General features: G+C 60.9%; 44 protein-coding genes, 1 other RNA gene and 1 pseudogene (1 of these 46 running past the window's edge). 18 read left to right on the top strand and 28 right to left on the bottom strand.

Annotation, left to right across the window (positions count from 1 at the left end):
- The 4 genes from glmM to rlmE form a co-directional block, all read right to left on the bottom strand.
- Positions 1-1,041 carry the 5' portion of a phosphoglucosamine mutase gene (glmM, locus tag ACNQPL_RS18520; protein WP_346615330.1) on the bottom strand. The gene continues 300 nt to the left of window position 1, outside the view, so only the first 1,041 of its 1,341 coding nucleotides appear in the window; it begins with the start codon at positions 1,039-1,041; the stop codon falls past the left edge of the window.
- A gap of 16 nt (positions 1,042-1,057) precedes the next feature.
- Complete coding sequence (folP, locus tag ACNQPL_RS18515; protein WP_416467519.1) at positions 1,058-1,909, bottom strand: dihydropteroate synthase; 852 nt, start codon at positions 1,907-1,909, stop codon at positions 1,058-1,060.
- Positions 1,910-1,917: 8 nt separating this feature from the next.
- A complete protein-coding gene (ftsH, locus tag ACNQPL_RS18510; protein WP_416467518.1) occupies positions 1,918-3,822 on the bottom strand; it encodes an ATP-dependent zinc metalloprotease FtsH in 1,905 nt (634 codons plus the stop codon).
- A gap of 203 nt (positions 3,823-4,025) precedes the next feature.
- Positions 4,026-4,652 carry a 23S rRNA (uridine(2552)-2'-O)-methyltransferase RlmE gene (gene rlmE, locus ACNQPL_RS18505; protein WP_258703328.1) on the bottom strand — a complete coding sequence of 209 codons (627 nt, stop codon included), beginning with the start codon at positions 4,650-4,652 and terminating at the stop codon, positions 4,026-4,028.
- A gap of 102 nt (positions 4,653-4,754) precedes the next feature.
- On the opposite strand from rlmE, the gene ACNQPL_RS18500 reads away from it, so the two are divergent.
- Complete coding sequence (locus ACNQPL_RS18500; protein ID WP_027595032.1) at positions 4,755-5,063, top strand: YhbY family RNA-binding protein; 309 nt, start codon at positions 4,755-4,757, stop codon at positions 5,061-5,063.
- Between the two features lie 12 nt (positions 5,064-5,075).
- Here ACNQPL_RS18500 and ACNQPL_RS18495 read toward each other — a convergent pair whose 3' ends face one another.
- From ACNQPL_RS18495 to grpE, 8 genes are all read right to left on the bottom strand, one after another.
- Complete coding sequence (locus tag ACNQPL_RS18495) at positions 5,076-5,525, bottom strand: MFS transporter (protein ID WP_346615327.1); 450 nt, start codon at positions 5,523-5,525, stop codon at positions 5,076-5,078.
- Positions 5,503-5,985: a transcription elongation factor GreA gene (greA, locus tag ACNQPL_RS18490; protein ID WP_346615326.1), complete on the bottom strand. Its 483-nt coding sequence runs from the start codon at positions 5,983-5,985 to the stop codon at positions 5,503-5,505. Before greA ends, ACNQPL_RS18495 begins: the two co-directional genes overlap by 23 nt.
- The gene (gene carB, locus ACNQPL_RS18485) at positions 5,982-9,203 is read right to left on the bottom strand and encodes a carbamoyl-phosphate synthase large subunit (RefSeq protein ID WP_346615325.1); all 3,222 of its coding nucleotides are present in this window, start codon (positions 9,201-9,203) and stop codon (positions 5,982-5,984) included. Before carB ends, greA begins: the two co-directional genes overlap by 4 nt.
- 106 nt (positions 9,204-9,309) lie before the next feature.
- Positions 9,310-10,446, bottom strand: coding sequence for a glutamine-hydrolyzing carbamoyl-phosphate synthase small subunit (carA, locus tag ACNQPL_RS18480; protein ID WP_241803855.1), 1,137 nt, complete (start codon positions 10,444-10,446; stop codon positions 9,310-9,312).
- Between the two features lie 324 nt (positions 10,447-10,770).
- Entirely contained in the window at positions 10,771-11,574 is an 804-nt protein-coding gene (gene dapB, locus ACNQPL_RS18475; protein WP_346615323.1) for a 4-hydroxy-tetrahydrodipicolinate reductase, read from the bottom strand.
- Between the two features lie 13 nt (positions 11,575-11,587).
- A complete protein-coding gene (dnaJ, locus tag ACNQPL_RS18470; RefSeq protein WP_346615322.1) occupies positions 11,588-12,712 on the bottom strand; it encodes a molecular chaperone DnaJ in 1,125 nt (374 codons plus the stop codon).
- Between the two features lie 197 nt (positions 12,713-12,909).
- Positions 12,910-14,835: a molecular chaperone DnaK gene (gene dnaK / locus ACNQPL_RS18465; protein ID WP_346615321.1), complete on the bottom strand. Its 1,926-nt coding sequence runs from the start codon at positions 14,833-14,835 to the stop codon at positions 12,910-12,912.
- Between the two features lie 102 nt (positions 14,836-14,937).
- Positions 14,938-15,510 (bottom strand): nucleotide exchange factor GrpE, encoded by a 573-nt coding sequence (grpE, locus tag ACNQPL_RS18460; RefSeq protein WP_346615359.1) that lies wholly within the window; start codon positions 15,508-15,510, stop codon positions 14,938-14,940.
- A gap of 172 nt (positions 15,511-15,682) precedes the next feature.
- On the opposite strand from grpE, the gene recN reads away from it, so the two are divergent.
- On the top strand, positions 15,683-17,356 hold the full coding sequence (gene recN, locus ACNQPL_RS18455; RefSeq protein ID WP_416467517.1) for a DNA repair protein RecN: 1,674 nt from the start codon (positions 15,683-15,685) through the stop codon (positions 17,354-17,356).
- A gap of 230 nt (positions 17,357-17,586) precedes the next feature.
- On the opposite strand, the gene fur is transcribed toward recN, so the two are convergent.
- Positions 17,587-17,991, bottom strand: a complete 405-nt coding sequence (gene fur / locus ACNQPL_RS18450) for a ferric iron uptake transcriptional regulator (RefSeq protein WP_346615319.1) — start codon at positions 17,989-17,991, stop codon at positions 17,587-17,589.
- A gap of 97 nt (positions 17,992-18,088) precedes the next feature.
- Here fur and ACNQPL_RS18445 point away from each other — a divergent pair, with 97 nt between their 5' ends.
- Positions 18,089-18,625 (top strand): outer membrane protein assembly factor BamE, encoded by a 537-nt coding sequence (locus tag ACNQPL_RS18445; RefSeq protein WP_416467515.1) that lies wholly within the window; start codon positions 18,089-18,091, stop codon positions 18,623-18,625.
- Between the two features lie 67 nt (positions 18,626-18,692).
- Here the strand turns inward: ACNQPL_RS18445 and ACNQPL_RS18440 are convergent, their stop codons facing one another.
- Positions 18,693-19,127 carry a type II toxin-antitoxin system RatA family toxin gene (locus ACNQPL_RS18440; RefSeq protein ID WP_416467514.1) on the bottom strand — a complete coding sequence of 145 codons (435 nt, stop codon included), beginning with the start codon at positions 19,125-19,127 and terminating at the stop codon, positions 18,693-18,695.
- Between the two features lie 163 nt (positions 19,128-19,290).
- Here ACNQPL_RS18440 and smpB point away from each other — a divergent pair, with 163 nt between their 5' ends.
- On the top strand, positions 19,291-19,773 hold the full coding sequence (gene smpB / locus ACNQPL_RS18435; RefSeq protein WP_012312633.1) for an SsrA-binding protein SmpB: 483 nt from the start codon (positions 19,291-19,293) through the stop codon (positions 19,771-19,773).
- 124 nt (positions 19,774-19,897) lie between these two features.
- Here smpB and ACNQPL_RS18430 read toward each other — a convergent pair whose 3' ends face one another.
- A complete protein-coding gene (locus ACNQPL_RS18430; RefSeq protein ID WP_346615316.1) occupies positions 19,898-20,665 on the bottom strand; it encodes an FCD domain-containing protein in 768 nt (255 codons plus the stop codon).
- Positions 20,666-20,918: 253 nt separating this feature from the next.
- Between ACNQPL_RS18430 and ACNQPL_RS18425 the strand changes: the two genes are divergently transcribed.
- The 10 genes from ACNQPL_RS18425 to ACNQPL_RS18380 all read left to right on the top strand — a co-directional run bounded on the left by ACNQPL_RS18425 (position 20,919) and on the right by ACNQPL_RS18380 (position 32,416).
- Positions 20,919-22,589, top strand: coding sequence for a lactate permease LctP family transporter (locus ACNQPL_RS18425; RefSeq protein WP_387531812.1), 1,671 nt, complete (start codon positions 20,919-20,921; stop codon positions 22,587-22,589).
- 61 nt (positions 22,590-22,650) lie between these two features.
- The gene (lldD, locus tag ACNQPL_RS18420; protein WP_346615314.1) at positions 22,651-23,796 is read left to right on the top strand and encodes an FMN-dependent L-lactate dehydrogenase LldD; all 1,146 of its coding nucleotides are present in this window, start codon (positions 22,651-22,653) and stop codon (positions 23,794-23,796) included.
- An 88-nt stretch (positions 23,797-23,884) separates the two neighbouring features.
- Complete coding sequence (locus tag ACNQPL_RS18415; protein ID WP_416467512.1) at positions 23,885-26,695, top strand: FAD-binding and (Fe-S)-binding domain-containing protein; 2,811 nt, start codon at positions 23,885-23,887, stop codon at positions 26,693-26,695.
- A 547-nt stretch (positions 26,696-27,242) separates the two neighbouring features.
- Entirely contained in the window at positions 27,243-27,512 is a 270-nt protein-coding gene (locus ACNQPL_RS18410; RefSeq protein WP_387531806.1) for a hypothetical protein, read from the top strand.
- A gap of 4 nt (positions 27,513-27,516) precedes the next feature.
- Positions 27,517-27,765, top strand: a complete 249-nt coding sequence (locus ACNQPL_RS18405; protein WP_416467510.1) for a DUF3077 domain-containing protein — start codon at positions 27,517-27,519, stop codon at positions 27,763-27,765.
- A gap of 200 nt (positions 27,766-27,965) precedes the next feature.
- Positions 27,966-28,259 carry a hypothetical protein gene (locus ACNQPL_RS18400; protein ID WP_346615310.1) on the top strand — a complete coding sequence of 98 codons (294 nt, stop codon included), beginning with the start codon at positions 27,966-27,968 and terminating at the stop codon, positions 28,257-28,259.
- A gap of 95 nt (positions 28,260-28,354) precedes the next feature.
- Positions 28,355-28,746, top strand: a transfer-messenger RNA (tmRNA) gene (gene ssrA / locus ACNQPL_RS18395).
- Positions 28,747-28,933: 187 nt separating this feature from the next.
- Entirely contained in the window at positions 28,934-30,190 is a 1,257-nt protein-coding gene (locus ACNQPL_RS18390) for an integrase domain-containing protein (RefSeq protein WP_416467508.1), read from the top strand.
- 949 nt (positions 30,191-31,139) lie between these two features.
- Complete coding sequence (locus ACNQPL_RS18385; protein WP_416467507.1) at positions 31,140-32,120, top strand: integrase; 981 nt, start codon at positions 31,140-31,142, stop codon at positions 32,118-32,120.
- Positions 32,117-32,416 (top strand): hypothetical protein, encoded by a 300-nt coding sequence (locus tag ACNQPL_RS18380; RefSeq protein WP_416467506.1) that lies wholly within the window; start codon positions 32,117-32,119, stop codon positions 32,414-32,416. The genes ACNQPL_RS18385 and ACNQPL_RS18380 overlap by 4 nt, the downstream gene beginning before the upstream one ends.
- Before the next feature lie 126 nt (positions 32,417-32,542).
- Here ACNQPL_RS18380 and ACNQPL_RS18375 read toward each other — a convergent pair whose 3' ends face one another.
- The 6 genes from ACNQPL_RS18375 to ACNQPL_RS18350 all read right to left on the bottom strand — a co-directional run bounded on the left by ACNQPL_RS18375 (position 32,543) and on the right by ACNQPL_RS18350 (position 42,384).
- A complete protein-coding gene (locus tag ACNQPL_RS18375) occupies positions 32,543-33,265 on the bottom strand; it encodes a M48 family metallopeptidase (RefSeq protein WP_416467505.1) in 723 nt (240 codons plus the stop codon).
- Positions 33,255-36,362: a type I restriction endonuclease subunit R gene (locus ACNQPL_RS18370; RefSeq protein WP_416467504.1), complete on the bottom strand. Its 3,108-nt coding sequence runs from the start codon at positions 36,360-36,362 to the stop codon at positions 33,255-33,257. The genes ACNQPL_RS18375 and ACNQPL_RS18370 overlap by 11 nt, the downstream gene beginning before the upstream one ends.
- 300 nt (positions 36,363-36,662) lie before the next feature.
- Complete coding sequence (locus ACNQPL_RS18365) at positions 36,663-37,859, bottom strand: restriction endonuclease subunit S (RefSeq protein WP_416467503.1); 1,197 nt, start codon at positions 37,857-37,859, stop codon at positions 36,663-36,665.
- Complete coding sequence (locus tag ACNQPL_RS18360; protein ID WP_416467502.1) at positions 37,856-40,255, bottom strand: type I restriction-modification system subunit M; 2,400 nt, start codon at positions 40,253-40,255, stop codon at positions 37,856-37,858. Before ACNQPL_RS18360 ends, ACNQPL_RS18365 begins: the two co-directional genes overlap by 4 nt.
- 83 nt (positions 40,256-40,338) lie before the next feature.
- Positions 40,339-42,099, bottom strand: coding sequence for an N-6 DNA methylase (locus tag ACNQPL_RS18355; RefSeq protein ID WP_416467501.1), 1,761 nt, complete (start codon positions 42,097-42,099; stop codon positions 40,339-40,341).
- Between the two features lie 30 nt (positions 42,100-42,129).
- Positions 42,130-42,384 (bottom strand): DUF4258 domain-containing protein, encoded by a 255-nt coding sequence (locus ACNQPL_RS18350; protein ID WP_416467499.1) that lies wholly within the window; start codon positions 42,382-42,384, stop codon positions 42,130-42,132.
- Positions 42,385-42,921: 537 nt separating this feature from the next.
- Here ACNQPL_RS18350 and ACNQPL_RS18345 point away from each other — a divergent pair.
- A pseudogene (locus tag ACNQPL_RS18345) lies at positions 42,922-43,993 on the top strand (IS630 family transposase).
- Positions 43,994-44,284: 291 nt separating this feature from the next.
- On the opposite strand, the gene ACNQPL_RS18340 reads toward ACNQPL_RS18345, so the two are convergent.
- Positions 44,285-45,823 carry an MFS transporter gene (locus ACNQPL_RS18340; protein ID WP_416467498.1) on the bottom strand — a complete coding sequence of 513 codons (1,539 nt, stop codon included), beginning with the start codon at positions 45,821-45,823 and terminating at the stop codon, positions 44,285-44,287.
- A gap of 397 nt (positions 45,824-46,220) precedes the next feature.
- On the opposite strand from ACNQPL_RS18340, the gene ACNQPL_RS18335 reads away from it, so the two are divergent.
- Positions 46,221-47,084, top strand: a complete 864-nt coding sequence (locus ACNQPL_RS18335; RefSeq protein WP_416467497.1) for a LysR family transcriptional regulator — start codon at positions 46,221-46,223, stop codon at positions 47,082-47,084.
- A gap of 16 nt (positions 47,085-47,100) precedes the next feature.
- Here the strand turns inward: ACNQPL_RS18335 and ACNQPL_RS18330 are convergent, their stop codons facing one another.
- From ACNQPL_RS18330 to ACNQPL_RS18320, 3 genes are all read right to left on the bottom strand, one after another.
- Positions 47,101-48,492, bottom strand: coding sequence for an amino acid permease (locus ACNQPL_RS18330; RefSeq protein WP_387531764.1), 1,392 nt, complete (start codon positions 48,490-48,492; stop codon positions 47,101-47,103).
- 630 nt (positions 48,493-49,122) lie between these two features.
- Positions 49,123-50,466, bottom strand: a complete 1,344-nt coding sequence (locus ACNQPL_RS18325; protein ID WP_416467496.1) for an MFS transporter — start codon at positions 50,464-50,466, stop codon at positions 49,123-49,125.
- Between the two features lie 147 nt (positions 50,467-50,613).
- Positions 50,614-51,555, bottom strand: a complete 942-nt coding sequence (locus ACNQPL_RS18320; protein ID WP_416467495.1) for a 2-hydroxyacid dehydrogenase — start codon at positions 51,553-51,555, stop codon at positions 50,614-50,616.
- 99 nt (positions 51,556-51,654) lie between these two features.
- On the opposite strand from ACNQPL_RS18320, the gene ACNQPL_RS18315 reads away from it, so the two are divergent.
- Entirely contained in the window at positions 51,655-52,542 is an 888-nt protein-coding gene (locus ACNQPL_RS18315) for a LysR substrate-binding domain-containing protein (RefSeq protein ID WP_416467494.1), read from the top strand.
- Between the two features lie 116 nt (positions 52,543-52,658).
- On the opposite strand, the gene gudD is transcribed toward ACNQPL_RS18315, so the two are convergent.
- A complete protein-coding gene (gudD, locus tag ACNQPL_RS18310) occupies positions 52,659-54,014 on the bottom strand; it encodes a glucarate dehydratase (protein WP_416467493.1) in 1,356 nt (451 codons plus the stop codon).
- 19 nt (positions 54,015-54,033) lie between these two features.
- Positions 54,034-55,386, bottom strand: a complete 1,353-nt coding sequence (locus ACNQPL_RS18305; protein WP_346614573.1) for an MFS transporter — start codon at positions 55,384-55,386, stop codon at positions 54,034-54,036.
- 263 nt (positions 55,387-55,649) lie between these two features.
- Here ACNQPL_RS18305 and ACNQPL_RS18300 point away from each other — a divergent pair, with 263 nt between their 5' ends.
- Positions 55,650-56,348, top strand: a complete 699-nt coding sequence (locus ACNQPL_RS18300; protein ID WP_346614574.1) for a FadR/GntR family transcriptional regulator — start codon at positions 55,650-55,652, stop codon at positions 56,346-56,348.
- 205 nt (positions 56,349-56,553) lie between these two features.
- Here the strand turns inward: ACNQPL_RS18300 and ACNQPL_RS18295 are convergent, their stop codons facing one another.
- On the bottom strand, positions 56,554-57,564 hold the full coding sequence (locus ACNQPL_RS18295; protein ID WP_416467492.1) for a zinc-dependent alcohol dehydrogenase family protein: 1,011 nt from the start codon (positions 57,562-57,564) through the stop codon (positions 56,554-56,556).
- Positions 57,565-57,671: the final 107 nt, after the last annotated feature.

Raw genomic sequence — 57,671 nt, 5'->3', positions numbered from 1 at the left:
CACCTGCAGGGCGGCAATAATCGCATCACCGGTGGTGGTGTGGTTGCAGCACACCACGTGCCCGGAGTTTTCGCCACCCACCAGCCAGTTGCGCTCGAGCAGCTCGGCCATGACGTAGCGATCGCCTACCTTGGCCCGCACGAACGGAATATCCAGGTCCTTGAGCGCGAGCTCCAGGCCCAGGTTGCTCATCAGCGTACCCACCACACCGCCCTGCAACTTGCCACGCTCGTGAAGGTCACGGGCGATGATGAACAGCAACTCGTCGCCGTCGACAATGGCACCGGTATGGTCAACCATCAGCACGCGGTCGCCATCGCCATCGAAGGCGATGCCCAGGTCGGCGTGGCCGACCAGTACCGCCGCCTGCAGCGACTCGATATGGGTTGAACCGCAACTTTCGTTGATGTTCAGGCCATCAGGCTGCGCATGCAGTACGGTTACATCGGCACCCAGCTCGCGGAACACGCTCGGCGCGACCTTGTAGGTGGCGCCATGGGCGCAGTCGACCACCAGCTTGAGGCCATCGAAGCTGGTGCTGGTAGGCACGCTGCTCTTGCAGAATTCGATGTAGCGGCCGGCAGCGTCATTGATCCGCGACACTTTGCCCAGCTTGCTCGACTCGACCACCGTCATGGGCTGGTCAAGCAGCTCTTCGATCATCAGCTCGACTTCGTCCGGCAGCTTGGTGCCCTGGCCTGAGAAGAACTTGATGCCGTTGTCATCGTGCGGGTTGTGCGAGGCACTGATGACGATACCTGCCTCGGCATGGAAGGTGCGCGTGAGGTAGGCAATGGCCGGGGTTGGCATCGGCCCGAGCAGCATCACGTCGGCACCCGCCGCGGACAGGCCGGCCTCGAGTGCGGACTCGAACATGTACCCGGAGATACGCGTGTCCTTGCCCACCAGCACGCGGCAGTTGCCCTGCTTGCGGAAGGCCATGCCCGCCGCCCAACCCAGCTTCAGCATGAAGTCAGGGGTGATCGGGTATTCGCCGACGCGGCCACGGATGCCGTCGGTACCAAAGTATTTTCTGCTCATAGGGACTCCAATGTTCTTATTCGGCGTTCTGTACCGCAGCGATCATGCGCACTACATCGGCAGTTTCGGCCACATCATGGACGCGCAGAATACTGGCCCCCTTGGTCATGGCCAATGCCGCCAGCGCCAGGCTGCCATACAGCCGCTCACCGACCGGACGGTCCAGCGTCAGGCCGATCATGCTCTTGCGTGAAACGCCCACCAGCAGCGGGCGCCCCAGGCGATAGAGCGCTTCCATGTGTTTGAACAGGCTCAGGTTGTGCGCCAGGGTCTTGGCGAACCCGAAGCCCGGGTCGAGAATGATGCGATCCGCACCGATGCCCGCTGCTGCGCAAGCGGCCATCCGTTGCTCAAGATACCGCGTTACGTCGGCGGTCACATCCTCGTAATGCGGGTCATCCTGCATGTTCCCGGGCTCGCCGCGCATGTGCATCAGGCACACCGGCAAACCGGTAGCCGCTGCCGCGTCCAGCGCGCCATCGCGTTCCAGTGCACGCACATCGTTGATCAGGCCGGCACCCAGCCGGGCTGACTCGCGCATCACCGCAGGCGTAGAGGTATCGACCGAGATGACCACGTCGAGGCGGGCGTTGATGGCCTCGACCATCGGCGCAACCCGTTCGAGCTCCTCGGTTACCGACACTGCACGCGCACCGGGGCGAGTCGACTCGCCACCAATGTCGATCAGAGTCGCACCGGCCGCGACCATGGCCTCGGCATGGCGCAACGCCTCATCGCGCTGGCTGAAGCGACCACCATCGGAAAAGGAGTCGGGGGTGATATTGAGAATACCCATGACATGGGTACGGGACAAATCAAGAACCCGGTTGCCGCAAGGCAACCGGGTCGGGTACAGCTTCGAGCTCATAGATGCCCTTAGAGTTGAGCCGCTGGGCCGCCAATCGGCGATTCTGGACGATCATTCTGGGCAGTCGGGGTGCCCGAGTTCTTGTCGTCATCCCAGTCACGCGGTTCGCGTGGCGTACGACCAGCCATGATGTCGTCGATCTGGTCGGCATCGATGGTCTCGTACTTCATCAGCGCTTCGGTCATCGCTTCGAGCTTGTCGCGGTTGTCGATCAGCAGCTGCTTGGCGGTGGCGTAGCACTGGTCGATGATGCTGCGCACCTCGGAGTCGATCAGCTTGGCGGTCTCGCCGGACACGCTGGCGTGCTGGCTGCCAGCACTGCGGCCGAGGAACACCTCACCCTCTTCTTCCGCATACATCAGCGGGCCGAGTTTTTCCGACAGGCCCCACTTGGTGACCATGTTCCGGGCGAGCTGGCTGGCGCGCATGATGTCGTTGGACGCACCCGTAGTGACACCGTCGAAGCCCAAGGTCATTTCTTCGGCGATACGGCCACCGTACAGCGAGCAGATCTGGCTGATCAGCGCGCGCTTGGACAGGCTGTAGCGGTCTTCCTCGGGCAGGAACATGGTCACGCCCAGCGCGCGACCGCGCGGGATGATCGACACCTTGTACACCGGGTCGTGCTCAGGCACCAGGCGACCGACGATGGCGTGGCCAGCTTCGTGGTAGGCGGTGTTTTTCTTTTCTTTCTCGGACATGACCATGGTCTTGCGCTCGGCGCCCATCATGATCTTGTCCTTGGCCAGCTCGAACTCTTTCATTTCGACCAGGCGCTTGTTGGAGCGCGCTGCGAAAAGCGAAGCCTCGTTGACCAGGTTGGCCAGGTCGGCACCGGAGAAGCCAGGGGTACCACGGGCAATGACAGCCGGGTTGACGTTGTCGCTAATCGGCACTTTGCGCATGTGCACCTTGAGGATCTGCTCACGGCCGCGAATGTCCGGCAGGCCAACCACCACCTGGCGGTCGAAGCGGCCTGGGCGCAGCAGCGCAGGGTCCAGTACGTCCGGACGGTTGGTGGCGGCGATGACGATGATGCCATCGTTCATTTCGAAGCCGTCCATCTCTACCAGCAACTGGTTGAGGGTCTGCTCACGCTCGTCGTGACCGCCGCCCATGCCGGCGCCACGGTGGCGACCCACGGCGTCGATCTCGTCGATGAAGATGATGCATGGCGCGTGCTTCTTGGCCTGCTCGAACATGTCGCGCACACGGCTGGCGCCGACGCCGACGAACATCTCGACGAAGTCCGAACCGGAAATGGTGAAGAACGGTACCTTGGCTTCACCGGCGATGGCCTTGGCCAGCAGGGTCTTACCGGTACCCGGCGGGCCGACCATCAGCACGCCACGCGGGATGCGGCCACCCAGGCGCTGGAACTTGCCCGGGTCACGCAGGAATTCGACCAGCTCGCCAACCTCTTCCTTGGCTTCGTCGCAACCTGCAACGTCGGCCAGGGTGGTTTTTACCTGGTCTTCGGACAGCAGCCGCGCCTTGCTCTTGCCGAAGCTCATCGGCCCGCCCTTGCCGCCTGCGCCACCTTGCATCTGGCGCATGAAGAACATGAACACGGCGATGATCACCAGGATCGGGAAGCTCGCCACCAGCAGTTGAGTCCAGATGCTCTGCTGCTCGGGCTGCTTGCCTTCGACGACCACATGGTTGTCGACCAGGTCGCCGATCAGGCCGTTGTCGGTAATGGCCGGGCGAACCGTCTTGAAGCTGTCGCCGTCGGCGCGCTTGCCGGTAATGATGTAGCCGTCGACGGTCACACGCTCGACCTTGCCATCCTTGACCTGCTGGATGAAGTCGGAGTAGTTGAGGGTCTGCGGCTCGTTAGGGCTGGAGAAGTTGTTCATCACTGTCACCAGGACAGCTGCGATGATCAACCACAGGATCAGATTCTTTGCCATGTCGTTCAATTCGCTACCCTCTGAGGCCGGCGCACGACGCAGCCGTGCCTCGCATGATATTCATCGCCCTAACTTACTACATTACCTACGCATCCGCAGGCACCGTCTGTAACCCTTTGTGAAACCTAGACTACACGAAGTTCGGACGATCCTGACGGGGTAGCCGATTGGAAATAACTATCGGCCACCCCGTGGCACGCCTTTCACACGCCTTTGAAACCTTTGCCCAGCAGGTACTGCTCACGCGAGCGATCTCGCGATGAGGACGGCTTGCGCATCTGCACCTTGTCGAACTTGGTGCGCACATCCTTCAGGTACATGTCGAAGCCTTCGCCCTGGAAAATCTTGATGAGGAAGTCACCACCCGGCTTGAGCACGCGGGTTGCCAGGTCCAATGCCAGTTCGCACAGGAACATGGCACGCGGCATGTCCACCTCGGGCGTACCACTCATATTGGGGGCCATGTCGGAAATCACAAGGTCTACGTGCGAATCACCGACGGCGTCGAGGATCTGTTGCAGCACTTCATCCTGGGTGAAGTCGCCCTGAATGAAGGTAACGTCAGGGATCGAGTCCATTTCCAGAATGTCGGAAGCGATCAGGCGGCCTTGGCCACCAATCAGACGACTGGTCACCTGCGACCAGCCGCCCGGGGCTGCGCCCAGGTCGATGACGCTCATGCCAGGACGGATCAGGCGGTCTTTCTCCTGAATCTCCAGCAGTTTGTAGCTCGCGCGCGAGCGGTAGCCATCCTTCTGCGCTTGCTTAACAAAAGGGTCGTTAAAATGCTCTCGCAGCCAGTTGGCGCTGCTTTTGGAACGTTGTACCACGGGGCACCTCGATGATATGCGTCGTGATTGACTGGGCGGAGCCAGGGGCCCTCGGGTAAAATGCCTGTCAATTTTACAGAATCAGACGGAAAGGGTCAGATTATGCCGCTCAATAACGAGCAGAAGAAGCAATACAAGTCCATTGGTCATGACCTGAAGCCGGTCCTGATCGTTGCTGGCAACGGTGTGAACGAAGGCGTGGCCGCCGAATTGGAGCGTGCGCTCGCCGATCATGAGCTGATCAAGGTCGAGATTCGCTCCGAAGATCGTGAAGAACGTGCCGCCGCCATTGCCGAGCTGTGCAAGGTGGGCCGCGCCGAGCTGGTGCAGACCATCGGCAAGAAAGCGCTGATCTACCGCAAGAACCCGCAGCCGAACAAGCAGCTGTCCAACATCCACCGTTTCAAGTAACGGTGACGCCGATCAGTGGCGCGCCTTGCGCGCCCTGACCGGTACCGGTTGGGCCACCAGCACGATGCCGGAAAAACCCAGCACCAGGAAACAGAACATCTGCCAGCGCTCGCCGACCGAAATGCCGTAGCGCAAGGTGTAATACCCCACACAGGCTGCAAAACCCAGCAGCAGCATCTGGCCACGAAATTGCCGCCACCAGGCCGCCAGGCCATCCACCCTCGCCAGCACGGCCAATTGGGTAAGCAACCCTAACAGCGCCACGCCAATCAACCAGCGGTCGATCTGCCCGGCGATGTCCTGCACCAGCAACGGTGCCAGGCCACTGACCTTGAGCGCCGGCACCAACCCCACGTGGAACACCCACAGGCCGCCGACCCAGAACACCTGGGCCAGCTGCCAGAGGATCCCCTCGAGGGATGGCGCCCGAAGGCGCCTGTCAGATGTGCTGGACTTCGACAATCTCGTACTCGACCGTGCCGCTTGGCGTCTTGATGACGACGACGTCGCCCTCTTCCTTGCCGATGATGGCACGGGCAATCGGCGCGCTGGCCGAAAGTTTGCCGAGCTTGATATTGGCCTCGTCCTCACCAACGATCTGGTACTTCACACGCTCGTCGGTTTCGGTGTTGGCCAGCTCCACGGTGGTGCCGAAGATGACCTTGCCAGTATGGGGGATGGTGGTCACGTCGATCACCACCGAGTTCTGCAGGCGGCCTTCGATATCACGGATACGAGCCTCGACCATGCCCTGCTCTTCACGGGCGGCATGGTATTCGGCGTTTTCCTTGAGGTCACCCAGTTCGCGCGCTTCACCAATCGCCTGGCTCAGGCGCGGGCGCTCGGTCTTGCTCAGGAACAGGTGCTCCTCTTCCAGGGCGCGAGCGCCCTGGACGGTCATCGGGTATTTGGTAATGCTCATGCTTCAAGTCCTGCATGCAGATCCTGCAAGCGACGAACGGTCTTTTCAGGGCCGAATTTCAGCGCTTCGCAGATGGCTTCACCTGCCGCAATGGTCGTGGTGCAGTAGATCTTGTGCTGCAGCGCATTGCGACGAATCGAGTAGGAATCGGCGATCGACTGGCGCCCTTCGGTGGTGTTGATGATCAGCGACACTTCGTCGTTCTTGATCATGTCTACCACGTGCGGACGACCTTCGGTCACTTTGTTCACGCGGCGCACTTTCAGGCCGGCCGCTTCGATAACCTTGGCGGTACCTGCAGTAGCAACCACTTCGAAGCCCAGGGCGATCAGGTCACGGGCAACGCCAGCCACTTGTGGCTTGTCGTCGTCACGTACGCTGATGAACGCGGTACCGCCGGTCGGCAGCACTTCGCTGGCACCCATCTGGGCCTTGGCGAACGCTTCACCGAAGCTGTCACCGACACCCATGACTTCACCGGTCGATTTCATCTCAGGGCCGAGGATCGGGTCAACCCCTGGGAACTTGGCGAACGGGAAGACGGCTTCCTTGACGCTGTAGAAGTTCGGGATGATTTCCTTGGTGAAGCCCAGTTCTTTCAGGGTTTTGCCAGCCATGACGCGGGCAGCGATCATCGCCAGGGAAGTGCCGATGCACTTGGAAACGAACGGTACGGTACGCGAGGCGCGCGGGTTGACTTCGATCACGTAGATCTTGTCGCCCTGCAGGGCCAGCTGCACGTTCATCAGGCCGACAACGCCCAGCTCCAGGGCCATTTTCGACACCTGTACACGGACTTCGTCCTGCACTTCCTTGCTCAGCGAGTAAGGCGGCAGCGAGCACGCCGAGTCACCGGAGTGAACGCCGGCCTGTTCGATGTGCTGCATGATTGCGCCGATGACCACGTCGGTACCGTCGCAGACCGCATCAACGTCCATCTCGATGGCGCAGTTGAGGAAGTGGTCGAGCAATACCGGGCTGTCATTGGACACCTGTACGGCTTCACGCAGGTAGCGCTTGAGCTCGTCCAGTTCGTAGACGATTTCCATCGCGCGGCCGCCCAGTACGTAGGACGGGCGCACCACCAGCGGGTAACCGATGCTGCCAGCGGCACGGATGGCTTCGTCTTCGCTGCGCACGGTAGCGTTTGGCGGCTGCAGCAGGTTCAGGCGCTGAACCATCTGCTGGAAGCGCTCACGGTCTTCGGCACGGTCGATGGCGTCCGGGCTGGTACCGATGATCGGTACGCCGGCTTCTTCCAGCGCGCGAGCCAGTTTCAGCGGGGTCTGGCCGCCGTAGTGGACGATGACGCCCTTCGGCTTCTCGACGCGGCAGACTTCCAGCACGTCTTCCAGGGTCAGCGGCTCGAAGTAGAGACGGTCGGACGTGTCGTAGTCGGTGGAGACGGTCTCCGGGTTGCAGTTGACCATGATGGTCTCGTAACCATCTTCACGCAGCGCCAGGGCCGCGTGTACGCAGCAGTAGTCGAACTCGATGCCTTGGCCGATACGGTTAGGGCCACCACCCAGGATCATGATCTTGTCGCGGGTCGACGGGTTGGCCTCGCACTCTTCCTCGTAGGTCGAATACAGGTAGGCGGTGTCGGTGGCGAACTCGGCGGCGCAGGTATCGACGCGCTTGTAGACCGGGAACACTTCCAGCTTGTGACGGTGACGGCGCAGGTTCTTGTCGGTGATGCCGAGCAGTTTGGCCAGGCGCTGGTCCGAGAAGCCCTTGCGCTTGAGGCGCAGCATGTAGTCCTTGTCGATGGCCGACAGGGCCAGGGTCTTGACCTTCTCTTCTTCCTTGATCAGATCTTCCATCTGCACCAGGAACCACATATCGATGCCGGTCAGGGCGAAGATTTCTTCGCAGGTCATGCCCGAACGCATGGCGTCGGCCACGTACCAGATACGCTCGGCACCCGGCACGGTCAGTTCGCGCTTGAGGATGCTGGCGGCATCGGGGCTGGCCAGGTCGACTTTCGGGTCCAGACCGCAGGCACCGACTTCCAGGCCGCGCAGGGCTTTCTGCAGGGACTCCTGGAAGGTACGGCCGATGGCCATGACTTCACCCACGGACTTCATCTGGGTGGTCAGGCGGGCGTCGGCTTTCGGGAATTTCTCGAAGGCAAAGCGCGGCAGCTTGGTGACGACGTAGTCGATCGACGGCTCGAAGGACGCTGGGGTGCGGCCGCCGGTGATGTCGTTCTGCAGCTCGTCGAGGGTGTAACCAATGGCCAGCTTGGCGGCGATCTTGGCGATCGGGAAGCCGGTAGCCTTGGAGGCCAGGGCGGACGAACGCGATACACGCGGGTTCATCTCGATGACGACCATGCGGCCGGTGTCCGGGCAGATACCGAACTGCACGTTGGAACCGCCGGTTTCAACACCGATTTCACGCAGCACCGCCAGCGAGGCGTTGCGCATGATCTGGTATTCCTTGTCGGTCAGGGTCTGCGCCGGGGCAACGGTGATCGAGTCGCCGGTGTGCACGCCCATCGGGTCGAAGTTTTCGATCGAGCAGACGATGATGCAGTTGTCCTTTTTGTCGCGGACCACTTCCATCTCGTACTCTTTCCAGCCGATCAGCGATTCGTCGATCAGCAGCTCTTTGGTCGGCGACAGGTCCAGACCGCGGGTGCAGATTTCTTCGAATTCTTCACGGTTGTAAGCAATACCGCCACCGGTGCCGCCCATGGTGAACGACGGGCGAATGATGCACGGGAAGCCAAGCTTCTCGAGGACCGCGTTGGCCTCTTCCATGCTGTGGGCGATACCGGAGCGCGGGCACTCCAGGCCGATGTCCTTCATCGCCTTGTCGAAGCGCGAACGGTCTTCAGCCTTGTCGATGGTGTCGGCGTTGGCACCGATCATCTCTACGCCGAACTTCTCCAGAACGCCATGGCGCTCCAGGTCCAGGGCGCAGTTCAGCGCGGTCTGGCCACCCATGGTAGGCAGCACGGCGTCCGGGCGCTCTTTCTCGATGATCTTGGCCACCGACTGCCACTTGATCGGCTCGATGTAGGTGGCGTCGGCCATGGCCGGGTCGGTCATGATGGTGGCCGGGTTGGAGTTCACCAGGATGACGCGGAAACCTTCCTCGCGCAGGGCTTTGCAAGCCTGGGCGCCGGAGTAGTCGAATTCGCAGGCCTGGCCGATCACGATCGGGCCAGCGCCGAGAATCAGGATGCTTTTGATGTCTGTACGTTTTGGCATGGTTGTCACTCAAATCCGCGGGTCAGTCGGCAAGCCGTCTTGAACAATCTGGGTCAGGCGCTTCCGGGCGCGGCGCAAGCCGGCCCGGGGCCTTGATGCAGGATGCTCAGCGGCGCTTGGCCATGGCATCGGTGAAACGATCGAACAGTGGCGCGACGTCGGTCGGGCCTGGGCTCGCTTCAGGGTGGCCCTGGAAGCTGAACGCGCTCTTGTCGGTGCGCTCGATGCCCTGCAGGGTACCGTCGAACAGCGACTTGTGGATGGCGCGGACGTTGCCCGGCAGGGTAGCTTCGTCGACGGCGAAGCCGTGGTTCTGGCTGGTGATCATGACCACGCCGGTGTCCAGGTCCTGGACCGGGTGGTTGGCGCCGTGGTGGCCGTGGCCCATCTTCACGGTCTTGGCGCCGGAGGCCAGGGCCAGCAGCTGGTGGCCGAGGCAGATGCCGAACACCGGGATCTCGGTTTCGAGGATCTCTTTGATCGCCTGGATGGCGTAGTCGCATGGCTCGGGGTCACCCGGGCCGTTGGACAGGAACACGCCATCGGGGTTGAGCGCGAGCACTTCGCTGGCCGGGGTTTGGGCAGGCACCACGGTCACGCGGCAGCCACGGGCGACCAGCATGCGCAGGATGTTCAGCTTGACGCCGTAGTCGAAGGCGACCACGTGGTACGGCAGCTCGGAAGCTTCGAGGGTCGGGTGGCTGTCGGTTTTCAGCTCCCACACGCTGGAGCGCCACTCGTAGCGCTCTTTGGTGGAAACGACCTTGGCCAGGTCCATGCCCTTCAGGCCTGGGAAGGCACGGGCAGCGGCGATGGCGGCTTCTTCGCTGATGTTGTCACCGGCGAGGATGCAGCCGTTCTGGGCGCCCTTTTCACGCAGGATACGGGTCAGGCGGCGAGTGTCGATGCCAGCGATGGCGACGACATTGTTGGCCTTCAGGTAGTCAGGCAGCGACTGGGTGTTACGCCAGTTGCTGGCCAGCAGCGGCAGGTCACGGATGACCAGGCCAGCGGACCAGACACGGTTCGATTCGGCGTCTTCCGGCGTGGTGCCGGTGTTGCCGATGTGCGGATAGGTCAGGGTAACGATTTGCTGCGCGTAGGAAGGGTCTGTAAGGATTTCCTGGTAGCCGGTCATAGCGGTGTTGAATACCACCTCACCAACGGTCTGACCGTCGGCACCAATGGCTTCACCGCGAAAAATACTGCCGTCGGCAAGGGCGAGTATGGCTGGCTTTGTCAAGAAGACCTCCCGTAAATCAAGCATGAAAGGGCGATCGCAGGTTGCAAAAAAGCGGAGTGACGTATGGACACGTCACCCCGCTTTCATGTGCTGAATTCAATTCGCTGCGCGCTTTTAGTGGACACACTAAAGCTGTAGCTTACAGAAAAGTGCGTTTTGGGTCTACCGTATATGTGCCTCTAAAACACATGATTGCGACAGGGGGTGCCTTGCACCCCATCGCCGGCAAGCCGGCTCCCACAGGTAATGCACCCACCCGAAGGTTTGCACGCCCCTGTGGGAGCCGCCTTGCCGGCGATAGGGCCATCACAATCGCTGCAAGCGTCAGCGCAGCTCCAGCACATCCTGCATGTCGTACAAGCCAGCCTCACGCCCATCCAGCCACAGCGCCGCACGCACAGCGCCCTTGGCGAAGGTCATGCGGCTGGACGCCTTGTGCGTGATTTCCAGCCGCTCGCCTTCGGCAGCGAACAGCACGGTGTGATCACCCACCACATCGCCGGCACGCACAGTGGCGAAGCCGATGGTCTTGCGATCACGCGCGCCGGTCTGGCCTTCGCGGCCATACACCGCCACTTCCTGCAGGTCACGGCCCAGCGCATTGGCAACCACTTCACCCATGCGCAGCGCAGTACCCGACGGGGCATCGACCTTGTGCCGGTGGTGCGCCTCGATGATCTCGATGTCGACCTCATCGCCCAGCACGCGCGCTGCCATGTCCAGCAACTTGAGGCTGAGGTTCACGCCGACGCTGAAGTTGGCGGCGAAGACGATCGGAATATCCTTGCCCGCCTCGGCCAGCAGCTGCTTCTCTTCGACGCTGAACCCGGTGGTGCCGATGATCATCGCCTTGCCGTGCTTGCGGCAGAACGCCAGGTTCTTCAAGGTCACCGAAGGGTGAGTGAAGTCGATCAGCACGTCGAAGTCGTCGGCCACCTTGGCCAGGTCATCCGACAACAGCACGCCGATGCGGCCCAGGGCCGCCAGCTCGCCGGCATCAGCCCCGACCAGCGAGCTGTCCGGGCGATCGATCGCCGCGGTCAGCCCGGCACCCGGGGTTTGCTGCACAGCTTCGATCAGGGTCTTGCCCATCCGCCCCGCCGCGCCCATCACTGCAATACGTCGCATAGCTATTTCCTTGTCAGAGGTCGCCGAAGAAGCGCTTCACGCCATCGAACCAACCATTGGCCTTGGGCGAATGGGAGCTGTCGCCTTCGAGCGAATCACGCAGCTCTTCGAGCAGTTCGCGCTGGCGACGGCTGAGGTTGACCGGGGTTTCCACTGCCACGCGGCACAGCAGGTCACCCGCACCACCGCCACGCACCGGCGCCACACCCTTGCCACGCAGGCGGAACTGCTTGCCGGTTTGGGTGCCTTCCGGGATTTTCAGCTTTACACGGCCATCCAGGGTCGGCACTTCCAGCTCGCCACCCAGGGCAGCGTCGGTGTAGCTGATCGGCACTTCGCAATACAGGTGCTTGCCGTCACGCTGGAAGATCTCGTGCTCGCGCACGTTGATGACCACATACAGGTCGCCGGTCGGGCCACCATGGGTGCCCGCCTCGCCTTCGCCAGACAGGCGAATGCGGTCGCCGGTATCGACGCCCGCCGGCACCTTGACCGACAGGGTCTTGTATTCCTCGACACGGCCTTCGCCATGGCACGCGTTGCAAGGGTCGGTGATGATCTTGCCCTGGCCATGGCAGCGCGGGCAGGTTTGCTGCACCGAGAAGAAGCCCTGCTGCATGCGCACCTGGCCGATACCGCCGCAGGTTGGGCAAGTGGACGGGGTCGAGCCCTTTTTCGCACCACTGCCGTCGCACGGCTGGCAGTTGACCAGTGTCGGCACACGGATACTGACCGTTGTGCCGCGCACCGCTTCTTCCAGGTTCAGCTCCAGGGTGTAGCGCAGGTCGCTGCCGCGTGCGGCACCACCACGACCACCGCCCCGGCCACCGCCGAAGAAGTCACTGAACACATCGCCAAAGATGTCGGAGAAGTTGGCGCCGCCGAAGCCAGCACCACCGCCACCCATGCTTGGGTCGACGCCAGCGTGACCATACTGGTCGAACGCGGCACGCTTGCTGGCGTCAGACAGCACTTCGTAGGCCTCGTTGGCCTCCTTGAACTTGTCTTCCGACTCTTTATCACCGGGGTTGCGGTCCGGGTGGAACTTCATCGCCAGTCGACGATAGGCCTTCTTCAGGTCTGCTTCACTGGCGCCGCGCTCGACACCCAGGACCTCATAATAATCACGCTTGGACATAGGTCATTTGCACCTTGTTGGGCGTCAGGCATCCGCGCCGCGCCATCAGCACCTGCCTGCACACCACGAATGGCCCAGACAAACACTGTAAAAATTCTCGAATTCCAGATACGCCAACGCGGGAGCAAGCCCCCGCGCGGCGACATCCTACCAGCTCACCGACAAAGGCCGGTGAGCTGGCCGACAACATGCAACGATTACTTCTTGTCGTCGCCTTTGACTTCTTCGAACTCAGCGTCAACCACGTCATCGTGCTTGGCTTCCGGCTCGGCTTGCTGAGCGCCGCCCTGAGGCTGTTCGGCCGATTGCTCGGCGTACATCTTCTGGGCTACCGGTGCGGAGACCTTGGACAGCTCTTCGACCTTGGCCTCGATGGCAGCCTTGTCGTCGCCTTTGACAGCGGCTTCCAGGGCAACCACGGCCGCTTCGATGGCGGTTTTTTCTTCGGCAGTGACCTTGTCACCTGCGTCGACAACCATCTTGCGGGTCGAGTGAACCAGCGCGTCACCCTGGTTACGGGCAGCAGCCAGCTCTTCGAACTTGCGGTCTTCCTCGGCGTTGGCCTCGGCGTCACGCACCATGCGCTCGACTTCTTCGTCCGACAGGCCGGAGTTGGCCTTGATCACGATCGACTGAGCCTTACCGGTGGCCTTGTCTTTCGCGCCGACGTGCAGGATGCCGTTGGCGTCGATGTCAAAGGTCACTTCGATCTGCGGAACACCACGCGGTGCTGGCGGGATGTCAGCCAGGTCGAACTTGCCCAGCGACTTGTTCTGCGCAGCTTGCTTACGCTCGCCCTGCAGCACGTGAATGGTCACGGCGCCCTGGTTGTCATCGGCAGTCGAGAACACCTGCGACTTCTTGGTCGGGATGGTGGTGTTCTTCTCGATCAGGGCGGTCATCACGCCACCCATGGTTTCGATACCCAGGGTCAGCGGGCTGACGTCCAGCAGCAGTACGTCTTTTACGTCACCGGCCAGAACGGCGCCCTGGATGGCAGCACCCATGGCAACGGCTTCGTCCGGGTTGACGTCTTTACGCGCTTCTTTACCGAAGAAATCGGCAACTTCTTTCTGCACCAGCGGCATACGGGTCTGACCGCCAACCAGGATCACGTCGTCGATCTTGCTGGCGTCGATACCGGCGTCCTTCAGCGCGATGCGGCAAGGCTCGATGGTACGCTTGACCAGGTCCTCGACCAGCGCTTCCAGCTTGGAGCGGGAGATCTTCACGTTCAGGTGCTTAGGACCGGTGGCATCTGCAGTGATGTACGGCAGGTTGACATCGGTCGACTGAGCGGACGACAGCTCGATCTTGGCTTTTTCAGCAGCTTCTTTCAGACGCTGCAGGGCCAGTGGATCGTTCTTCAGGTCCATGCCCGACTCTTTCTTGAACTCGTCGACGAGGTAGTCGATCAGGCGCATGTCGAAGTCTTCACCACCCAGGAAGGTGTCGCCGTTGGTGGCCAGTACTTCGAACTGGTGCTCACCGTCGACTTCGGCGATTTCGATGACCGAAACGTCGAAGGTACCACCACCCAGGTCATAAACGATGACGGTGTGGTCGCCCTTGGCCTTGTCCATGCCGTACGCCAGTGCAGCGGCAGTCGGTTCGTTGATGATGCGTTTTACGTCCAGGCCAGCGATGCGGCCGGCGTCTTTGGTGGCCTGACGCTGGCTGTCGTTGAAGTAGGCCGGAACGGTGATGACCGCTTCGGTGACGGGCTCGCCGAGGTAGTCTTCGGCGGTCTTCTTCATTTTTTTCAGGACTTCGGCGCTGATTTGCGGCGGAGCCATTTCCTTGCCAGCAGCCTCGACCCAGGCGTCACCGTTGTTCGCCTTGACGATCTTGTACGGCACCAGCTTGATGTCTTTCTGCACGACGTCTTCTTCGAAGCGGCGGCCAATCAGGCGCTTCACTGCGAACAGCGTGTTGTGCGGGTTGGTCACAGCCTGGCGCTTGGCCGACTGACCTACCAGGATTTCGCCATCGTTGGCGTAGGCCACGATCGAAGGGGTAGTACGCGCGCCTTCGGCGTTTTCGATGACCTTGACGTTACCGTTTTCCAGAATGGAGACGCACGAGTTGGTGGTCCCCAGGTCGATACCGATGATTTTACCCATGTTAACTCTCCCGAAACTTGAATTTGGTAGCAGCGACTACTTTTGGCCAACTGCAGTAATACTTGAAGGCTTGACACCTAGATGGGGATGCCCCGGTGGATTTCAAGCCTTCTCATCGATCGAAGGTTGCGCCGCGCTCGGCGCCTTGCTGACCACCACCATGGCGGGGCGCAGCAGGCGGCCGTTGAGCAGGTAGCCCTTCTGGAACACGTTGAGCACGCTGTTCGGCTCGACTTCGGCGCTTTCCTGCATGGCCATCGCCTGGTGATGATCGGCGTTGAACGGCTGGCCGTGCGGGTCGATGGCTTCGAGGTTGTAGCGCTTGAGGGTGTCCTGGAACATCTTCAGGGTCAGCTCGACACCTTCACGGGTGTTCTTGACCTGTTCGTCAGCAGGGTCGAGATGGGTCAGGGCCATCTCCAGGCTGTCGATCACCGGCAGCAGGTCGCCCGAGAACTTCTCGAGGGCGAACTTGCGGGCCTTGTCGACTTCCTGCTCAGCGCGACGAATGCTGTTCTGCGCGTCAGCGGCGACACGCAGGGCTTGATCCTTGGCGGCGGCCAGCTGCTCCTCGAGCTCCTGAACGCGGGCGCCGTTATCCACTGCACCGGCCTCTTCGGGGTTAAGGTCTTGGTCTTTCAGCTGTTCGTCAGCCATGGGTCTCTCCTCCGCAATTTCTGTTGTACGAGCAAAGCTCGCCGTGTCTGCGGGCTATATGGGGCCGGAAAAACCAGCTTCAAGGGGCAAGGCGCTTTTCAGGGTGCAGGCAAAATCCGCCAGCAGGCATTGGCAGGGCAGAAAAAAGTACTGTATAAATAACCAGACCCAACCCTCGGGAGCGGCCCCCATGCTGGTGCACCTGTCCATTCATAACTACGCCATCGTCGAACACCTCGACCTCGAACTCGCCCGCGGCATGTCCGTCATTACCGGCGAGACCGGCGCTGGCAAATCGATCATGCTCGACGCCCTCGGCCTTACCCTCGGCGACCGGGCCGACAGCGGCGTGGTGCGCCCTGGCGCCGACAAGGCCGACATCCTGGCCACCTTCGACCTGGTGGACATCCCCGAAGCTCACACCTGGTTGGCCGAGCGCGACCTGGCCAACGAAGGCCTGTGCATCCTGCGCCGGGTCATCACTGCCGAGGGCCGCAGCCGTGGCTATATCAATGGCACGCCCTGCCCGCTGGGCGACCTGAAGGCACTGGGCGAGCTGCTGATCGACATCCACAGCCAGCACGAACACCAGTCGCTGCTCAAGACCGACACCCACCGCCGCCTGCTCGACGAGTACGCCGGCGCCATCGACCTGGCCCGCCAGGTGCAACTGGCGGCCAAGCGCTGGAACCAGACCCGCCTGGAACTGGAGCGGCTGACCAACTCCGGTGACGAGCAACGCGCCCGCCACCAGCTGCTCAGCTATCAACTGGAAGAGCTGGACAACCTCGGCCTGGGTGAAAACGAACTCGAGCAGTTGGAGCAGGAACACAAGAACCTGACCAACGCCGAGGCCCTGTTCGGCATCTGCCGCCAGGTCATCGACCAGTGCAGCGAGAGCGACTCGGGCAATGTGCTCGCCGCCCTCACTACCAGCCTCAATCGCCTGGGCGCCGCCAGCAACACGCCCAAGGCGCTGGGCGAGGCGTCCAACCTGATCGCCAGCGCACAGATCCAGATAGAAGAAGCGGTCGGCGAGCTGAATCGCTTCCTAGATAACTTCGATGCCGACCCCATGCGCCTGCAGGCCCTGGAAGAGCGCCTCGACACCATCTATACCCTGGCGCGCAAACACCGTGTACACCCAACCGAACTGCCCCACCTGCAGCAGCAGTTGATGGAGGAGATCGAAGGGCTGAATGCCAGCGACGAGTCGATTGAGCGCCTGGGCGAAGAACTGGCCGCCTTTGCGCAGCATTACAAGGAACGGGCTATCGAGCTGAGCGCTTTGCGCCAGCAGGCTGCACAGCAGCTGGCGATTGCCGTGGAGCAGGAGATTCAGCGCCTGGGCATGCCAGGGGGGCGCTTCTGCATCGAACTCACGCCCAATGAAGGCAACGACCTGTCGCCACATGGGCTGGAGCAGATCGAGCTACTGGTCAGTGCAAACCCGGGGCAGCCGCTCAAGGGCTTGGCCAAAGTGGCCTCGGGCGGCGAGCTGTCACGCATCAGCCTGGCCATCCAGGTCATCACCGCGCAAACCTCGCGCATTCCTACGCTGGTATTCGACGAAGTCGATGTGGGTATTGGCGGCCCTACTGCCGAAATCGTCGGCCAGCTGCTGCGTCGGCTGGGTGAGCGCGGCCAGGTGCTGACCGTGACCCACCTGCCGCAGGTTGCGGCGCAGGGCCATCACCACTTGTTCGTGCACAAGGTGCGCAACAGCGACACCACCCACACTGCCGTGGCCAACCTGGGCAAGCGCGAGCGCGTCGAAGAAGTGGCGCGCATGCTGGGCGGCATCGACCTGACCAAAGAATCGTTGGCGCATGCGCGCAAGATGGTGGTCAGCGGCAAGGCCTGATGTTGCCCTCTCAGGCCTCATCGCTGGCAAGCCGGCTCCCACAGGTACCCCTCTGGCCTTGAAACTCGGACAGAAACAGGTACCCCACAGGGATTGAAACCTGCACAGGACCTGTAGGAGCGGGCTTGCCCGCGATGAGGCCGGCACAGCCCCCACAACATTTTCTGCCCAAACAGAAAGCACAAAGGCGACCCCAGGGTCGCCTTTGCTATTCATAACGATCGAAATCGTTACTTTTTCTTGCGCACATAGAGGACCAGATTGTGGTCCACCAGCTCGTAGCCATGCTCGGCCACGATTTCCTTTTGGCGCCGTTCGATTTCGGAGTCCATGAACTCGATGACTTCGTTAGTCTCCATGTCGACCATATGGTCGTGGTGACCGCCGTCTGCCAGCTCGAACACCGCGTGACCGCCGTCGAAGTTGTGGCGTACCACCAGACCAGCAGCCTCGAACTGGGTCAGTACGCGATAGACGGTTGCCAGACCGACGTCCTCGCCAGCCTCCATCAGCGCCTTGTAGACATCCTCGGCGCTCATGTGACGTTGCTCGGTCGAATCGAGCATCTGAAGGATCTTGACTCGAGGCAGTGTCACCTTGAGACCGGCTTTGCGCAATTCGCTATTTTCAACCATGGTCAGCTTTCTCGCCGATGCTGCTTCGCAGCTTCTCTTAATACGGGTATGATCGGGGTTTACGTTGTCCAGCCAAGATAGTGGAAGTCGCCCACCGATGCAAAACAACACCAAGCACTTGCTAACCAGCCTCACCTTCGTGGGACTGCTCGCACTCGCCGGTTGCTCGTTTCCCGGGGTTTACAAAATCGACATCCAGCAGGGCAATGTCGTTACGCAAGACATGATAGACCAATTACGCCCCGGAATGACCCGTCGGCAAGTAAGGTTTATCATGGGCAACCCGCTGCTCCAGGATACGTTCAACACCAATCGCTGGGATTACCTGTACAGCTTGCAGCCTGGTGGCGGCAAACGCCAGCAGGAGCGCATGAGCATCTTCTTCAATGACAGCGACCAGCTGGTCAGCCTGTCCGGGGACTTCATGCCAGGCGTCAGCCGCGACCAGGAAATCCTCGGTGGCAGCAGCGACACCACGGTAAGCCCAGACACGCAGCCAGAGCAGCAAGCGCCGCAGCCGGCAGAGAAACCTGCCAAGCCGGGCTCGGTGGAAGAATCCATCCAGCGCGAGATCGACACCATCGAGACGACACCGGTGCCAACCCCCGCTCCACTGGATACTTCGCCGCAGTAAATGCAGGCGACATGAAAAAGCCCGGGCCATGGCCCGGGCTTTTTTGTGGGCGCGAGGTAAACAGCAATCAGCTGTAGAGCTGTTTGGCTCGCTGGCAGAAGGCGTCCACCAGGGTATTGGCTGCCTGGTTGAACAGCGGCCCCAAGGTGGCCCGCACGATCGGCCCGGCATAGTCGAAGGACAGGTCCAGGCTGATCTTGCAGGCCTTCTCACCCAGCGGCTTGAATACCCACACGCCATGCAGCTGGGTAAACGGCCCTTCCTCCAGGTTCATCTCGATCGACTGCCCCGGCACCAGCACATTGCTGGTCACAAAATGCTGGCTCATGCCGCCTTTGGCCACTTCCAGCTTTGCGCGCATGTGCGTGTCACTGGCCTCGATCACGGTCGAAGCCGAGCACCAGGGCAGGAAATTCGGGTAGCTGGCCACATCGTTGACCAGATCGTAGAGCGCCTGGGCAGGGTACGGCAGCAGGGCGGAGCGTTGAATATGGGTAGTCATCCAGGCGTCACTTCCAAGGCTGGGTGGCGGTGCTTCGCAGCATGCCGAAAACAAGTTCTGTGCGTAAGACAGGGCCTGTATTGTCCGGTATTCATTGCAGTGGCTCAAGCTCGCCTAAATCCCGTAGCCGATCACGCGGTGAGTTGCCTATAATGCCGCCCCTATGGCTAAACAAAAGAAACATCCGACCGGGACCATCGCGCAAAACAAGAAGGCGCGACACGATTACTTCATCGAACACAAGTTCGAGGCCGGGCTGGTCCTGTCCGGTTGGGAAGTAAAAAGCCTGCGGGCCGGCAAGGCGCACCTGACCGACAGCTACGTGCTGCTCAAGGATGGCGAAGCCTGGCTGTTCGGCAGCCACATCACCCCGCTGACGACCGCCAGCACCCACGTCATCGCCGACCCCATCCGCTCGCGCAAGCTGCTGCTGAACAAGCGCGAGCTCGAACGGGTGGAAGCGGCGGTGGCGCAGAAGGGCTACACCTGTGTGGCCCTGGCGCTGTACTGGAGCAAGCACCTGATCAAGTGCGAGATCGCGCTTGGCAAGGGCAAGAAGGAATTCGACAAGCGCGACACCGTGCGCGAACGCGATTCCAACCGCGAGCTGCAGCGGGCCGTGCGCAACAAGGGCAAGGAAGACTAAGCCTTTCTGTTGCTCATGCGGGCCTCTTCGCGGGGCAAGCCAGCTCCCACAGTGACCGGGTCGAGCTCGAACATTGTGGGAGCGGGCTTGCCCCGCGAAGAGGCCGGTAGTGCCACAACGATTCTCAGCGCCCGCTGCGTCGCTCTGCGCGCGCCACGCGCTGCGCTTCGTGCTGCGCCTCTTCCAGCACCTCCTGCACATACAGAATGTGCCGGCTGGACACCTCCCGCGCCGCCTCTGCCCTGCCCTCCACAATCGCCTGGTACAACTCGCGGTGCTGGCTGATCAGCATGTCCCGCGTTTCGGTACGCTGCTGGTACATGCCGCCGATGTTGGTTACCACGTTGCGCTTGAGCAGGTCGAACAACCCGCGAATGGTGTGCAGCAGCACGGCATTGTGGCTGGCTTCGGCAATCGCCAGGTGGAACCGCGCATCCGCTGCGCCCTCCTCCGCACGCGTGACCTCGTCAGCCCGCGCATAGCAATCCTGCAACGTATCGAACGCTGCCTTCAGGCGCGCACGATCAGGCTCGGTGGCACGCTGCGCCGCGTAGTAGGCGCATGAAGCCTCCAGGGTATGGCGGAACTCCAGCAGGTCGCGCTGCGCCTCTGCACTGTGCTCAAGCAACTGCAGCAACGGGTCACTGAAGGTCGACCCAAGCGATTCGGCCACATAATTGCCGCCACCCTGACGGCTGACCAGCAGCCCCTTGGCCACCAGTTTCTGGATCGCCTCGCGCAGTGACGGGCGCGACACGCCGAACTGTTCGGCCAGGGCGCGCTCAGCCGGCAGCCGCTGGCCAGAGGTCAGCGTGCCTTCGAGAATCATCCCTTCCAACCGATCGACGATGTCGTCGGACAGGCGCCGTTGGCGGACCTGATCAAAAACCATCACACACTCTCCACAAACCCCCGGCAGTTTCAGGGGCCTCTATTCTCGCCGATCCAGGTCACGCCAGCACCCATCAGCCGACGATTTTCCCACGCCATAACACGCCCGCTCATCGGCACACGACCAAAGTTTTGCACGGGACAAATTGACACACCCGCAACCGCGCTTTTAACCTAGCGTCCAGACATTGTAAATTGGTATTACCAATTATCCAATGCCAGTGCTGACCAACAACAATTAGGGGTTACCCCATATGCAAACCTGGCAACAACTCTATTCCCCGCTTGGTAGTCTTGGCCTGTCCGCACTGGCGGCGGTCATCCCCATCGTGTTCTTCTTCCTCGCCCTCGCCGTGTTCCGCCTCAAAGGCCACGTCGCTGGCAGCATTACCCTTGGTCTGTCGATCCTGGTGGCGATCTTCGCATTCCAGATGCCTGTCGACATGGCCCTCGCCGCTGCAGGTTACGGCTTCCTGTATGGCCTCTGGCCAATCGCCTGGATCATCGTTGCCGCGGTGTTCCTGTACAAACTCACGGTCAAGAGCGGCCAGTTCGAAGTGATCCGCAGCTCGGTGCTGTCCATCACCGACGACCAACGCCTGCAAGTGCTGCTGATCGGCTTCTGCTTCGGTGCCTTCCTCGAAGGTGCGGCAGGCTTCGGCGCCCCGGTAGCCATCACTGCCGCACTGCTGGTGGGCCTGGGCTTTAACCCGCTGTACGCCGCCGGCCTGTGCCTGATCGCCAACACCGCGCCGGTCGCCTTCGGCGCCCTGGGCATCCCGATCATCGTCGCCGGCCAGGTGACTGGCATCGACGCCTTCCACATCGGCGCCATGACTGGCCGCCAGCTGCCGTTGCTGTCGCTGTTCGTGCCGTTCTGGCTGGTGTTCATGATGGATGGCCTGCGCGGCGTGAAAGAAACCTGGCCCGCCGCCCTGGTCGCCGGCCTGAGCTTCGCCGTCACCCAGTACTTCACCTCCAACTTCATCGGCCCGGAACTGCCCGACATCACCTCGGCCCTGGCCAGCCTGATCTGCCTCACCCTGTTCCTGAAAGTCTGGCAGCCAAAGCGCTCGTTCGCAGAAGCCAAGGCCAGCGTCGGCGCCGCCGTTGTGCAACCGACTGGCAGCCAGCCGAGCCCGTACAGCTTCGGCGAGATCTTCAAAGCCTGGTCGCCGTTCCTGATCCTCACCGTGCTGGTCACCATCTGGACCTTGAAACCGTTCAAGGCGGCCTTCGCCCCGGGCGGCGCGATGTACAACTTCGTGTTCAACTTCGCCATCCCGCACCTCGACCAACTGGTGGTCAAGACCGCACCGATCGTCACCGCACCCACCGCCATGCCAGCGGTGTTCAAGCTCGACCCGATCTCCGCCACCGGCACCGCCATCTTCCTGTCTGCGCTGATCTCCATGGCGGTACTCAAGATCAACTTCAAAACTGGTCTGACCACTTTCAAGGAGACCTTCTGGGAGCTGCGCTGGCCGATCCTGTCGATCGGCATGGTGCTGGCGTTCGCCTTCGTCACCAACTACTCGGGCATGTCGTCGACCATGGCCCTGGTACTTGCCGGCACCGGCGCCGCGTTCCCGTTCTTCTCGCCGTTCCTCGGCTGGCTGGGCGTGTTCCTGACCGGCTCGGACACCTCGTCCAACGCCCTGTTCAGCTCGCTGCAAGCCACCACCGCGCACCAGATCGGGGTCAACGACACCCTGCTGGTGGCCGCCAACACCAGCGGCGGCGTAACCGGCAAGATGATCTCGCCACAGTCGATCGCCGTGGCCTGCGCCGCCACCGGCCTGGTCGGCAAGGAATCCGACCTGTTCCGCTTCACCGTGAAGCACAGCCTGTTCTTCGCCACCATCGTCGGCCTGATCACCTTGGTGCAGGCCTATTGGCTGACCGGCATGCTCGTTCATCACTAAAGTGAAAGGGGCCGGGCGCCCGCGCGCCCGGCATCTCCTTCAACCCACGCTGCGAGAATCCATGATCATTTCCGCCTCCACCGACTATCGCGCCGCGGCCCAACGCAAGCTGCCTCCGTTCCTCTTCCACTATGCCGACGGCGGTGCGTACGCCGAGCACACCCTGCGCCACAACGTCTCGGACCTGGCCGGCATCGCCCTGCGCCAGCGGGTGCTGAAGAACATGTCCGAACTCAGCCTCGAGACCCGGCTGTTCGACGAAACCCTGAGCATGCCAGTGGCCCTGGCCCCGGTCGGCCTCACCGGCATGTACGCCCGCCGCGGCGAAGTGCAGGCGGCCCGCGCGGCAGCCGCGCATGGCATCCCGTTCACCATGTCCACCGTGTCGGTGTGCCCGATCGAAGAAGTCGCCCCGGCCATCAACCGGCCGATGTGGTTCCAGCTGTACGTGCTCAAGGACCGCGGCTTCATGCGCAACGCCCTGGAGCGGGCCAAGGCCGCCGGGGTAAAAACCCTGGTGTTCACCGTGGATATGCCGGTGCCCGGCGCGCGCTACCGCGACGCGCACTCCGGCATGAGCGGCGCCAACGGGCCGATGCGCCGCGTGCTGCAAGCCATGACCCACCCCGAGTGGGCCTGGGACGTTGGCGTGATGGGCCGCCCGCACGACCTGGGCAACATCTCCAAGTACCGCGGCAATCCCACTGGCCTGGCCGACTACATCGGCTGGCTGGGCAACAACTTCGACCCGTCGATCTCGTGGAAGGACCTGGAGTGGATCCGCGAATTCTGGGACGGCCCGATGATCATCAAGGGCATCCTCGACGCCGACGACGCCCGTGACGCGGTCAAGTTCGGCGCCGACGGTATCGTCGTCTCCAACCATGGCGGGCGCCAGCTCGACGGCGTGCTGTCCAGCGCACGCGCCCTGCCGGCGATTGCCGACGCGGTGAAGGGCGACCTGAAGATCCTCGCCGACTCGGGCATCCGCAGCGGCCTCGACGTGGTGCGCATGATCGCCCTGGGCGCCGACACCGTGCTGATCGGCCGCGCCTTCCTCTGGGCCCTGGCCGTGCATGGCCAGGCCGGCGTGAAAAACCTGCTCGAACTGTTCGAGAAGGAGATGCGCGTGGCCATGGTGCTGACCGGCGCCAAGTCGATCAGCGAGATCAGCCGCGATTCGCTGGTCCGCGAACTGGGCGCCTGAGCACCCGCAAGTGCCGACACCTACAACAGCTGCCTGAATGACCGGGGCACACGGCGCGCCAGACGCCGTGGCCCCGCGAGGAGATTGCATGAGCCTGCCCGCCGCATTCCTGCGTGATGCCGAGCGCCTGATACCCGCCGACCGCCGTTTCGACGACCCTACCTCGACCCTGGCCTTCGGCACCGACGCCAGCTTTTATCGGCTGATCCCCAAGCTGGTGGTGCGCGTGGAGTCCGAGGACGAAGTGGTCGGGTTGCTGCACCTGGCCCAGCGCGAGCGGGTGCCGGTCACCTTCCGCGCCGCCGGCACCAGTTTGTCTGGCCAGGCCATCAGCGACTCGGTGCTGATCGTGCTCGGCGACAACTGGGGCGGCAAGGAAATCCGTGGCCAGGGCGAGCAGATCCGCCTGCAACCCGGCGTCATCGGCGCCCAGGCCAATGCCTGGCTGGCGCCGTTCGGTCGCAAGATCGGCCCGGACCCGGCCTCGATCAACGCCTGCAAGATCGGCGGCATCGTCGCCAACAACGCCAGCGGCATGTGCTGCGGCACAGCGCAGAACACCTACCACACCCTGGCCGGCCTGCGCCTGGTGCTGGCTGACGGCACCCGCCTGGACAGCGAAGACCCGGCCAGCGTGGCGGCCTTCGAAAGCAGCCATGCCGACCTGCTCGCCGCCCTCGCCCGGCTGGGCCGCGAAACCCGCGCCAACACCGAATTGGCCGAGCGCATCCGGCATAAATACCGGCTGAAGAACACCACCGGCCTGTCACTCAATGCACTGGTGGACTACGACCAGCCGCTGGATATCCTGCAGCACCTGCTGGTCGGTTCCGAAGGCACCTTGGGCTTTATCAGCGCGGTCACCTACGACACCGTCCCCGACCACCCGCACAAGGCCAGCGCGCTGCTGGTATTCCCCAGCGTCGAAAGCTGCTGCCGCGCAGTCACCGTGCTCAAGCGCCAGCCGGTTTCAGCCGTGGAACTGCTCGACCGCCGCAGCCTGCGCTCGGTGCAGAACATGCCCGGCATGCCGCTGTGGGTAAAAGGCCTGTCGGCCAACGCCTGCGCCCTGCTGATCGAGTCCCGCGCTGCCAGCCAGTCGCTGCTGCACGAGCAACTGCAACAGGTCATGGCCTCCATCGGCGAATACCCCCTAGAGCAGAAGGTCGAGTTCAGCGAAGACCCAGCGGTGTACAACCAGCTGTGGAAAATCCGCAAGGACACCTTCCCCGCCGTCGGCGCCGTGCGCCAGACCGGCACCACCGTCATCATCGAAGACGTGACCTTCCCCGTCGAACAATTGGCCGAAGGCGTCAACCGCCTGATCCAGCTGTTCGACAAGCACCGCTACGACGAGGCGATCATTTTCGGCCACGCGCTGGAAGGCAACCTGCACTTCGTCTTCACCCAGGGCTTCAACAGTGCCGAAGAAGTGGCGCGCTACCAGGCCTTCATGGACGACGTGGCGCAGCTGGTGGCGGTGGAGTTCGGCGGCTCGCTCAAGGCCGAACACGGCACCGGCCGCAACATGGCGCCGTTCGTGGAGCTGGAGTGGGGCCATGATGCCTACCAGCTGATGTGGGCGCTCAAGCGCCTGCTCGACCCCAACGGCATCCTCAACCCCGACGTGGTATTGAGTGAAGACCCCGCCATTCACCTCAAGCACCTGAAGCCGCTGCCAGCCGCCGACGAAATCGTCGACAAATGCATCGAGTGCGGCTTCTGCGAACCGGTGTGCCCGTCCAAGGGCCTGACCCTCAGCCCCCGCCAGCGCATCGTCATGTGGCGTGACATTCAGGCGAAAAAACGCGCCGGCATCGACACCCGCGAACTGCTGCAAACCTACCAGTACCAAGGCATCGACACCTGCGCCGCCACCGGCCTGTGCGCCCAGCGCTGCCCCGTTGGCATCAACACCGGCGAGCTGGTGAAGAAGTTGCGCGCCCAGGCGGCCGATCACGCAAAAACGGCCGACTGGCTGGCCGACCACTTCGCCACCGCGCTGGGCGGCGCCCGCCTGACCCTGACGGCCGCCAATACCGCCCGCAAGCTGCTGGGCGCCCCACGCCTGGGCCGCCTGAGCGCGGCCTTGAGCAAGGCGAGTAAAGGCCGCCTGCCGCAATGGACCCCGGCCATGCCGCAACCGCTGCGCAGTATCGACTTCGGCCCCGCGAGCAACGACGCCCGCCCCCGCGTGGTGTACCTGGCCGCCTGCGTATCGCGGGTAATGGGCCCCGCCTTCGCCGACCGCGAGCAAAGCTCACTGCTCGACAAGACCCGCGCCCTGCTGGAAAAAGCCGGTTACCAGGTGGTGTTCCCCGACAACGCCGACAGCCTCTGTTGCGGCCAGCCGTTCGCCTCCAAAGGCTACCCCGAGCAAGCCGAGCACAAGCGCCAAGAGCTGATCAATGCCCTGCTGCACGCCAGCCGCGGCGGCCTCGACCCGATCTACTGCGACACCAGCCCCTGCACCCTGCGCCTGGTACAGGACCTGGGCGACACCCGCCTCGACCTGTACGACCCGGTGCGCTTCATCCGCACCCACCTGCTGGACAAACTGGAGTTCACCCCGCAGGAAGAGCCGGTAGCCGTGCACGTGACCTGCAGCACCCAGCACCTGGGCGAAAGCCAGGCACTGATCGACCTGGCCCGCCGCTGCAGCAAGCAGGTGGTGATACCGGAAGGTATTCATTGCTGCGGGTTTGCCGGTGACAAAGGCTTTACCACCCCGGAGCTCAACGCCCACTCGCTGCGCAGCCTCAAGGATGCGGTGCAATATTGCAGCGAAGGCATCTCCACCAGCCGCACCTGCGAGATCGGGTTGTCCACCCACAGCGGCATCGACTATCACGGCCTCGTCTATCTGGTAGACCGCGTCACGCGCCCGCGCACTATCTAACGCCTGGCATGGTCCATTGTGGGAGCAACTGTCTTACTCAAGCTTGCGTGATCGGTGTGGGAGCGGGCTTGCCCCGCGAATCGAGGGCAAAGCCCTCGCCCACGCCTTCCAGCCGTAAGACATTCCCCACCCCGGTCACCCGCCCGCACTATCTAACGCCTGGCATGGTCCATTGTGGGAGCTGGCTTGCCTGCGATCGAGGGCAAAGCCCTCGCCCACTTCCTCCAGCCGTAAGACATTTCCTAACCTGCAACCAAATGCTTCAGTTCAGGACGCGTGTCGAATTATCCTACGAGCTTGTCGGAAGTCGCTTCATTGTCGGTTGAATAACCCAGAGATAAGGTTTCCCCGTCGCCCTATAAGGCGACCGGGCGTGAGAAACCCGACTTCACGACTTGCGGCAGTGCGTTATGGCAGCCGTACGCAGGCAGACTTCGGTCTGGCCGAGTGCTCGTGTCTCGGATTTCTCACCCTCGTACGGTTGCCACCTTTATCTCGTGAGAAAGGATGCAGGTGGTGATGTCATTCACTACACGAGCATCTCATCATGAAGAAAATCGTACCCGACCCACCCCGCCTGCGCGTCATCGCCAACCCCTACTTCTCCATCCACAGCGACATGCCCACACCCGACGCACTCGCTCACGCCAGCGAACTGCTGCGCGGCGTTGCCGAAACCATCGACGAACACTGCCGCACCCACGCCGGCGAACCTGGCCTGAACATGCTCAGCAACGCCGCCCACGCCTCCGAAACCTCCCGAGCGCTGATCGAGCACGCCTTGACCGACCTCTACAACGCGCAAAGGCAGAGGTGACCCCATGCATGACGAACTGAAAAAGATCACCACCGCAGGCAAGGAATCATTCGACCTCTTCCGCCTGCAACCCGGCGTCCCCTTCGACCACGCCTTCAGCCAGCTGTCAGTCCTGCTCGGCTGCATCCGCCACCTCACCACCGAAGCCGAAATGGAAAACGACCGCCAGGCCGGCAGCGCGGCACGCATCCTCAGCGAGATGGCCAAGGCACTCATCGACGACATGGAACGCGGCCTGAGCAAACCTCACTAAACGCCACCCCGCCCCCACAGGCCCAGCACATCCATCCTGTGGGGGCAGGCTTGCCCCGCGAATCGAGGGCAAAGCCCTCGCCCGCAACATCCCGCCACACACAGTCATGTCCCCTAGCCAGCACACCGATTGAACCCACGCCAAACCCCAGCAGTCCACCCTTACAGGCCCACCTTCCAGAGGCCTTCAAGGAGACACCCATGAAAGGTACCGCGCTTTCGGCCCTCTTCGCGGCCGCTACCCTCCTGGCTTCCCCGGTGTTCGCTGCCGACGACCTCTGCACCAGCAACCTGCAGAAGATCGACGACAGCATGGCCACCGCCGGCGCCACATCAGAAGGCCTGGACAAGGCCCTGACCGAACAAGTCGACAAAGCCAAGGCCGCCCAAGCCTCTGGCGACACCAAAGAATGCATTGCCATCACCAGCAAAGTGCTCGAACGCCTGGAAAAAACCGAGAAAGGCAGCGGCTCTGCCGGCGGCAGCGGTGCCTGAACTGAAGCGGGCGGCGACCTGCTGTCGACGCCGCCCGCTTTAGCGCGTATACTCAGCCCACGTGCCGAAAGGTACGGTCAGCTAGAGCTGAGTGTGGGGCCGATTAGGATTCGACGCCGGTAGCGAAACTCTAGGTGCATGCCGAGTTGGTAACAGAACTCGTAAATCCACTGTTGCAACTTTCTATAGTTGCCAATGACGAAAACTACGAGGGTTACGCTCTCGCTGCGTAAGCAGCTGAGCCCGCTCTCCTGGTAGCTTCGGCTCCAGCAATCATCAGGGGATGCCTGTAAACCCGAAATGATTGTCATACAGAACAGGATCGTCGTGTAGCACGTTGGGGGCAAAGCGACTAAAACTTACCCAACTCATCCAAAGCACCCTGCCCGTCGGGCGGCTGCGGATTAAATCAGTAGACACGGCTAAGCATGTAGTACCGACAGCGGAGTACTGGCGGACGGGGGTTCAAATCCCCCCGGCTCCACCAAATGATCAAAAAAAGACGTCCAAGGGCGTCTTTTTTTGTGCCTGCGATCCAGTAAATACGCGGCCTCCAGCGCTTTTACGGTCTTTTGAGAGTTTTTGAGTTCCAGCCATTCGGGTATTCCAGACGGTATTCCAGTTCACCCGGTGCTAATCTTTGGAATACCGAATCAGTGCCTGAGGACAATCTCATGCCTGCTCAAAACCTCCGCCTCTCCGATCGACAGCTCAAGGGAGTCAAACCGGCGTCCAAGGATTACGTCCTCACTGACGGTGACGGTTTGCAGCTCCGCGTACGTAGCAACGGCTCGTTGCTGTGGAATTTCAACTACCGCGAACCGGTGACCAAGAAGCGCATCAACATCGGCTTTGGGACCTACCCCGAACTGTCACTGGCTAATGCACGAAAAATGGCAGTCGAGGCCCGCGAGCTACTCGCCCAGGGCATCGATCCTAAGGTGCAGCGCAATACGCTGAATGAAGCCAAACGCGCAGAAACGGAACACACCTTCGAGAACGTGGCCACCGCGTGGTTCGAGCTCAAGAAAGACTCGGTGACCCCGGCCTATGCCGAGGACATTTGGCGGTCGCTCACGCTGCACGTACTGCCCGACTTGAGGACGACACCACTCGCAAAAATCACCGCGCCGATGGTGATCGCATTGCTTCGTCCAATTGAAGCGAAAGGCAGCCTAGAGACGGTCAAGCGCCTTAGTCAGCGGCTGAACGAGATCATGACCTACGGCGTAAATTCCGGCCTGATCTTCGCCAACCCGCTCAGCGGCATCAGGGCAGTCTTCAAGAAGCCCAAGAAAGAGAACATGGCAGCTCTTCCGCCAGAAGAACTCCCCGAGCTCATGCTTGAGATCGCGAACGCCAGCATCAAACGCACTACCCGCTGCCTGATCGAATGGCAGTTGCACACCATGACTCGTCCTGCTGAGGCAGCGACCACTCGCTGGGCTGATATCGACTTTGAAAGGCGTGTCTGGACTATCCCACCGGAGCGGATGAAGAAGCGCCGCCCACACAGCATTCCGTTGAGTGATCACGCGGTCGCGCTGTTGGAGTCACTGAAGACTCACAGCGGTCATCGAGAGTACGTCTTCCCGGCAGACAGAAATCCGCGCACCCACGCCAATAGCCAGACCGCCAACATGGCGTTGAAACGTATGGGCTTCCAGGATCGGTTGGTGAGCCACGGCATGCGCTCGATGGCCAGCACCATCTTGAATGAGCATGGCTGGGACCCGGAGCTTATTGAGGTCGCACTGGCGCATGTCGACAAGGATGAGGTGCGAAGCGCCTACAACCGAGCCGACTACATCGAGCGCCGACGACCGATGATGGCGTGGTGGAGTGAGTACATTCAGAAAGCCGCCACCGGCAGCCTACTCGCCTCCGCATATGGCCAAGTCAGAGACAAGAACGTGGTGCCGATCCGCTAGAGCTTTACAGGCGCAATAACGGCGGCGACAGCAACTGAGCGCTCAAGATTCAGGGAAAGCAGCCTCATTTATCCGCTTCTCAGCGCGGGTCCATCCAAACAGGGCTGCAAAGCCGCCCTGTTTGGATGGACCTTACTCTGAAGAGCTAAAAGCCACGAAGTTGTCCGGGATTTACCATGGAATTCCACCGGTGGATAACCGCTTTTCACGTCCCAAGAGCGCTGAATTTCGGCCCTTGACCGGGTTTATCCACAGGCGTAGAACTGGCCGTGCAAAGGCTGTCGATGACAGCACCCCAGGTGACCCTAACCTTAAAGGTCACGCCGCCCCGCGGTGGTTCTCCCCAAGGGCGATTCGCATCCGGCAGCTCGCCCGGTCACCTCCCCGGTGATGGATGCCAACTACATTTCATGGCCCTCCTGCGCCAGACGACACTTCCTATTGCGCTGCCCTGCAGCAACCTATCCGCTTGGCCGAATATTGCGCCAACCTGTGCCCGTCTCTTTCTCCAGGAAAGAGACGGGCACTTCTATCACTGCTGCAGCCCAGATAGCACGAGGCTTTGCGGCAATCCCCCTCGTGACAATCGGCGTGACAAACGCCGATGTCACCAGCAACAGCCATGCAGATGATGGTGCCGCAGACCAAGGAATGGACTGCACCTGACTGACAGTCAGGCATGCCCCGGTCATCGCATCGCTGCTTGCTCGTGGCTCAGGATCTCCAGGCGCTGGTCTCGTCAGCCAATGCTGCCTCCACCCGCCCACCGGTAACGGTGCTCAGGAGGCCAGATCATGAGATGCCCTTGCTCCCGGTCGTAAGGAGCCGCCAGTCCAGCGTAGAGGACATTCCCCACAGGTCGCAGGGGCCTTGATCCCTGATAACACTCAGCATTCTTGGCGGGATGACGTGGGGCGAGGATCGGAGAGCGGATGATGAGGCGACTGACATGGCATTGGTGGGTAGACGCGATGGCCGCAATTTCGGTTACGGCAGGCAACTGAGCTATGCAGGGCCGCAGGCGTTGAAAGACATGTTCGGCGGCGGCCACTACAGCACGGTGAGGGCACACTGTGATCGGTGGCAGGCATTCGCCAAGTGGTGTCGTTCCGAACAAGGGCCCGGAATCAATGATGCGCGGCAGATTGATCGGAAGGTACTGGCGGACTATGCGGCGTATCTGCGCGACGTGGTTAGGCGCGGCGACCTTGCTGTCAGTACCGCACAAAACCGCCTATCCAGCGTTAACAGGACCATGGCGGCGCTTCGCGGTGATCAGTGCGTGAAATTGCCCAGTCCGAGCAAGGCGTTGAGTATGCAGCGCAGCGGGGTTCGTCACGCGATCCCGCAGGGCCAGGATCACAAACAGGTTAAGCAGATCGTCGATGCGCTTTGCAGCCGTGACCAGAGACGGGCCGCCGCGATCGTACTGTTGGCGCGAGCCACCGGCATGCGCCTGCGTGAGACCATCTTGGCGGACCTGCCACGGCTAGGCCGTGAGGCTAACGATCTGGGCAGGATCAACATCCAGGATGGCACCAAAGGCGGTCGCTCCGGCGCTTCGGCACCGCGTTGGATTGCGGTGGACGACCATATTCGAGGTGCGCTTGGGTTTGCACGGCAGGTGTCGCCTGCGGGCAGCCGTAACCTGATTGCGCTACACGAAAGCTACTTTGACGTTCTGCAGGACATAGTCCGCCCGGCACGGGACATCCTGCACGCACAGAACCTCAAAGGCTTCCATGAGCTACGAGCGGCGTACGCATGTGAACGCTATGAGCAAATCACCCAACATCGCGCGCCTATCAACGGTGGCCAATGCTCCTTGGCAGATAGAAACCTTGATCGTAAAGCCAGACGGCAAATCAGCTATGAGCTGGGGCACGGTCGGATCGACGTTGTCGCTGCCTACGTAGGAGGTCGCAGATGAATAAGGCATTCGATATGGAGCTGTTCTTGGCTGCGGTGCTGACCGGATCGCACTCCACACAACAACGCCATTTGCGGCAGGCGAGAGTCATTCAAGCAGAAATCTCAGAGCGTTGGCATCGACAGACGCCTTGGGCTTGGCAGAAAAAACATGTGGATTGGTTTCTTGAGCATCGCCTAAACCGACGCCGCGAGGCGACGCGGTATTACTATCTGCTGACCGTGCGGCTGCTCGCTCGCCGGTTAGAAAAATCATGGGTATTCAAACTCTGTGGGCGGTGCATGGAAAAATCATAGCGGTCCCATCGAACCAACCCCACCCGTGCTAGGCTGCTGTAGGTGTCAGATTGTATGGGGGGCAAAGTAAACTGAAACGAAAAGCCCGACGGATCAATCCACCGGGGCCTTTCTAGGTGTCGGAGGTTACCAGCGTTCGTCAGCAAGGTGAGAGCTATTGAGCTGCTCCCTCAACAGGTGCCATTGAGGGAGATGCTGATCTAGCAGGCTGATGAATCGGGCGTTGTGGTGGCGTTCATGCAGGTGGGCCAGTTCGTGCACCAGAATGTACTCCAGACACTGCACGGGCTTCTTGGCTAGCTCCAGGTTGAGCCATATGCGCTTGGCTTCAATGTTGCAGGTGCCCCACTTCGTCTTCATCCGCTTAATACCCCAAGCGCGCGCTTCAACTCCTAATCTCAACTGCCATTTTTCCAGCAGCTCCGGCACTAGACGTTTCAGTTCGGCACGGTAGAAATCCTGTAGCACCTGCGCACGGCGTTCGACTGCGGTATCGGTGCGAACGAACAGATCCATAGTGGCTTTACCGCGCAGAGCAATGCGCAGAGACCCAGTAGTTTCGTGAACGCGCAGGCGGTAGCGACGGCCTAGGAAGTAATGGCTTTCACCACTGACCAGCAGCCGTTCTGATTGCCGGGGCTGTGCCTGAAATTTTGCGCGCTGGCGTTTGATCCAGCCGAACTTACCGATCACTGCCAGGCGTACAGCTTCGTCATCTACCGTTAACGGTGCCGCCACACGCACACGTCCATGAGGCGGATATACGCCTAGGTGCAAATTTTTGATCGGTTTGCGCACGATCTCCACGATCAAACCGCTGACCGTGATGTTTCGCGACTCAGTATTCATGCTGATGCTTTACCAGTTCCAGTAAGGCTTCCAGCCACTCGTTATCTCGTCCTGTTATGTAGTCGCCCAGGGCTTCAGCGGACTCTTTGCCCCACTGATCCAACACGTTCTTGATCGCTAGGCGCACGCGTTTGATCTTCATAGCATTGCCCCGCCAGTCGTCCTGCCGGCTATCTAGCACGGCAGCGTCCACGGCCAATGCAAGACCGGCGTTCTGCCTCAGGTTGTCATAGAGCGCCTTGCGGGCATTACTGTTGATCGAGCCTGGGTAGCTGTTGGAACTGCTGGGGTTCTTCGCCTGCTTGGTAATCTCCACCAACTCTGCCAAGTATTCCTGATAGCTGATAGCGTCTTCCTTGCGCTTGGCGATCAGCGCATCGAGAAGCGAGGACATGGTCTCGTAGTACTTCGGGTTGATCGGTGACTCGTCGATGATCAACTTGCGCACGTTGTTCTCTATTGTCTCGGCCACGGCCTCCTGGCTTTTGCGAATGCCCTTTGGCAGCGTGTCGATTGCACCCACACCGCGCTCAACGATTAGTTCAATAAGCGACATATCGTCGAAGGCAGAGATTTTCTCGCTATCTTCAGCACGGATGTAGGTGTCGATCAAAAAGCGCATGTCCGGCTCGTAGGCTTTGAGGTCGATGTAGTCACCGCTGGCGAGCTTTACCTCATCACGAACCTTGGAGAAGTGATCGACTTCGACCTGAATCTGGCTGATCTCCTTGTTGCTGTAACCCGCCTCTTCCAGCTCATTGGCGATATTGCCGAAGCAGCGGATCAGCGCTGAGGTCATCTTGTATAGGTTCAGGCGCTTGGGCTCATTAGCTTTGAGCTGCTCGGTGTTACCCGACTCGCTGCCGCAGAAGAAGCGTAGATAAGCTGGTGTATCCTTCGGTTGCTCCACTGGTTCGCACAAGGCCTTTATCGCCTCGCGGGCATCCTCCAGGTCTTCCTGTGCTTTGCTTAGACGATCTCCCAAAAGACCAGCCACATCGGCCTCGTCATAGCCGTCCAGCGCACCACTGGTGTAGTCACCAATGGCGCCTTCCAGCTGCTTGAACAAGTCCTTATAGTCGATGATATAGCCATACTGCTTGTCCTCGCCATCGAGGCGATTGACCCGGCAGATGGCCTGGAACAGGCCATGGTCACGCATTTGCTTGTCGATGTAGAGGTAGGTCGCGGAGGGCGCGTCGAAGCCGGTCAGCAGCTTGTCTACCACGATGAGCAAGCGCATCTGCCCTGGCTCCTTGATGAAACGCTGCTTCACTTCCTTCTCGAAGGTCTCCGGATCTCTGTCGCCGAGCATCTGGTTATAGATGGAATACTGACGCAGCTTCTCGGTCAGCCCTTCACCGGTTGACTCGCCCTTTATGTCGGCAGGCGATGGCTTGTAGCTGGTGACGATGGCACACTTGTCACCCATTCCCGCTTTGCTGAACAGCTCGTAGCACTTACAGGCTTCAAAGATGCTGCTGGTTACCAACATGGCATTGCCTCGGCCATCGGCCAGACGTTGTTTGGTAGCCATATCCAGAAGGATGTCGGCGACAATTTTCTCCAGCCGTGACTGGCTCGACAGCACTTTTTGCAAGGTGCCCCAACGCTGCTTCAGCTGAGCCTTGGCCAGGTCGTTCAGGCCTTTGGTTTTGGCCTCAAACCATTGATCGATCTTCTTCTGTGATGTGATGTTCTGGTCGATATCGCGGGCTTCGTAGCGCAGGTCGAGCACCACACCATCGGCCACGGCTTCATTGAACTTGTAGGTATGGATGTAGCGGCCAAACACCTCGATGCTCTTCTGTTTGTCGACCTTAAGCAGCGGCGTACCGGTAAACCCGATAAACACTGCATTAGGCAGAATCATCTTCATGGCTTTGTGCAGCTCACCTGATTGAGTGCGGTGACACTCATCGACGAACACATAGAGATCGCCCTTAGCGCGGAAGTCTTGAGGCAGGCTCTTACGCAGCTCCTCCACAAAGCCCTCTACATCTGCATCTTCACGAGCACCGAACTTGTGGATCAGCGAGCAAAGGAGCCAAGGCGAGGGCTGGTTGATTTTGTCGATCAGATCGGCACCGCTGGTGGTGCGGTAAATCTGCTCGTTGACGCCGCCAAACACCTTCTCGATCTGCTCATCCAGCTCAGTCCGGTCGGTGATGACCAGCACCCGCGAGTCCTGGATATTTTCCCGAATCCACTTGGTCAGCCAGACCATGGTTAACGATTTGCCCGAACCCTGGGTGTGCCAGATAATCCCACCTTCACGTCGACGCAGGTAGCGTTGCGCTTCGCGGATACCAAAGTACTGATTGTGCCGGCAGAGCTTTTTTACTCCGCTGTCGAACACGATGTAGTCGTGAATCAGCTCCAGAAACCGCGTTTTGTTGCACAGCTGAAGCAAATGGCTATCCAGCAGATTATCGGCAGCGGTGCTGTCTGCGTTTTCCTCTTTCCAGGTCAGGTAGTACTTCTCTCCGGTTTGGATGGTGCCGTAACGCAAGCCCTGAGTATCGTTGCCGGCCATCACGTATTGCATGGTGGAGAAGAACGGTTGGATAAATTCGGCCTTCTGGTTATCCAGGTTCTGACGGATGCCCTCGTTCACTGCCACCATGGAGCGCTTGAGCTCTAACACGCCTAGCGCAATGCCATTCACATAGAGCACGATATCCGGGCGCTTGGTATTTGCCTTGGCATCAGCACCCTTTACGGTGACTTCCTCGGCAATGGCGAAGTGGTTGCGCTCAGGATGCTTCCAGTCGATCAGCCAGACGGTCTGGGTGTTTTCCCCAACTTCCGGCTTGATCTTCACCCCATAGCGCAGCAGCTCGTACACCGCCTTGTTTCGATCATACAGGCCCTTACTGGCATCGTTGGCGGCCTTGTTTAGCTCGAAAAAGGCTCGGCTGGCCAGATTGACCTCCACGCCCTGATCTATCAGCCAGGTGCGTAACAACTCCGGCTCGATATTGCCGTTGTTCGGGCGTTCGGCCCAGTCGCCAAGGTGCTCATAGCCCAGCGTCTGCTGAAACAGCTTGGCAACGCGCCGCTGGGTCCTTTTTTCGATCTGGCCAACGGTACTCATTGAGGCCGCTTCCTTTTCCTAGTGAGAGTTAGCGCAATTTATCCGCAATGCGCTTCGAATTGGTCTCAAACAGCCGCTCCATGATAGCCCCCCAGATAGTTCCCTGTTGAGGAACTGAAGCAGCTTTTTAGCTGGTGTCTCGTCCGCGGGGAATACGAGGCGCCCTTGCTAGTCAGGGCGCCCAGTGGATGCACTGCAGATTCCGGGCAACCAGGTTGACTGCTACGGCCCCGAGATTGGGGCCATAGTGTAGCTAAAGCAACCCTTTAGCGAGCTGATTCAACATCGCAACGACCTGCGTCAAACAAGTCGAATTCGGCCGGTCAAAAGCTCCTGCATCATACCCTGCTTTAGCTGGCGGACTTTGGCGCAGCGGGCTTCGAGGTTGGCAAGCTCGCTGCTCATGTCGGTTAAAACTTGCGCAATAGCTGTCTGCTCTTCTTTCGTCGGAGGAAGCAGGACCTCGAACACTTGGAATGTAGGTAACCGAAGCGAGTCTACGGTTGCCTTTACAGAGTTTTGCATGGCATGTGCACCAAAGCGAACACTCATATAGAGATAGACATACATTCCAGATACGTTCTCTACGAACTGAGAAATAGCATATACACGCTGATGGACATCAAATTTCCCATTGACATAATGAAAAATGCTACCAATTCCGCCCTCTCCAGGGACAAGAATCGCCTCGCAATCATGTGAATAACTATTTATTCGCTCAACGCTTGCGGATCGAACGAAGAATGGATAGTCACCGTTCTCGACTTTGTCTTGGTTGTTCTTACTGCCAGTTTTTATGTGCGCAATTTCCTCCAGGAGCCTCACCTCCCAATTCCCACTGTATCCTGGTAAGCGGCGCTGGCCGCTGAGGAGTTGCTGCATAGCCGCTTGATGGATGTCGCGCTTTTTGGTAACTAGCTGATCTAGATTTCTTATCAGGGCGTCCATATCGGAGAGACTGGAAGCTACGGATCGCTGCTCTTCGAATGGTGGCATTTGAACGACCAAGTTACTTAAAGTCCCTTGATTTAAATTGATCATGGTCGAGCCGACAGAGGAGTCTTCAATCGCCTTGATAACAGAGGGGGTGGAGAGAACTCGTTGAAGAAAGTACGCATTTACCGACGCAAATGGTCTAACAATCATCGAGCCGGTACCGCAGAGCCACCCTCTTTCGCGTTCAGACACAACCGCACAGCGCCCCATATCGCCCCGTCGACCAATGATAACCTCGCCAGGGCTTAGCCGAAATTCATCAAGGCCCTCCGCCGCCTCTTCAGTAATTGTCATAGAGGTAGTCGGAACTATCCTGCCATCCAAAATATGCATCGGATTAACAACAGGAATGCCATCATTGGTGTAGTCGGATTTATGGAGTGCACTGCCAAATGGGCCAGTGCGGAAGCTTGCCACCTCACCGAGCTTTTTTGCCTCCCAGTCCACTGGCAAGACACCAACTTCAGTCTGCTTGAATCCTGGTTTTACCTCCGCACTCATACCACAAACCCCATCTTCACCAAATGAGCACCGACCTTGGCAGCCAGCGCCTCCGCCTCAGCATTCAACGCCGGCAGGGGCATAGCATAACGTTCGGCCAATTGGCGGATACGACCACTGAGGGCTTGAGATACCCGATCCAATTCAGTCTGCACATCGGCTTGCAGGGTGGCTAGCCATTTGTCGTCCACCACCAGAGATTTCAGCTCACCTTCATTGAGTTGGGCATAGTGGGCCTGCACCTTAGCGTCCAATGTTTTCTGCGCGGCTTTGACCTTTTTGCTGGCCTCGGCTTCGTGCTCGATTAATGCCAGGCACTGTTCCAAGGCCTGGCGTTCCTCATCGGCGTCGAGGTCATTTTTGATGGTTTTCAGGCGTGCCTTGACGCTGGCGGCGGTGAGCTTGCCTTTGTCTGTTTTGCCTTCGGCCAGTGGGCGGTCTTCGCCGCCCTGCTCCTCGTCCAGCTCTTCCAGCTCGCGGCTGATGGAATCACGCTTGGCTTCCAGCTCGGTGATAGCTGAGGCATCGGCAGCGTAATAGCGGCGCACGATCAGTTCGGGCGGCAGCAAGTCGGTATTGGGTTCTCCCTTGGTCGGGCCGCTGGTGACCAGCGCCTGCCAGCCGTCGATCACCAGTTGATACACGTCATCCTGCAAGGTGGCATACCAGTAGTCCTGAAGGTGCTGGTACACGTCGTAGGCGTCCAGCAGCGGTGCGGACTTGAAGCGGTGCAGCATATCTTCGGCCAGGGTATTCAGCAGTGCCTTAGGCCGATCACCAATAGTGATGCCTTGCAGGCATGGGCGATGCTCGTTGCGCCAGTCTTCGAACAGGACGCTGATAGTCTTATTAAAGGCAGTGAACTCGGGGTGGGCAAAGATGCTGGGCTTAATCTCGGCCCGCGGTACCTTAAGTTGCAGGTAGCCGGGGCGTAGCGGGGCGAACAGTGAACCGCGCAGGTTGGGCATCACATCCCAAAAGGCTCGCAGGGCATCCACATCGCGCTCGGGGATGCCACCGTGCAGGTGGGCGTCTATGTCTTGCAGGTCTTCCGCTTCGCTGGTGTCGATATAGCGCGGGATATTCAGGTTAAAGTCGTTGGCCTCAATCTCGGCCAGCGGTACCAAGCGTGAGAACTTGGGCAGCTCGCGCTGCTGTGAGCAGGCATCGACGATCTTGTGGATGTCCTGCTCGCGCAGGCGGTTCTTGTTGCCGTCCTTGATAAATCCTTTGCTGGCGTCGATTATGAATAGGCCCTTGCGCCCTGCACTGCCAGCTTTGTCCAGAACGATGATGCAGGCGGGAATACCCGTACCGAAGAAAAGGTTGGCCGGTAGACCGATGATGGCTTGGATATAGCCCTGCTGGAGGATGCGCTTGCGGATAACCCCCTCGGCGCCGCCACGGAACAACACGCCGTGCGGAAGAATCACCGCTGCTTTGCCTGTGCTTTTTAGCGAGGTGAGCATGTGCAAAAGGAAGGCATAGTCGCCGTTCTTATCGGGTGGAATGCCGTAGCTGAAGCGGTTGTAGTCATCCTCGGCTGGATTGAAGCCATTGCTCCAGGCCTTGGTGGAGAACGGTGGGTTGGCGACGATAAAGTCGAACAGCTTAAGGTTTCCCATTGGGTCTTTGAAATGTGGCGCGGACAGGGTGTTGTCCTTCCAGATTTCCGCCGTCGGGCAGTCGTGCAGGATCATGTTCATCTTGGCCAAGGCGCTGGTGGCGTTGTCCATTTCCTGGCCATAGATGGCCAAGTCGAGGCCGGTGATGCTCTTGGCTTCGTCGTGGGCTTTGAGCAACAGCGATCCAGAGCCGCAGGTCGGATCGTAGATGCTCTGTTTGCTGTCGGTAGCACCGGCTAGGCCGATGACCTGAGCCATGATCCGCGACACTTCTGCTGGAGTGTAGAACTGCCCCTTGCTCTTGCCGGACTCAGTGGCGAAGTGGCGCATCAGGTATTCGTACGCATCGCCCAGGATGTCATCGCCTTGGGCGCGGTTGCCGCGAAAATCCAGCCCTGGTGTATTGAAGATGCTGACTAGGTTGGACAGGCGGTCGACCATCTCCTTGCCTTTTCCGAGCTTCTCCTGGTCGTTGAAGTCGGCGACGTCGATGACGCCGGTAAGGTTGTTGGCTTCGGCCAGACAGGCGATGATCTGGTTGATCTTGTCGCCAATCTCCTTGTCACCCTTAAGCGCCACCATGTCGGCGAAACTGCCACCCTCGGGAACCTCGATCAGTGAGCTGGGATCGCCGGCATACTTATCTGAAACGTACTTTACGAAAAGCAGCACAAGGACGTAGTCCTTGTATTGTGAGGCATCCATCCCGCCACGCAGCTCGTCACAGGATTTCCACAGAGAGGAATAGAGTTCTGATTTTTTGATGGCCATGTGGTTCGTTGTATCCGTTTTTAATAACAAGGTTGTAAGTTCGGCACTCGACAGGAAGATTATTCCTGCTTGTCGGGCGCGGATCAGAGCGACCAAAAGTCGCTAGATAACTCTGTCTGCCGGTTGCGCAGGCGCTCGATTTCAGCCTGGATTTGAGCCTCTTCGTCGAATGCCAGAACCATTGGCTGCATAACCTCAACTGAGGGCATGGGAATTTCCAATTCCTTGAGTGCCGAGAGCTGGAGTGATGGAATCGAGGCACCGACTGCCATTCGGCTCAGTAGCCCTTGGCCCATGGCCGACCGCAGATAAATTAAAAGTGCTTTTGGAGGATAGATTTCAGGGAATCGGCAGCGCAAAATTACCAGAGACTGACCTGTTATCCAGCCATCCTTCCCTGACTTTGGGACATCGCCTGCGATACCTGTTTTGCCAACGACTCCTTTGAATGTCATCAGGACATCATTAGGCCTGATGAAATATGAATTTGACTTGGGGGAATCGAGATCAAATTGCGTTTCTTTACTGGCGTTTTTTATGTAGCCGTACTGCGGGATGTCTTGAGCCTGTACTTCCCACACCTGCTCACCGCGTGAAGCAGTCGTATGCTGGCGCGGACGGATGATGTCAAACAGTTCGCCCAGTTTACGGGTTTCATAACGTGTCAGCGACTCATTCAGCCTGCGCGCCGACTCATCTAATACGTAACGGTTGACCTCAAGGCTGAAGTCATTATCAGCAATCTGGCTGATCGGGATACTGGCCGCAAAAGCAGAGGTGCTCGTGTTCGCGATTAATGCCAGCAAATCAGGGACATTCTTCAGTGCACAGCGTTTTTTCGCCGAAAGCTCACGGAACTCGTCAGTGTCGGCATTCACGAAGCGTATGGCATCAGTCCGACGGCTTTTACTCATAACAAGAATGGTTAGTGGGATTGCGGTGTGGGTACACAGGCCGGCAGGCAATGCGATGACGATGTGAAGATAGCCATGCTTGAGCAAATACTCGCGCAGTTGCTTTTCAGCACCTTTACCGAACAGTACGGAATTTGGAACAGTGACCACGATTCGGCCCTTGGTCTGAGCCAAGAGGTGCTGGATATGAAGAACGTTACCAACCGGCGTTTTCTCTTCAAACCGCCCCCAAAGGTCATTTCCAGAGATTTCCGGAGAGTAGCGGACACCCATCGGGGGAGTACAGACTGCCGCATCAAACTGGATCAGCTGGGCTTTTTCAAGAGCTGCAGGCGCTTGTACTGGATTGGTAGGGTGCAGCTCCCAGTCAGCTGGATTGATCAGGTTAAGGACTTGCGCAGGTGTTGTGGGAGTTTGGGATTCAACCCATACTTTTGCATTACTGCGTAAAGCCCTCGCCGCAATCTGTCCAGACCCTTCCCAAGGAACATACACTTTTTGTTGAGGGGTGATTTCTGCAAGAGCGACCAGCAAGTTACACAAAGTTGGGGCGTACCCAAAAATACCTTGGCTATAGTCAGCTGCCCAAAAGCAGGTATCGTCTACAGTTAGAGCGTCTAGTAAACCTTGGGCTTCCAAAGCACGAATCTTTTGCATGAGCGGAGAAAGGTCTCGCACGCCATGGAGGCTTTGCCAAACCCCTTCATCGATGAACGGAAACATCGCATAAGGCTGCAATTGACGCAGTGCCACAACTTGTTCTGCCAGCCCCTGATCCGCCACCGTTTCGAAACGGAGTTCCACTGGAACATCCAAGTCTTTGGACAGCTTCTGCCAACACAGCAGCTGAAGAATCAGCGATAGAGAGGCATGGGGCGTCGCGATTCCACGTATCGAATCCATGAGCTGGAAGAAAATTTTTTCGTTCATGCGGCTTCCTGAAAGAGGGCGAGTAGGCAATTAAGCGCGCTGAGTGCGGTTGTAGGCGGTAATCAGCACATCTCCTTCCGCCACGACCACGACGCCTCCCTTATCTTGGATCTTCATCAGTAAGCGCTTTTCCCTCTCTAAATCCGCCAGGCGTTGCTTGGCTTCCTTGGCACCGATGATGAATTTGTCCTGATCCACAGTGCCGTGAGCAAGAACGTAGTCGATCATTTTGAGCGGGATGCCGCGCTGGGTTTGGCGGGCTTTGCAGTGGTGAGTGGTGTGCATGCAATGTGCTCCTGGCGGCTGATCATGAGCTGAATGTAGAGGAAAGCTTTTCTTGTGTCAATAAAGCATCGAATGCGTTTTTATTTTCTGTGTTGCGTATTCACATGAATGACATTCTTTTGTTCGCTGAAGACGCCACCTGTCTTGTAGGCGCAGGAATAGTCGATGCGTCAGAAACACACGGGCGCCACCCTCTACAACTCGACCGCCAGCACCTGGATGTCCACTCCTTCGCAGAATCGCCCGACTGCGATCAGCGAGCGCCACTCCCTCCCTGCTCCCGTCGCGACCAAATTGGCAAACACTTGGCCCCGAGGCACAATTCCAGCCGCTAGGCTGCCACCTCCCACAGAACCGTAAACTCCCACGCCGCCCCAGTCTCGAGTAAACCCTGCAACGTCCCCTGTCCGACGGCTCGTTTCATGTTGATCCCCTGCGCTCGCGCCCAACCAGTACCCAGGCTACTGTGGTGTTTCAGAAAGAGCGCTGAAAATCTGAGCTAAGCTCTGTAGAAGCTCACTATTCAAGGGCATCAACGTGGGCCGACCAGCAACCGTCATTACCCTTTCCGAAACTGACAGGTCGGAACTGCTACGCCGAATCAAACTTCGCAAAGGCCCTCAGGATGCTGGCCTACGCGCAGAGATATTCCTCGCCTGTGCCGCAGGCGAGTTAGGCAATAACATCGCTCAGCGTTTGGGTACGAGTAAGGATGTGGTTTCGCGGTGGCGCCAACGCCTCTCTAAATTAGGGCTGCTGGGACTGAACGATGAATCGCGCTCTGCCCAACCACGCACCATTTCCGATGAGCAAGTTCAGCAAGTGGTACACCAAGTGCTGCAAGGGAAGCCTGACGATTCCAGTCACTGGAGCACGCGGCGAATGAGTCGTGAGACGGCCCTGTCTCCTGCGAGCGTGATGCGTATCTGGCACGCATTCGGGATCAAGCCGCACTTGGAAAAGACCTTCAAGCTTTCTACTGATCCATTGCTTGTCGACAAGGTGCACGACACGTTGGGCTCAACTTGAACCCACCTGAACGAGCCCTGGTGCTTTGCGTTGATGAAAAGAGCCAGATCCAAGCGTCGAACCGCACGCAGCCCGGCTTACCGCTTTCCCCAAGTAACCCTGCAACCCGCACAGATGACTAAAACGGCACGGGACGACCTCGCTGTTTGCTGCCCTGGATGTGGCTACAGGTGAGGTGATCGGCCGACTCAAACGCCAACATCGCAGGACTGAGTTCCTCGCTTTTTTGAGAGAGATCGATACGTCAGTGTCTGCCGATATGCCGATTCATCTGATCATGGACAACTATGCGACCCACATGACTGAAAAGGTCAGAGCGTGGCTTGCGGAGCGACCTCGCTACAAAATCCACTTCACTCCGACCTCGGCGTCATGGCTGAATTCGGTTGAGCGGTTTTTCTCAACGCTGAGCGAGAAGTGGATCAAGCGCCAGGCACATGTCAGCGTTAAGGATCTGGAGGCGTCGATAGCGCACTACCTGGAAACCTACTACCAAAACCCAAAGCCATTCCGGTGGCACGAGAAGGCCGAGGACATCCTCGCCTCACTCGCTCGCGCGGCGCGAACGCTGGGCAAATAATTTTCTGTGGTATTTTTGAAACACCGCACTAGGCACCCTGTACCTGCGAGCGCAGAAGCAACAATGAACAGCGCGACTACTTACTAGATAGAGTTGGCCCCGAGTCGTTTTTGGGGCGATCCTCAAAATGCACCGCCCATCGGAATCCAGTCCACGCAGCGTTCCAACTGGTATTCCAAGCATATTAATCAAACAATTTTTTACTCGCAAAAACAACTAGATACCGACTTATTTCAGATCACCCCGGCCCACCAAACACGTAAAAGGCACCTGGTAAACCAGGTGACTTTTTTATACCCGCGCGCCTTGCAATGCCGCCGCCCCCCGCTCCGGAATCGGCCGTCCCAGCAGCCCCCCCACCACCACCGCAAACACCAGCGCCACCACCCCCGCCGTCACCAACACCGTCTCAAATCCCCCAGCAAACGCTCCCCGCGCCAACGGCGCCACCACCTCACGCAACCCCGGCTCAAGCAACGACAGCGCAGCCTGCAAATCCCCCGCCGCAACCCGAGTAGCCATACCACTAACCTTCCCCAACTGCTCCGGCGCCACCCCTGCCACGGCGTCCCGCAACAACTGCCCACTGCGCGCCGCCAGCACCCCGCCCAACACGCCTATAGCAATCACGATCGCCCCAAACCGGGTAGTCGTACTCAACCCCGACGCCATCCCCGTCCGCTCGCGGGGCACGCAGGCCATGATGTTCTTCTGCGTATCCCCATTCAGCAGCCCTGCCCCCGCCCCGAGCACGATGCTAGCCAACGCGAAGGCCAGGTAACCGCCCTGCCCGACCGCCCAGGCACACAGCAAATTGCCCACCCCAACCAACACCAGCCCCAGGGCAAACACCTGCGCCGGGCTCCAACGGCCTGCCAGGCGCATGCCGACCCGGGGCATCAGCAGCATGGCGACTGCAAACGGCAACATTCCCGCCCCTGCCGCCAACGCGGACATCTGCAGCCCGTTCTGCAGGTACAGCGGCAACAGCGTCATCATCACCTGCGCGCAGGCGGCGTAGGCGAACATGCCGAGCAGGGCGCCGATGAAGCGGGCGCTGCGCATCAGTTGCAGGTCGATCATGGGCCGTGGCTGGCTGCGCTCGACCATGATGAACAGGCTGAACAGGAAGGCGCTGATCAGCAGGCGGCCAAGGGTGTCTACGCTGGTCCAACCGACTTGGTTGGCTTCGATCATCGCCCAGATCAGGCAGCCGAGGCTGCCGGCGAAGGTCAGGCTGCCCATGGGGTCGAGCCGGGCGGCGTCGCTGTCGCGGGATTCTTCGACGCTGCGCAGCACCATCAGGGCGAGCACGGCCACCAGCGGCAGGTTGATGTAGAAGATCCAGCGCCAGCCGAGGGTGCTGGCGATTACGCCGCCGAGCAGTGGCGCGAAGGTGATGGTCGCGCCCATGCAGGCGCCCCAGAAGGCCCAGGCGCGCATGCGTGCCTGGGGTTCGTGGAAGCGGTGGCCGATGGCGGCCAGTGCTGCGGTCAGCAGCATGGCGGCGCCGATGCCTTTGGCGGCACGGGCGAGGTCGAGGAACAGCAGGCTTGGGGCCGCGCCGCAGGCAAGGGAGGCGGCGCCGAACACCGCCAGGCCGAGCAGCAGCATGCGCTGGCGGCCGAAGCGGTCGGCCAGGCTGCCGGCGGGCAGCAGGCAGGCGGCGAAGGCCAGCAGGTAGGCACTGACGACCCACTCGATATCGGCGAACGAGCCGGACAGGTCGCGGGCGATGCTGGGCAGGCTGACGGCGACGATGTTGGTGTCGAGGATGATCAGGGCGCAGACCAGGGAGGCGGTCAGTAGCGTGAAACGCGCAGAGGGCATGGTGGGGCTCCAAAAGGCAGGGCGGGTTGCCTTGGGGAACGGTTGTTGCCTTTGAGATTGCCGGGGCCGCTACGCGCCCCATCGCCGGCAAGCCAGCTCCCACAGTAATGCGCCGATCTTCCACACGCTGCTGTAAAGGTAGGAGCTGGCTTGCCGGCGATGGGGCGCGCAGCGGCCCGGCAATCTCAAAGGCAAGCTGTGCCGCCAAGACACCCGCCTTTTGATGTTGGCTTCACCTTAACGCCGCCACCCCAAAAGATTGTTAGCTCCAGCGGCCGGCATCATTAGCTTGCAGGTAACAGCACGCGTGAAACCGCTAACGCCGCCGGCCAGTTCCCTTGTGGTGCTCAGCCCTGTACAAGTGTTTCAAGAAGCGAAACCCACAGGTCACCCGCCCATGGAAATCCGTCATTTCCGCTACTTCCTCTGCGTCGCCCGGCACGGCCATTTCACCCGTGCCGCCGAGCAGCTGGGCATCGCCCCGCCGACCCTCAGCCGGCAGATCCAGGACATGGAACGCGAGCTGGGTGTGCGGCTGTTCGAGCGCAATCAGCGCGAGGTCAACCTGACGGCGGCCGGGCAGGCGCTGTTGATTGAGGCCGACCAGGCGGTGCGCCAGTTCGATGCCGCGCAACTGGGGGCGCAACGTGCGGGGCGGGGTGAAAGTGGCAGCATCGAATTGGGTTACGTTGCGTCGGCGGCCTATTCCGGCATGCTGCAGCGCCAGGTGACCGGCTTCAGCGCTGCTCACCCCGGCGTGCGCTTAAACATTCGGGAACTGCCCATGGCCGAGCTACCGGGCATGGTGCGTGATGGGCTGCTCGACCTGGCCTACGTGCGCTCACCGATGGAGTTGCCAGAAGAACTCGAAGCCATCGCCTTGCATCAGGAAGGTTTCGTGCTCGCCCTGCCCGCCAGTTCGCGGATCAACGAACTGCCGCAGATTCCGGCGGCGCGCCTGGCCAACGAGACCTTCATTCTGCCAGAGCAGATTTCCGGGACGCTCGAGGCCGCGGCGCAGGGTGGTTTCGTCCCACGGCTGGGGCCGCAACCCGGCAGCCTGGTGGCGGTGATTACCTTGGTGTCGCTGGGGCAAGGGATTGCGGTGGTGCCAGAGTCGGTGGTGCAGCGCATCAGCCTGCCACAGGTGAACTACCGGCGGATCGCCGACAGTGAAGCCAGTTCGTGGTTGAGCCTGATCCACCGGCGCTTCGAGAAAGCGCCAGCGGTGAACAGGTACATCGAAATGATGGGTGGCTAGCGCCGGGTGAACCCAATCACCCCACCGACCGCGCCGCCACTGCTTGCGCATGCCCCCGCGAGGTCACGATGCCGAGGAACGAGATCACGATCGCCAGCCCCAGCGTCGAACTCACCTCCGCCCGGTGCTCCGGCGTGTACATCATCACCGCCAGCGCGCCGGCGATGAAGATGATCACCGCCCAGGTCAGCCACGGGAACAGCCACATGCGGAATTTCAGCTGGGCGTTCTCGCGCTCCAGGCGGCGGCGCATGCGCAGCTGGGAGATGGCGATGACCATGTACACCAGCAAGGCGATGGCGCCGGAGCTGGCCAGCAGGAACTCGAACACGCCCTTGGGTGCGAAGTAGTTGAGCACCGCGATGGCAGCGCCGATCAGCGTGCTGCCGAACACCGCAGCGCGTGGCACGCCGACCTTGGAGGTGTGCTTCAGGAAGGCCGGGGCGTCGCCGCGCTTGGCCAGCGAATACATCATGCGCGAGGCGATATAGATCGATGAGTTCATGCAGCTGGTCACCGCCACCAGGACTACCAGGTCGACCAGGAAGCCGGCGTTGGGGATGTTCATGATTTCCAGTGCACGCTGGTACGAGCCCACCACTGCCAGCTGCGGGTCGTTCCACGGCACGATCGAGATGATCACGAAGATCGACAGGATGTAGAAGGTGCTGATGCGCCAGATCACCGAGCGGGTCGCCTTGGCGATGTTGCGCGAGGGGTCGCTGGATTCCGATGCGGCAATGGTCACGGCCTCGGTGCCGATGAAGCTGAACATCACGGTGATGAACGCACCGATCACGGCAGACCAGCCGTTCGGCGCAAAGCCGCCGTACTCCTTCATCAACCCGCTCAGGCCGCTGACTTCGCGGTCGGGCAGCCAGCCCATCAGGGCGGCGAAGCCGGCGCCGATGAAGCAGAGAATGGCCGTGACCTTGAGGATGGCGAACCAGAACTCGAACTCACCGTACTTGGCCACGCTGAACAGGTTGGTGCCGGCCAGCAGCAACACCGACGCCAGGGCGAAGATCCAGCTGTCCACCTGCGGGAACCAGGCGTTGAGCACATGGCCTGCAGCCAGCGCTTCGATCGGGATCACCAGCACCCAGAACCACCAGTACAGCCAGCCGATGGTGTAGCCGGCCCAGCGGCCAATGGCCTGGTCGGCGTAAGTGGAGAACGAGCCGGTGTCGGGATGCGCCACGGCCATTTCGCCGAGCATGCGCATCACCAGCACTACCAAGGTGCCGGCCACGAAGTAAGAAACAATGGTGGCTGGCCCGGCCGCCGCAATGGCGTGCCCGGAGCCGACGAATAGTCCGGCACCGATGATGCCCGCGATGGACAGCATCGTTACATGACGTGGCTTGAAACCTTGTGCAAGGTTGCCATCAGATCCCACGGTGTTCATTGATGTTGTTCTCTTTTTGCTGACACAAGGAAGGACGGGCAGGCGTAGGCGAAAATATCTCCTTTGAAATCAATAAGTCGACACCTTGTATGCGCACTGTTGTTGATCTTTGGCACGCGTCACAGCGCAAGGTGTCAGTGCAATTCGGGTTTCATTTAAGCCCCGTGAGGCTGTGGGAAATTACACGAGAACGCCTCGGAACTGTTCGATCACGACAGGGCATTTCCATAAACGCCAGATGTCGTGAATGGCGTATCCAAATGCGCCTGCTGGCCAATTGAAGGTTCCGTTTTTCATCTGGATATGCGTTGGGCCGGCCGGCCTCTTCGCGGGGCAAGCCCGCTCCCACATAGGTGCTGCACTGCTCTCAGGGGCAGTGGTGTACCTGTGCTTCCACAATTACTGCACTGCTCCAGGGGGCAGTGGTGTACCTGAGCTCCCACAGTTACTGCACTGCTCTCAAGGGGAGTGGTGTCCTGGGCTTTCACAGGTACTGCACTGCTCTCTGTGGCAGTGATGTACCTGTGGGAGCGGGCTTGCCCCGCGAAAGGGCCGGCACTGTCAAAAGCGATTTCCAGCTCCCACAAAAAAGCCCCGGTCTCCCGGGGCCTCTGTTGCCAAGGCGTCTGCCTACGCCTGCCCGGTACGCTCGAAGCGCCTGGCCAGCAACAGGTAAGCGAGGATCCCCAGCACGCCATGGGCGGCCACGAACCAGAGTGCGTTGTGGAACGAGCCGGTGCTGGCCACCACGTAGCCGATCACCAGCGGGGTGACGATGCCGGCGATGTTGCCGATGCCGTTGAACACGCCCCCACACAGGCCGACCATTTTCTTCGGCGCCACGTCCGAGAGCACCGCCCAACCCACTGCCGCCAGGCCTTTGCCGAAGAAGGCCAGGGTCATCATGGCGATCACGGCTGCGTTGCTGTCGACATAGTTGGCCAGCACCAAGGTGGTGGATAACGCCATGCCGATCACGAAGGGGGTCTTGCGCGCCCTGGACGGGTGCACGCCACGGCGGATCAACCAGTCGGAGACGAAGCCGCCGAGAATGCCACCGGTAAAGCCGCAGATGGCGGGCAGCGCCGCGACCCAGCCGGCTTCCATGATGGTCATGCCGCGGCCCTTGATCAGGTAGATCGGGAACCAGGTGATGAAGAAGTAGGTGAGCGCGGTGATGCAGTACTGGCCCAGGTACACCGCCCACAGGTTGCGGCTGGTGAACAGCAGCGCGAGTTCGGCGCGGGTCGGCTTGCTCTTGGCCGTCTTGCGTTCTTTTTCCAGGTCGACCAGTGCGCCGCCCTCGCGCATGTAGTCGAGTTCTTCACGGCTCAGCCCGGGTGCACTGTGCGGTTCGTGGTAAAGGCGGAACCACACCACGCTCAACACTAACCCAAGCACGCCCATCCAGATGAACACCTGCTCCCAGCTCAGGGTGTGGGTCATCCACGCCATCAGCGGCGCGAACACGACCACCGCCATGTACTGCGCCGAGTTGAACATCGCCGACGCGGTGCCGCGCTCGCGGGTGGGGAACCAGCAGCTGACGATGCGCGAGTTGGCCGGGAAGGCGGGCGACTCCACCAGGCCGAGCATGAAGCGCATGGAGAACAGCGCAACCGCCGCCGACACACCTGCCAGGCCCATCCAGCCGACCGTGCCCTGCAGCAACGTGAACAATGACCAGAGGATCAGGCTGACGCCATACACGCGCCGCGCACCGAAGCGGTCCAGCAGCCAGCCACCGGGCACCTGGCCGAGGGCGTAGGCCCAGGCGAACGCGGAGAAGATCATGCCGAGCATGACCGGGTCGAGGCCGAGGTCGTTGAGTACCTCGGTGCCGGTGATCGACAGGGTGGCGCGGTCGGCGTAGTTGATTACGGTGATGACGAAGATCAGCGCCAGCACCAGGAAGCGATGGCGGCCGATCGCGGCCACCGCCTGCGGTGCGGCTACGGCGGATTTGCTGTTCATGTGAACCCTCTTGCTTCTCGGTGGAAGCGATTGTTCTTGTGGAAAGAAGGTGTGGCCTGGGGTGTCGCTACTGGCCCTGTCGCCGGCAAGCCGGCTCCCACAGTGTTTGCAGCGCCCTGGGGTACAGCGCGGTGCCTGTGCCAGGCGTTACGCGCGGTTAGGTGGCACCTCGCCGCGGAAACAGGCCGCCAGGTTGGCCAGCACCATGCGGCCCATTTCCAGCCGGGTCTGCAGGGTGGCGCTGCCACGGTGCGGCTGCAGGCTCACATTGTTGAGGTCACGCAAAGCGGGCGGCACATGTGGTTCATCGACAAACACATCCAGCCCGGCACCGGCAATCCGCTGTTCGCGCAACGCCTCCACCAGCGCGTGCTCATCCACCAACTTGCCGCGCGCCACGTTGATCAGGTAACCCTCCGGGCCCAGCGCATCGAGCACTTCAGCGGTCACCAGCACCTTGCCGCCATCGGCAGAGGCCGCCACCACCAGTACATCCACCGAGCGCGCCAGCTCGACCAGGTCGGCGACAAAGCGGTAGCCGCAGCCCGGCTGTTCACGGCGCCCGTTGTAGGCAATGCGCATGTCGAAGGCGGCCGCGCGGCGGGCAATGGCCTGCCCCACCTGCCCCAGGCCGACGATACCCAGCGCGATGCCACTGGCCTTGCGCGCCAGCGGCAGGTTGACCGTGCCCCACAAGCCATCGCGCACCAGCCGCTCGCCCTCGCCCAGGCGGCGCAAGGTGCTGAGGATCAAGCCCATCGCCATATCAGCCACATCGTCGGTGAGCACACCGGGGGTGGTGGTCACGTGAATGCCGCGTTTCGCCGCGTGCTGCAGGTCGACAGCGTCGGTGCCGATGCCACTGATGGCGATGATTTCCAGCGCGGGCAGTTGATCCATCAAGGCATTGGACAGGCCCTTGGCGCCGCCGGTAACCACCCCACGAATGCGCGGGCCGCACTGCTCGAGCAGCTGTTGCGGGTTGTCATGTTGGTACAGGCGGTGCACTTGATAGGCGCTGACCAACTGCGCATCGATGGCATCGGGGACGGGTTGAGTCAGCAACAGTTCGACGGTGTGCTCGTTCATCGTTCGCATCCGGCAGTTCAAGGTCATGGGTCGATCCTAGGCCGGCATTCGATACAGGTCTAATATAGATACTGGATCGAATAATTCAGGAATTGAATCATGGAGCTGCACCAGTTGCGCTGTTTCGTGGCCGTCGCCGAGGAGCTGCACTTCGGCCGCGCCGCCACCCGCCTGCACATGACCCAGCCACCGCTGAGCCGGCAGATCCAGCTGCTGGAGCACTCGCTCGGGGTGCTGCTGCTTGAACGCAACAACCGCCAGGCGCGGCTCACCCTGGCCGGGCAGAACTTTCTGGAAGACGCGCGGCGTATCCTGCAAATCGCCGAGTCGGCCAGCCAGTCGGCGCGGCGCATTGCCCATGGCGAGGCCGGCCGGCTGACGCTGGGCTTCACCGCAGTCGGTGCCTACAGCATGATCCCGCGCCTGCTGGTGCACGCGGGCCAGACTGTGCCCGACATCGAATTGGTGCTCAGCGAGCGTATCTCCGCGACCCAGGTGCATGACCTGGAGGCAGGCCTGATCGATGTCGGCCTGGTGCGCCAGGTGCTGCCCAGCGCGCGTGTGGAATACCTGCCGATCTATCGCGAGCCCTTCGTCGCCGCCCTGCCCGCCCAGCATCCGCTGGCGGCGCGCGAGCGCCTCAGGCCGAGCGACTTCGATGGGCAGCCATTCGTGATGTATAGCGCCAGCGAAGGGCGTTACTTCCATGACCGCCTCGCTAATCTGTTTGCCCGGCACGAGGTGCAGCCGCGTTACCTGCATCAACTTGGACAGACGCATTCGATTCTGGGTTTGGTGAATGTCGGGCTGGGGTGTGCGGTGGTGCCTGCTTCGGCACAGGCGTTGCGGTTGGAGCAGGTGGTGTTCAGGCCGCTGGTGGGGACGGACCAGCAGGCGGAGATTTTTCTGGCGTATTGCCGGGATAATCCGAACCCGGTGTTGGGAGCGTTTGTGGCAATGGCGCGGGCGTTTTTCGAGGCAGGTTGAAGGAGGGCTGCTGTGCAGCCCAATCGCCGGCCAGCCGGCTCCCACAGGGACCTCGCAGCCCACAGAGCGGCGGCGGACTGGTGGGTGCCGGCGTGCCGGCGATGAGGCCTTGAGCCTCAGCGCACCAGGCAAGGCCGTTTGTTATCGAACGTCCACCCGGGGATCAAGAACTGCATCGCCACGCCATCATCCCGCGCCCCCAGCCCCATGCTGCGGTAGCACTCATGGGCCTTGGCCAGTTGGTCCTCATCCAGTTCCACACCCAGCCCGGGGCGCTCGGGCACGCGCACATGGCCGTCGACGATCCGTAGCGGGTCACGGGTCAGGCGCTGGCCGTCCTGCCAGATCCAATGGGTGTCGATGGCGGTGATCTCGCCGGGCGCCGCCGCTGCCACCTGGGTGAACATCGCCAGGGAAATATCGAAGTGGTTGTTCGAGTGCGAACCCCAGGTCAGCCCCCAGTCGTTGCACATCTGCGCCACCCGCACCGAGCCCTGCAAAGTCCAGAAGTGCGGGTCGGCCAGGGGGATGTCCACCGACTGCAGCTGGATCGCATGGCCCATCTGCCGCCAGTCGGTGGCGATCATGTTGGTAGCGGTCGGCAGCCCGGTGGCGCGGCGGAACTCGGCCATCACCTCGCGCCCGGAATAGCCGTTCTCGGCGCCGCATGGGTCTTCTGCGTAGGCCAGCACATCATGCTTGTCGCGGCACAGCGCGATGGCCTCTTTCAATGACCAGGCGCCATTGGGGTCTAGGGTGATGCGCGCTTCAGGGAAGCGCTCGGCCAGGGCCGTCACGGCTTCCATTTCCTCTTCGCCACGCAGCACGCCACCCTTGAGCTTGAAGTCGCTGAAGCCATAACGCTGCTTGGCCGCCTCGGCCAGGCGCACCACCGCTTCAGGCGTCAGGGCCTTTTCGTGGCGCACACGGAACCAGTCGTCATCGGCATCGGCCTCGTTACGGTAGGCCAGGTCGGTCTGCTGGCGGTCGCCGATGTAGAACAGGTAGCCGAGCATCTTCACCGCATCGCGTTGCTGCCCTTCGCCGAGCAGCGCCGCCATCGGCACGTTGAGGTGCTGGCCGAGCAGGTCCAGCAGCGCCGATTCGATGGCGGTCACCGCGTGCACGGTGATCCGCAGGTCGAAGGTCTGCAGGCCACGGCCACCGGCATCGCGGTTGGCGAAGGCCTGGCGCATGGCATTGAGCACGCGCTGGTAGTGGCCGATCGGCTGGCCGACCACCAGGCTGCGGGCGTCTTCGAGGGTCTGGCGGATCTTCTCGCCACCGGGCACTTCACCCAGGCCGGTATTGCCGGCGCTGTCGCGCAGCACCACGATGTTGCGGGTGAAGAACGGGCCATGGGCACCACTGAGGTTGAGCAGCATGCTGTCATGGCCGGCCACCGGGATCACGCGCAGGTCGGTGACCACAGGGGTGCTGGTGTGAAGGGCGGGCGTGGTCTGCATATTCATGGTTGTCATCTCGCAGTCATCAGTGGGTCTGGCCCAGGGCCGAGGGCGCCTTGAGCTCATTGGAAGGGGCGCCCTTGGGGCGAAGGCGGACGAAGAACACCGCGATGGCCGCCAGCACCGAGGTCACGGCCAGGCCGTAGAGCCCGCCCTGGATCGACCCGGTCTGCTGCTCCAGCAGGCCGAAGGTCGTGGGGGCGACGAAGCCGCCAAGGTTGCCGACCGAGTTGATCAGGGCGATCACCGCCGCGGCGATGCGCGCATCCAGGTAGCCCTGGGGGATCGGCCAGAACAGCGACGAGGCCGACTTGAAGCCGATGGCGGCAAAACACACCGCGACAAAAGCGAACACCGGCCCGCCCGTGGTCGACATGAACATGCCGATGGCCGCGATCACCAAGGCACCGGCCACCCAGGCCTGCTGGAACTTCCAGCGTGCCGAGCCGGCGGCGAAGGCGTACATGGCCAGGATCGAGATCAACCATGGGATCGAGTTGAAGAACCCAACCTGCAGGTCGCTCAGGTCGCCCATGCGCTTGATGATGCTCGGCAGCCAGAAGGTCGCAGCGTAGATGGTCAGCTGGATGCAGAAGTAGATCAGGCAGAACAGCACGATCTGGCGGTCCTTGAGCAGGCTCCAGGACGACACCTTGAGCGTACCGACCGCTTCGCGCTCACGCTGCTCGCGGTCGATGGTTGCCACCAGCGCATCTTGCTCGGCCTTGCTCAGCCACTTGGCGTCATGCGGTTTGGAGTCCAGCCAGAAGAACACGAAGAAGCACAGGGTGACCGAAGCCATGCCTTCGATGAACAGCATCCACTGCCAACCGTGCATGCCCAGGCCCTGGATCTGCATCAGCGCGCCGGCCAAGGGGCCGGAGATCAGCGACGCCAGCGCCGAGCCGCTGAGGAAGATGGCAATCGCCTTGCCCCGCTCGGCCGCGGGCAGCCAGCGGGTGAAGTAGTAGATCACCCCAGGGAAGAAGCCCGCTTCGGCAACGCCGAGCAGAAAGCGCAGGACGTAGAACTGGGTTTCGGTCTGCACAAAGGCCATGGCCGTGGCCACCAGCCCCCAGGTGAACATGATGCGGGTCAGCCACAGGCGCGCACCGACGCGTTGCAACAGCATGTTGGAGGGCACTTCGAACAGCGCGTAGCCGATGAAGAACAGCCCGGCGCCAAACCCATAGGCCGCGGCACTGATGCCCAGGTCGCTTTCCAGGTGCGGGCGGACGAAGCCGATGTTGACGCGGTCAAGGTAGTTGACGATGAACATGATGACGAACAGCGGCAGGACGTGGCGCTTGACCTTGGCCACGGCGCTGGCCAGCACGTCGCCGCCAGCCCGGGCAGACGGATCGAGGGTGTCGTTCACAGGTGGATCTCCCACTAATTGTTTTTGTGCGGGTCGAGGGGTCTTGCATGACAGTGGGCCAGAGCATAGGCGCGTGATGGTTGTACGACAAGATGCCAATTAGTGCTCAAAAGGCAAAATACAAGCTGATAAAACGCATAAATGCGGCGAATTAGCACCGAAATCGTTTGCTGCCTTTACGCCATGCAACGAAAAAAGCAGCAGAAATTATTTTTATCCGCTAGCTTGTCGTACAAGTTGAATCACCTGTCGGATGAAGTCTCATGTCCCAGCCGCCACGCAAATACGGCCACAGCCGCGCCCACGACCTGGTCTCCAGCCTGACCCAGCAAATCCTGCTGGGGACCTTCAAACCGGGCGACAAACTGCCTTCGGAAAACACCCTCGTGCGCGAACACGGCGTCAGCCGCACCGTGGTGCGCGAGGCCTTGTCGAAGTTGCAGGCCTCAGGCCTGGTGGAGCCGCGCCACGGTATCGGCACGTTCGTGATGGCGCGCCCGGCGCAGGCGGGGTTGCGGGTAGGTGTGGAGAATGCCGCCAGCGTGCGCGACCTGCTGGAGCTGCGCATCGGCCTGGAAGGCCAGGCCGCAGCCCTGGCCGCTACCCGGCGTAATGACGAGCAACTGCTGCGTATGCGCCAGGCATTGGACGATTACCAGGACCTGGCCGCTGCGGGTGACAGCTGCATCGAAGCGGACCGGCGCTTCCACCTGCTGATAGCCGAGGCCACGGGCAATTTGTATTTCAGTGAGATGATGGCGCAGTTGGGCAATGGCCTGATCCCGCGCAACCGCATGGCCATCGCCGAACGAGCCGGGGCTAAGCTTGCCCGGCATGCGTACCTGGCCAACCTCGAGCATGAGGCAATCCTCAACGCCATCCGCCGGCAAGACCCGGATGCCGCGCGGGCGGCGATCTGCCTGCACCTGTCAAACAGCCGGGACCGGCTGCTGCCGGATTAGGCCTCAGGCAAGCGACTGTCTTGTGTTGCCTGGGCGGGCCTCATCGCTGGCAAGCCAGCTCCCACAGGTAGTGCATAGGGCTTGATGCCGATGCGGTCTTCTGTGGGAGCGGCCTCGCCGGGGCGCCGGACCGGTCGGATAGGGCTGCAAAGCAGCCCCAACAACGCCGGGCGGCTCACACAATGACCGTGTCAACAGCAGCCCATCACCAGGTCAGGCAGATCTTGCCGAAATGCCGGTTGCTCTCCTGGTAACGGAACGCCTCGACGATCTGCTCAAGCTCGAAGTGTTTATCCACCACCGGCCGCAGCCCGTTGGCATCGATTGCCCGGACCATCGCCTGCTGCTGCGCACGGCTGCCCACCAGCACCCCTTGCAGGCGGATCTGCCGCACCAGCGCCTGCACCAGCGGCAGCTGCCCGGCAACGCCGGTGAGGATGCCGATCAACGACACATGCCCACCGATTTTTGCCGCGATCATCGACTGCTCCAAGGTCGCCGGCCCGCCTACTTCGATCACATGATCGACGCCACGGTTGCCGGTGAGCTCACGCACCTTCTCGCCCCAGGCCGGGGTGGTCTTGTAGTTGATCAGGTGGTCGGCACCCAAGGCCTTCAGCCGTTCGAGCTTGGCGTCGCTGGACGAGGTGGCGATGACCGTGGCGCCCGCCAGCTTGGCGAACTGCAGGGCAAAGATCGACACGCCGCCGGTGCCTTGCACCAGCACGGTATCACCGGGTTTGAGGTGGTCGTCGCTCATCAGCGCGCGCCAGGCAGTAAGGCCGGCGGTGGTAAGTGTGGCGGCCTCGGCATGGCTGTAGCCTTTGGGCGCCAGGGTAAAAGAGGTGGCGCGGGCGGTCACTTGCTCACGGGCATAGCCATCGATGCCATCGCCCGGCACGCTGGCGAAGCCTTCGACCAGCGCCTGGCCGTCGAGCCAGTCTGGGAAGAAGGTGCTGACCACGTTGTCGCCGACCTTGAACTCGCTCACGCCGGCGCCGACCGCAGTCACTTCGCCCGCGCCATCGGCCATGGGAATACGCCGCTCGCTCGGGCCCCACATGCCGCTGACCACGGCGAAGTCATGGTAGTTGAGGGAGCTGGCGTGCAAGCGCACGGTGATCTCGCCGGCCTGGGGCGCGGCGGCGTCGTGGGTGCCGACTTCGACCTTGTCGTAGCCGCCGCCGGGTTGGACGTAGATGGCTTTATGGGTCATGGCGGGTTCTCCATTTGGGAAAAGACTGGGGTTGAGCATAGACAGTGCGGGCCTCATCGCGGGCAAGCCCGCTCCTACAGATGCTGAGTTGCCTGTAGGAGCGGGCT

Source organism: Pseudomonas sp. LFS044 (genome assembly GCF_047978245.1).
Taxonomy (GTDB): Bacteria; Pseudomonadota; Gammaproteobacteria; order Pseudomonadales; family Pseudomonadaceae; genus Aquipseudomonas.
Note: the sequence above shows the minus strand (reverse complement) of the source record. Positions and strands in the feature narration are given on the sequence as shown.

Excerpts from the sequence above, each read along its gene's own strand:
- ACNQPL_RS18295 (WP_416467492.1), bottom strand. The coding sequence starts at position 57,564 with ATGACCCATAAAGCCATCTACGTCCAACCCGGCGGCGGCTACGACAAG.
- ACNQPL_RS18405 (WP_416467510.1), top strand. The coding sequence starts at position 27,517 with ATGCATGACGAACTGAAAAAGATCACCACCGCAGGCAAGGAATCATTC.
- fur (WP_346615319.1), bottom strand. The coding sequence starts at position 17,991 with ATGGTTGAAAATAGCGAATTGCGCAAAGCCGGTCTCAAGGTGACACTG.
- recN (WP_416467517.1), top strand. The coding sequence starts at position 15,683 with ATGCTGGTGCACCTGTCCATTCATAACTACGCCATCGTCGAACACCTC.
- carB (WP_346615325.1), bottom strand. The coding sequence starts at position 9,203 with ATGCCAAAACGTACAGACATCAAAAGCATCCTGATTCTCGGCGCTGGC.
- smpB (WP_012312633.1), top strand. The coding sequence starts at position 19,291 with ATGGCTAAACAAAAGAAACATCCGACCGGGACCATCGCGCAAAACAAG.
- ACNQPL_RS18360 (WP_416467502.1), bottom strand. The coding sequence starts at position 40,255 with ATGGCCATCAAAAAATCAGAACTCTATTCCTCTCTGTGGAAATCCTGT.
- ACNQPL_RS18375 (WP_416467505.1), bottom strand. The coding sequence starts at position 33,265 with ATGAATACTGAGTCGCGAAACATCACGGTCAGCGGTTTGATCGTGGAG.
- gudD (WP_416467493.1), bottom strand. The coding sequence starts at position 54,014 with ATGAATATGCAGACCACGCCCGCCCTTCACACCAGCACCCCTGTGGTC.
- ACNQPL_RS18340 (WP_416467498.1), bottom strand. The coding sequence starts at position 45,823 with ATGCCCTCTGCGCGTTTCACGCTACTGACCGCCTCCCTGGTCTGCGCC.
- dapB (WP_346615323.1), bottom strand. The coding sequence starts at position 11,574 with ATGCGACGTATTGCAGTGATGGGCGCGGCGGGGCGGATGGGCAAGACC.
- ACNQPL_RS18430 (WP_346615316.1), bottom strand. The coding sequence starts at position 20,665 with ATGGTTTTTGATCAGGTCCGCCAACGGCGCCTGTCCGACGACATCGTC.
- ACNQPL_RS18425 (WP_387531812.1), top strand. The coding sequence starts at position 20,919 with ATGCAAACCTGGCAACAACTCTATTCCCCGCTTGGTAGTCTTGGCCTG.
- ACNQPL_RS18380 (WP_416467506.1), top strand. The coding sequence starts at position 32,117 with ATGAATAAGGCATTCGATATGGAGCTGTTCTTGGCTGCGGTGCTGACC.
- ACNQPL_RS18410 (WP_387531806.1), top strand. The coding sequence starts at position 27,243 with ATGAAGAAAATCGTACCCGACCCACCCCGCCTGCGCGTCATCGCCAAC.
- dnaJ (WP_346615322.1), bottom strand. The coding sequence starts at position 12,712 with ATGTCCAAGCGTGATTATTATGAGGTCCTGGGTGTCGAGCGCGGCGCC.
- ACNQPL_RS18445 (WP_416467515.1), top strand. The coding sequence starts at position 18,089 with ATGCAAAACAACACCAAGCACTTGCTAACCAGCCTCACCTTCGTGGGA.
- ACNQPL_RS18415 (WP_416467512.1), top strand. The coding sequence starts at position 23,885 with ATGAGCCTGCCCGCCGCATTCCTGCGTGATGCCGAGCGCCTGATACCC.
- ftsH (WP_416467518.1), bottom strand. The coding sequence starts at position 3,822 with ATGGCAAAGAATCTGATCCTGTGGTTGATCATCGCAGCTGTCCTGGTG.
- dnaK (WP_346615321.1), bottom strand. The coding sequence starts at position 14,835 with ATGGGTAAAATCATCGGTATCGACCTGGGGACCACCAACTCGTGCGTC.
- ACNQPL_RS18365 (WP_416467503.1), bottom strand. The coding sequence starts at position 37,859 with ATGAGTGCGGAGGTAAAACCAGGATTCAAGCAGACTGAAGTTGGTGTC.
- ACNQPL_RS18440 (WP_416467514.1), bottom strand. The coding sequence starts at position 19,127 with ATGACTACCCATATTCAACGCTCCGCCCTGCTGCCGTACCCTGCCCAG.
- ACNQPL_RS18325 (WP_416467496.1), bottom strand. The coding sequence starts at position 50,466 with ATGAACAGCAAATCCGCCGTAGCCGCACCGCAGGCGGTGGCCGCGATC.
- ACNQPL_RS18335 (WP_416467497.1), top strand. The coding sequence starts at position 46,221 with ATGGAAATCCGTCATTTCCGCTACTTCCTCTGCGTCGCCCGGCACGGC.
- ACNQPL_RS18385 (WP_416467507.1), top strand. The coding sequence starts at position 31,140 with ATGGCATTGGTGGGTAGACGCGATGGCCGCAATTTCGGTTACGGCAGG.
- folP (WP_416467519.1), bottom strand. The coding sequence starts at position 1,909 with ATGAGCTCGAAGCTGTACCCGACCCGGTTGCCTTGCGGCAACCGGGTT.
- ACNQPL_RS18300 (WP_346614574.1), top strand. The coding sequence starts at position 55,650 with ATGTCCCAGCCGCCACGCAAATACGGCCACAGCCGCGCCCACGACCTG.
- ACNQPL_RS18315 (WP_416467494.1), top strand. The coding sequence starts at position 51,655 with ATGGAGCTGCACCAGTTGCGCTGTTTCGTGGCCGTCGCCGAGGAGCTG.
- ACNQPL_RS18370 (WP_416467504.1), bottom strand. The coding sequence starts at position 36,362 with ATGAGTACCGTTGGCCAGATCGAAAAAAGGACCCAGCGGCGCGTTGCC.
- lldD (WP_346615314.1), top strand. The coding sequence starts at position 22,651 with ATGATCATTTCCGCCTCCACCGACTATCGCGCCGCGGCCCAACGCAAG.
- ACNQPL_RS18500 (WP_027595032.1), top strand. The coding sequence starts at position 4,755 with ATGCCGCTCAATAACGAGCAGAAGAAGCAATACAAGTCCATTGGTCAT.
- ACNQPL_RS18400 (WP_346615310.1), top strand. The coding sequence starts at position 27,966 with ATGAAAGGTACCGCGCTTTCGGCCCTCTTCGCGGCCGCTACCCTCCTG.
- ACNQPL_RS18330 (WP_387531764.1), bottom strand. The coding sequence starts at position 48,492 with ATGAACACCGTGGGATCTGATGGCAACCTTGCACAAGGTTTCAAGCCA.
- ACNQPL_RS18320 (WP_416467495.1), bottom strand. The coding sequence starts at position 51,555 with ATGAACGAGCACACCGTCGAACTGTTGCTGACTCAACCCGTCCCCGAT.
- ACNQPL_RS18390 (WP_416467508.1), top strand. The coding sequence starts at position 28,934 with ATGCCTGCTCAAAACCTCCGCCTCTCCGATCGACAGCTCAAGGGAGTC.
- ACNQPL_RS18350 (WP_416467499.1), bottom strand. The coding sequence starts at position 42,384 with ATGCACACCACTCACCACTGCAAAGCCCGCCAAACCCAGCGCGGCATC.
- ACNQPL_RS18355 (WP_416467501.1), bottom strand. The coding sequence starts at position 42,099 with ATGAACGAAAAAATTTTCTTCCAGCTCATGGATTCGATACGTGGAATC.
- greA (WP_346615326.1), bottom strand. The coding sequence starts at position 5,985 with ATGAGCATTACCAAATACCCGATGACCGTCCAGGGCGCTCGCGCCCTG.